Source organism: Sorangium sp. So ce204 (genome assembly GCF_051526795.1).
GTDB lineage: Bacteria > Myxococcota_A > Polyangia > Polyangiales > Polyangiaceae > Sorangium > Sorangium cellulosum_B.
Genome location: NZ_CP150317.1, coordinates 6586664 through 6643613, shown reverse-complemented (window position 1 = coordinate 6643613; position 56950 = coordinate 6586664). Strand labels below are relative to the sequence as shown.

Here is a 56950-nt window from a genome sequence, read left to right as displayed (position 1 = left end):
GCCCGGGCAGGAGCCCGGCGCGCTCGGCGGCGAACGCGAGCACCGTGAGCAGCGCGATCGACGCGACGAAGCCGCCGGCGAACACGTAGACGGGGAACATCGTCGACACCCACGTCGGCGCGAGGGACATGAGCCAGTCGAAGGCCGCGAACGAGAGCGTGAGCGCGACGGGCGGGAGGCCGGCGACGCTGATCACGCGGAGACGCCGGCTGTCCGCGAGCGCCGGGGTCGCGTCGCCCTGGATCGAGCCGCGCCGGAGCAGGGCGCCGAAGACGAGCCACACCGTGAAGTAGATCCCCGTCCTCACGAGGAAGAAGGGGAGGTTCAGGTAAGGCGTCTTGTGGAGCACGATGGATCGGACGTGCTCGTCGGGGATCGACTCGGGGCGGAGCCACTCCCCGTAGAGCGCACCGAGGCCGAACAGGAGCGGGACGAACAGCGCGCAGAGGAGCGGCAGCGTCCCGACGATCGCCTCCGCGAGGCGGCGGACGGCCACAGGCCATGTCGCGGCCATGGCGTGGCAGATCATGAGAAACAGGAGCGCCCCGACCGCCGTGGTCACGGCGAAGGCGTAGGCCGCGAGGTAGGCGTAGAAGAGCCGCTCCCGATCCACGAACGCGCCGACGACGAGGAGCAGGGCGCCGAGGAGCGCGAGGCCGAGGGACCTCGACACGATCGCGCGGCCGCCCCGGAAGATGGGGAATCGCCGGTTCACTGGAGCTCCTTCCGGGCGCGCTCGCGGAGGGGCGGGGGGAGCGCGTCGAGCGCGGTGGCGCGGCTCTTCCCGAGTGCCTTCACATAGCCCACGATCGCCCAGCGCTCCATCAGCGGGACCTGCGTCTCGTACGAGCGCATGAGGCCGTAGCCCTCGACGATGACCCGGTAGATGCGGCCGGGCGGGAACGCCTGCACGCGCGGGTCGACGAGGGACGGCGGGCGCCGCAGCGTCATGTTGCGCGCGACCTCCGACTCGCCATCTCCGGCGACCCCGTGGCAGGCGGCGCAGTGGATCTCGAAGCGCTCCTTCCCGTACTGGAGCAGCTCGATGGTCACCGGGACCGGGATGCGCGCCACGTACGTTTCGCCCGTGAACCCGTGGGTGAGCCCGGGAGCGCCGGTCACGCGGTCGCTCGGCACGGCGCCCGCCGGCGGGTGGCGCATGGCCGAGCCGTCGTCGAAGAGGTCTGTCGGCTGGTAGGGCGCGAAGCGCCGCTGCCTGAGCATGCGCTCGAGATCCAAGAGGTCAGCGTCGCCGGGCTCGGCGTCGGCGGTGGTCACCGGCGTGCACGAGAGGCAGAGCGCCGCGGCCAGGCAGGAGAGCGAGAGGAGCCGTCCGCGCGTCATGAGCGCTCCTTTCCGTTCTTTCCGGCCCAGGCCACGGTGACGGCGCCGAGATCGGTGAGATCTCGCTCGGTGATGGGGCTGATGAGCGCTGGATCGCGGGCGTCGATGCCGACCCAGAACCGATCGATGGAGGCGCGCTCGAACCCGGGGACGTCGAACACAGGGTGCCAGAGCTCGGGCAGCCGCGAGAGGACGAGCAGCACGACGAACCCGGTGAGGGCGGCCGAGAGCACCATCATCTCGAAGGTGATCGGTATGAAGGCCAGGGCCGCGTGCGCGGGCCGCCCGCCCACGATGAGCGGGTAGTCGAACGCATTGCAGAACCACTGGACGAGGTAGCCGCCCGCGGTGCCCGCGAGCGCGAAGGGCAGGATGATCCAGTTGAGCGGCGAGCGGCGGAGCCCGAGCGCCTCGTCGATGCCGTGGATCGGGTACGGCGTGAACGCGTCGAGCCGCCGGTATCCCCGGCTCCTGAGCTCCGCGATCGCCCGGAGCATCGCCTCGGGCGTCTCGAACTCGGCGAGCAATCCTCTCCTCATCTCAGTGATCCTCCTTGTGGCTGAGCTCGTGGTTCAGCTCCTTGACCTCGGCCACGGGGATGAACGGGAAGAGGCGGAGGAAGATCAGGACGAGCAGCAGGAAGAAGCAGATCGTCCCGATGAACATCGAGATATCGACGAACGTCGGGTGGTAGGCGTGCCACGCCGACGGGATGAACTCGCGCTGCAGCCCCATGACGATGATCACGAACCGCTCGGACCACATCCCGACGTTCACGAGGATCGAGATGACCCAGAGCAAGGGCATGTTCCTCCGGACCCGCGGGAACCAGAGCAGCTGGGGGACGAGCACGTTGCAGATCATCTGCGCCCAGAAGATCGCGGCGTTCGGCCCGGCGGGGCGCGCGACGAAGAACTGGTGGATCTCGTACGCCGATCCGCTGTACCAGGCGGCGAAGAGCTCGATGATGTACGCGTAGATGACGATCCAGGCGGTGACGAGCGCCAGCTTGCTCAGGTTGTCGATGTGGCGCTGGGTGACGACGTTCCCCAGGTGGAAGATGCGGCGCGCCGGGATGAGCAGCGTCAGCACCATCGCGAACCCGGAGAAGATGGCCCCGGCGACGAAGAACGGGGGGAAGATGGTCGAGTGCCAGCCCGGGACGAGCGCCATCGCGAAATCGGTGCTCACGATCGAGTGCACCGAGAGCACGAGCGGCGTCGCGAGCCCGGCGAGCAACCCGTAGAGGAGCCGGTAGTGACGGAAGGTGGCGGCGGAGCCGCGCCAGCCGAGCGACAGGACGCCGTAGACGACCCGGCGGAGGCGGTTCGGAGCCCGGTCGCGGAGGGCCGCGAAGTCGGGGACGAGCCCGATGTACCAGAAGACGAGAGAGACAGTGAAGTACGTGAACACGGCCGCGGCGTCCCACGGCAGCGCGCTCTTGAACTGGGGCCATACCCTCAGGGTCGCGGGGTAGGGGACGAGCCAGTAGGCGAACCACGGCCGGCCGAGGTGCAGGAGCGGAAAGAGGCCCGCCTGGACGACGGCGAAGAGGGTCATCGCCTCGGCGAACCGGTTGATGCTCGTGCGCCAGCGCTGCTCCAGGAGGAGCAGGATCGCGGAGATGAACGTCCCCGCGTGGCCGATGCCGATCCAGAACACGAAGTTGATGATCCCGAACGCCCAGCCCACCGGGATGTTGTTTCCCCAGACACCGATGCCGGTGGTGACGGTGTAGAGGACGGCGAGCGCGAGCACGACCGTCCCGGCGCCGGTCAGGGCGAACGCCGCCCACCACAGCCTGGACCGCGGCTTCCAGACGACCGACAGGAGCTCTTCGGAGAGCTGCTCGTCGGTCGGCCGGCCGAGGATGAGGGGCTCCGTCACGGCTCGTCGAGCTCCGGGTTCTTGTTGTCGACGCGCGCGAGGTACATGGTCCTCGGCCGGGTGCCCTGGTCGTGGAGCACCGCGTAGCTCCGCGGCTCGCCCCGCCACGCCACCATCGCTGTCTCTCCGTGCGCGAGGGAGCCGAACTGGATCGCCTGCGTCGGACAGGCCTGCTGGCACGCGGTGACGACCTCTCCGGGGCGGATCGCGCGGTCTTCCACCCGCGCGGCGATCTCCGCCCGGCGGATCCGCTGGACGCAATAGGTGCACTTCTCCATCACGCCGCGCTCCCGCACCGTCACGTCGGGGTTGCGCTGGAGCTTCGTGAGCCCCGTGTTGTACGCGCGGAGCTCGCCGTAATCGAACCAGTTGAAGCGGCGGACCTTGTACGGGCAGTTGTTCGAGCAGAACCGCGTCCCGACGCAGCGGTTGTACGTCATCTCGTTGAGCCCGTCGGGGCTGTGCGTCGTCGCGTTCACGGGACACACGTACTCGCACGGCGCCTTCTCGCAGTGCTGGCACAGCATGGGCTGGTGGACGACGGCCGGGGCGCTCGGGTCTCGCGGGTTGTCCACCACGTACGTGTCGATGCGGAGCCAGTGCATCTCGCGGCTGTTCAGGACCTCCTCCTTGCCCACCACGACGACGTTGTTCTCGGCCTGGCACGCGGCGACGCACGCGCTGCAGCCGGTGCAGATCGTGAGATCGATCGTCATGGCCCATTGGTCCTTCGGCGCCCCGGGGGGAGGCATCGGGGGCATGAGGGACGGCTGTGGCCCCTTGAGCGCCTCCGTGAAGCCGGGGTGCTCGCGGTAGACGGCGAGGGGGACCGAGAGCGCTATGGGGCGCCCCTCCAGGCTCCAGTGCCGCTGCGTCAGGGCGAGCTTGTGCTTCTGGTCCGGCCGCTTCGTCACCGAGACGCCTGCCGCGAAGAAGGGCGCGGCCGTGGTGCGGAGCCGGTACGCGTCGGACCCCACCCCCGCGGCGATCGACTCGGCGCCGCTGCGCCCGTAACCGAGCGAGAGCGACACCGTGCCGTCGGCGTGCCCCGGCGCGACGAGGACCGGTATCGACATCGTTCGCCCCCCGAGCTCGAGATCGACGACATCCTCGCTCTCGAGGCCGAGCGCCTTCGCCGTCGCCGGGCTGAGCAGCGCGGCGTTGTCCCAGGTGAGCTTGGTCATGGGATCGGGCAGCTCGAGGAGCCACGGGTTGTTGGCGAACCGGCCGTCATAGACGCTCGCGTCGGCCGAGAAGGCGACCTCGATGGCGTCCGCCTTCGGCGGGGCCGCCGCCACGAGCTGCGCGAGCGCCGCGGTCACCCCGTCGAGCCGCAGCTTGGCGTCCTCGCGCGGGGCCGCGGTGCCCTCGACGAGCCCGCGCCGGAGCGCGTCCTCCCAGAACGCATCGAAATCGGCGCCGCCCCGGCGCGCGGCCCAGGCGTCGCGCACGAGGTCGCGCGCGCTCTTCTGCGTCTCGCCCGCGAACACCGCGAGCACCTCGGCGGCGGTCCTGCCCTGGAAGAGCGGCTCGATGAGCGGCTGGATCAGCGAGCTCGTGCCGTCGTACGCGCGCGCGTCTCCCCAGGCCTCGAGATCGTGCGCGGCGGGAACGAACCAGTCGCAGCCCGCGGCGGTCTCGTCCTCGTAGAGCCCGAGGTAGACCCGGCTCGGGACGGAGGGGAGCCGCGCCGCGAGCTCGAGATCCGCGGGCGCCGTGTACACCACGTTGCTCTCGAGGAGCACGAGGGTATCGACGGCGCCGCGGCGGAGCTCCTCGGCGAGCGCCATGAGGTCCTGCTCGGCGGCGCCCGCCGTGATCAAGGTCCCCGCGGTGGTCCACGCCGCGCGGTCGTTGCCGAGCGCCGCGTTCATGAGGTGCGCGAGCGCGTGCACCCCGGGAGGCTGCCGCTCCCCCGCGACGACGACGCTCGCCGCGCCCCCGCGCGCGAGGTCGCGCGCCACCGCCCGGGCGAAGCGCCTCTCCGCCTCGCTGACCCGCGCCCGGAGCGGATCGAGCGCGCCGAGCGCCTGGGGAGGCATGAGCCCCGGGCGAGCGCCCCCGCTCAGGAGCAGCTCGGCCGCGATCGCCGCGGCGATCGCCGGCACGTCGCTCGGCCGCTTGCGCAGGCGGTGATCGGCCATGCTCCCCGTCGGGGTCAGCCCGGGCTCGATCACATAGAGCCGGTTCATGGTGCCTGTCGGCGAGCCGATGCGCCTGCGCTCCGCGAACTGGCGCGAATACCGCACGCTGAACGGCATCGACGCGAGGAAGTCGGCGTCGAGCGCGAGGATGACGTCGGCTGTCCGGAAGTCGTACTGCGCCTGGAGCGGAGCGCCGAAGGCGAGCTCGGCCCCGCGCGCCGGGTGCGCCGACCGAGCGGGCGCGTGGAACGTGAACCGGGCCGCCGGATAGCGCGCCTTCACGCGGCCGATGAGGTCGAGGAGGAGCGGAGAGCCGGTGGGCCGAAGGACGAACCGGAGCCCGGCGCCGCGATCGCTCCGGGCGCCCTCGAACTGCTGGACGAACGCGCGCCACGTCGCCGGGGCCGCGCCGCGGCGCGCCGCGCGCGCGCGGTGCTGATCGTAGAGGCCGAGCACCGACGCTTGCTCGTAGGCGCCGGTCGCGCCGAGGCTCGCCGGGTGCAGCGGATTGCCCTCGACCTTCGTCGGCCGCCCCTCGTGGCTCTCGACGAGGACGCCCGTCGCGAACCCGTCGAGATCCAGGCTGGTGGCGTAATACCGGAGCACGCCCGGCGTCACCTCGGGCGGCGTCGTCACGTAAGGGACGATGTTGTCCCCAGCCCTCGCTCTGCACCCGGACACGCCGGCGAGCGCCATGCTCGCGCCGAGGAGCTCGAGCCAGCGCCGCCGGCTCATCGTGGCCGGAGCGCCCGCGCCCGCCGGGAGCTCCCGCGCCGCGGCCTCGAGGAGCTCTGGTGACTCGAGGAGCTCCGCGAGGCTGCGCCAGTACGCTTTACCCGTCTTGCCGTCGAGCGCGGCGCTCCACGGGATCTGTTTCTGATCAGCCATCGTCCCTCTTCAGGTCATCGTTGGATCCGCGCCGCCGCCCTGACGGCGCTCCGCTGCTGGCCGCCCATGGCCCCTCGTCCTCTCGCGCTCTCGTAGGTGTCCTGGTCGCTCCTCGATGATCCCCTGTGTGTCGCTCCGCTCGCGCCCGCGCGCGCTCACCTGTGGCAGGCCGAGCAGTGGACGAGGTGCCGCACGCCGAGCTGCTGCGCGATCTGCCGGCCGATCCGCTCCGCGTCGGGGCCGGGGTCCCAGTCCATGTCCGTGATCGCGGAGAGCGGGCGGAGGTGGCGCTCCGGCGCCCTGTGGCACTCGAGGCACCAGCCCATCGTCATCGGCGTCACCTGGCGGACCTCGGGCATCTGATCCACGCGGCCGTGGCACGTCACGCAGCCGACGCCCTTGTTCACGTGGATCGCGTGGTTGAAATAGACGAAGTCGGGCACGTCGTTGACGCGGTTCCAGACGATCGGCGTGTCCGAGAAATAGCTGTTCCGGACGAGCTCGAGCTTGGGGCTCTGATTCCAGATCTGGCTGTGGCAGCCCATGCAGTCCGCTGTCGCCGGCATGCCCGCCGTGGCCGTCCGTTCGACCGTGTGATGGCAGAACCGGCACTCGATGGCGTCGTCCTGCACGTGGTGCCTGTGGTCGAACTGCACGGGCTGCTGCACGGGCAGGTGCCGCCCGGTGTTCCAGTCCGAGCGCACGTAGATCATCGGCGCTGACACGGCCGCCGCGCCGCCGAGGAGGACGGCGGCGATGGCGAGTCGGAAAGCGGTGTTGCTCCAGCGCGGAAAAACGGATGCCATGCTCTCGTGTGCTCGGCCTCGCTCGAAGTGCGGCGATGGGGCCAGCTCCATCGATATCGATGCGTGAATCGCGGGGCTCGTTTCGCGATCTCGCCACGCCCCGAACGCCGGCACAGGCGCGTCAGGGGGGGCCGCAGCGGCGCCGTCCGGCGTGCGCGCGCGGCGGGCGGGGCGCGCGGGTGCCTCCAACACCGTATCTCCGCCGCCCTGGGCTTCGATTACGATATCGTCCAGCCATGAGGCCGTCGAGCTCAGCCCTGTCGCCCCTTCCGATCCTCGCGCTTTCTCTGGCGGTCGAGCTCGCGTTCATCGCCTGCTCGCGCGAGGAGTCGATCTCTCCGCTGCCGCCCGGCACGACCGGCGGGACCTCGTCGGCCGCAGCCGGCGGAGCAGGCGCGAGTGGGGGTGGCGGCAGCGGGGCTGGCGCGAGCGGCGCTGGCGGCAGCGGGGTGGGCGCGAGCGGCGCTGGCGGCAGCGGCGGCACCGGCGGCACCGGCGCTGGCGGCGGCGGCGGCGGTGAGCCCGCGGCGGGATTCAGCTGTGCGCCGCCGAGCGAGGACGAGGGCGCGCTGAAGCTCACGACGGTCGTCTCCGGCCTCGATCACCCGCTCCTCGTGAAATCCGCGCCGGGCGACCCCACGCGGCTCTTCCTCCTGACGCAGCCTGGCCAGATCCTCGTCCTCGACGACGGAGCGGCGGAGCCCAAGGTGTTTCTCGATATCCGGGATCGCGTCCTGTTCAATGACAACGGCGAGCGCGGTCTGCTCGGGCTCGCCTTCCACCCGGATTACGAGGACACCGGTCGCTTCTTCGTCCACTACACGGACAAGGCGACGGGCGGCAACGCGCTTGTGGTCGAGTTCGCGCGGGGAGAGGGACCGGACGTGGCCAGTCCAGACCCGGTGGCCACGTACCTCGAGGTCGTGGATCTACATCGGAACCACAACGGCGGTTCGCTCGAGTTCAGCCCGATCGACGGCTTCCTCTATCTCGGGCTCGGCGACGGCGGGGACAACAACGACGCCGGCCCCAACCATGCCGACATCGGCAATGGCCAGGCGCTCACGACGCTGCTCGGGAAGATCCTTCGCCTCGACGTCTCGACACACCCGTACGGCATCCCGGAAGGGAACATGACGGGCGAAGGCGTCCTGCCCGAGATCTGGGACTATGGCTTGCGGAACCCGTACCGCTTCAGCTTCGACGCGTGCACGGGCGATCTCTACATCGCGGACGTCGGTCACCGCCTCTGGGAAGAGATCAACATCGAGCCGGCCGGGCAGGGACGGAGGAACTACGGCTGGCGCCGGATGGAGGGCGCGCACTGCTTCATCCCCGCGGAGAGCTGCGATCTCGAGGGGACCATCACGCTCCCTGCCGTCGAGTACGGCCACGCCGGGCGGGTCATCGAGGATTGCTCGGTCACCGGCGGCTACGTCTACCGGGGCAGCAGGATCCCGTGGCTCCGGGGGAGCTACTTCTACGGTGATTACTGCAGCGGCAGGGTCTGGACGCTCACCTATGAGGGCGGGGTGGCCTCCGCGCCCGTCGACCGGACGGACGATCTCGGGTCGTTCGGCTACAGCATCGCCAGCTTCGGGCAGGACGGCGCCGGCGAGGTCTACGTGGTCGATCTCGGCGGCGCCGTGTACCGCATCGATCCGGAATGAGCGCTCGCGGCCCCCTCACATGGACCAGCGGAGCCCGGCGTAGCGCGGGCCGATGACGAGCTCGGGCGGCGGCGCCGGCGTGGAGGCAGCCTGCTTCTCGGGCTGCACCGGCACCTTGCGGCCGCCGACGATGGCGAGCGGGATGCCGACGCCGGCGAGGACGAGCCCGCCGACGACGAGCCCGACCCCGGCGCCTTCCGCGCCGTCCTCCTCGTAGCCCGCGTCATCGGAGAACGGGTCGCTGGAGGGGTCGTACTCGCAGCCGTCGCCGGAGCACGAGGGGGTGGAGGCGATCACAAGACCCCCGCCCAGGAGGGCGATGGTGCCGAGGCTCGTCAGGACGATGCCGGTGACCATCATCCCCTTGTTGCGGCGCTTGGTCAGCGGCGCGGCTGGGGGCGCCGGCGCGTGCGCGGCGACCGGCGCGAGCGGGGCGCCGCTCGGAGGGGGCGCGGCGGCGCCCGCAGGCGCGGCGGGGCCGCTCGGCGGGAGCGCTGCGTCGCGCGCCGGCGCACCCGCGGGCAGCGGCGGGATGGCCAGCGTCTCCGAGGCGCCCGCCCGGGTGAGCTCCATGGATCTCGCGAACGGCGCTCGGCCGGCGGCGGAGGCCTCGACCGTGTGCTTCCCGGGATCCACGGGCACCGGCGTGCCCCACTGCGCGCGCCCCACGAGGGCGCCGTCGCGCTTCACCTGGAGGTCGGCCGGGGAGTCGGCCGGCGCCGTGATCGTCAGCCGGATGAGCCGCGGCTCGAGCGCGGCGGCGCGCTGCCGCGCGACCTTCTCGCGCTCCAGCTGGCCGGCGGCCCTCGACGCGCCGGCCACCTCGAGGAACATCGACCAGGCGCTCGCCGTCCGGCCGATCTGCTCGTAGCAGGCAGCGAGGTTGAACTGCGTGCCGATCCCCGGGTCGAGCCGCTGGCTCTCCTCGAGCTTGGGGCACGCGTCGGCGTATTTGCCCTGGGCCATCAGCTGCTTGGCCGCGTCGAACAGGGCCTGCGCGGCCGCCGTGTCGGCCCTCGCGTCGCGGCCGCCCGAGAGGAGGGCGGCAAGGAACATCGCGAGCGCCAGCAGGCGCCCGAGGTGCTTCACGGGCAGGCTCGTCATGGTGGTGTCCTCACTTGCGATCGTCGAACAGGTTGCCGCCGGACGGCGCGGCGGCCGGGGCGGCGGGCGGCCGGGTGGCCGGAGCCTGCTGCGTGGCGTGCGTGGGGGCCGGAGGTCGCGGTGCGGCGCTCGGCCTGCGCGGCGCCGCGGGCTTGCCGCTGGCCGGCGCCGCGGGGGGCGCAGGGGCGATCTCGGCCGGGCCCGGCGCCGCCGTGCGGTCGTCCACCGGCGCGGGGGCCTCGGCGCCGCCGGGCGTGACGGTCGGTGAGAGCGACGCGGGCGCGGTCGCCGGCTGTGCCGCGGCGTCCGCCGGCGACGGCGCGGCCGAGGCGCTGGCGGCCGCCTCCGTCGCCGCGCCGTCGCCGCGCGAGCGGGACGTCAGGAACGCGAAGGCCGCGACCGCGGCGATCAGCGACACGAAGGCGCCGGCCGCGACGGCGAGCCCCACCGGCCGCTTTCGCGTCACGACCGTCCCGCTCCACGTCGGCGAGGTGCTCAGCGACGTGTTCACCACGGTCGGCGAGGTCACCCCGCTCGCCGAGGGGAGCTCCGGCCGCGGGGGCCCCGAGCTCCGCGAGATCCCGCTGATCCGGTCGACGGAGAGCCGGGCCCGCCCGGTCGCGAACGGCGCGAGCGCCTCCGCCAGCTCCCCGACGTGGCGGTAGCGCTGCTCCGGCAGCTTCTCCAGGCACTTGCGGATCACCGCCTCGAGCGCCGGGGGCACGTCGGAGCGGAACGCGGCGAGGGGGCTCGGGATCCCCTGCATGATCGCCACGCAGAGCTGCGGCATCGTCGCGCCGTCGAACGGCGGCGCGCCGGTGAGCAGCTCGAACAGGATGACGCCGAGCGACCAGATGTCGGTGCGCGCGTCGACGTCGCGCGAGGACTTGAGCTGCTCGGGCGACATGTAGAGCGGCGACCCCATGATGGCCTTCGTGTCGGTGATCCGCGGGTCGGAGCCGCCGGTCGCCACCTTCGAGATCCCGAAGTCGAGCACCTTCACGCACGGGGAGCTGTCCGCGCGCCGCGTGAGGAACAGGTTCGCCGGCTTGAGGTCGCGGTGGATGATGCCCGCGGCGTGCGCCTCGGCGAGCGCCTCGCAGGCCTGGAGGACGTACTCGACGGCCGCCTGCGGGGTCATCGGCCCGCCCGCGCGGAGCGCGTCGGCGAGGTCGCTGCCCGACAGGTACTCCATCACCATGTACGGCGTGCCGGAGTCGAGCGTCCCGACGTCGGTCACGCGCGCCACGTGCTCGCTCTTGACCTTCACAGCGGCGCGCGCCTCGCGCACGAAGCGCTCGGCGAGCGTGCGCGACTTCGCCGCCTCGGGCAGGAGCAGCTTGATCGCGACCCGCTCCTCCAGCTGGAGGTGGGTCGCGGCGACGACGACGCCCATCCCGCCGGCGCCGATCACCCGCTCGACGCGGTACTTCTCGGCGATGACCTGCCCCGGTCGCACCAGCCCTTCGGCTTCGTCGTGTGTCGGCGCGGTGCTCGTCATGGCTCGGTCCCCTCGCACGCCGGACCGTGGATCCCGTGAACAGCGCGATCTTCGCGGAAAATCCGGTGCAAAGCCAGCCCACGATAGCCGCCGGGCGTACGGCGATCAATCTCGGGGCTGGGCTCCGTCGCGCCGGCGCGGCCCGCGCGCCGTCGGGTTCGTGCGCCATCACCAGCGGCCAGCGCGCGGCCCCGCCCGTGCCCGCGCGCCGTGGCGTCCCCATGGTCCCTGCCGGCCGCCCGCCAGGACGCTTCCCCCGGCCGTGAATCCGGGAGAACATCGCTCACCTCATGGAGCACGGTTACCCCGGCGGCGCCACTGAGCGGCGCCAGCGGATCCTCGAGGCGACGGAGCGGCTCCTCCGCCGGTACGGGCCTGCCAAGACCACCGTCGCCGATATCGCGCGCGAGGCGGAGATCGCGGTCGGCGCCGTGTACCTGGAGTTCGCCTCGAAGGACGCCATCGTCGAGGAGCTCTCCCAGGGCGAGCACCGCGCCGTCATGGCCGCGATGCGCGCCGCCGCGGCCAGGGACGACGTACCCTTTTGCGACCGGCTGCGGGCCGTGTTCGATGCCCGCGCGTGCGCCTTCCTGGAGCTCGCCGGCTCGGGCGCGCACGCGTGCGATCTCGTGCATTGCCAGAGCCGCGCCGTGAAGGCCGCCCACGCCCGCTTCCTCGACGAGGAGCGCGCGCTCCTCCGCGATCTCGTCGCGCGCGGCGCCGGCGCCGGCGAGCTCGACGCCCCCGACCCCGAGCTCACCGCGCGCGCCCTCCTGCGCGCCTATGCGAGCTTCGCTCCTCCGTGGCTGTTCCAGGGCTCCCGCGAGGAGGTCGAGGCGATGCTATGCGCGGTCCACCGGATCGTCCTTTATGGCCTCGTCGGCCGCGGGCCCGCCCGCGAGCCGGGGGGCTGACGCCGCGCCGTCAGCCGCCGGGTCTGCGCAGGCTCGCGGCCTCGGAGACGACCCAGTCCCTGAAGGCGGCGACCGGCTTGCGCCGCAGGCTCGCGCGCGTGGTCGTGAGGTAGTAAGCGAGGCCCGTCGGCAGCGCCGGGAGCCTGGGAAAGAGCAGCACCAGGCGGCCGAGCTCGAGCTCCGCGGCCGCGAGCGACCAGCGCGCGAGCGCCACCCCCTGACCGCGCACCGCCGCGTCCACCAGCATCGACGAGTCGGTGAGCTGGCTCTGGCGGACCCGGGCCGGCAGGCGGCGCGAGCGCTCGCGAAACCAGCGGCCCCAGGCGTCGGGGTGGTCGTCCCCGAGCAGCACCTCGTGGCTCAGGTCCTCGACGCGCCAGCGCGCGCGCTTGCTCGCGACGCTCGGCGCGGCGGCCACGATCAGGGCGTCGTCCGCCAGCTTGACGGTCAAGAGGCCCGGGTAGCTGCCGAGTCCATAACGAATGCCGATGTCCACCGGCTCTCTCGCGAGATCGACGAGGCGCTCGGTGGCGGAGATGCGCACGTCGACCTCCGGGTGGCTCACAAGGAACTGCCCGAGCCGCGGCACGAGCCAGCGCGCCCCGAACGACGGCGTGACGCTGACCGACACGGCGGGCCGCGCGTCCGCGGCGGGCCGCCGCAGGCGGGCGTTCGCCTCGCGCAGCCTGGCGAACACGACGCCCAGCTCCGCGGCCCAGCGCTCGCCGTCCTCCGTCAGGCTGATGCCGTGCGGCGCGCGGCGAAACAGCGCCGTCTCCAGCGTGTCCTCGAGGGCGCGGATCTGGTGGCTGACGGCGGCCTGGGTCACGCCCAGCTCGCGCGCCGCGCGGGTGACGCTCGAGTGGCGCGCCGCGGCCTCGAACGCCTGAAGGGCGGTGAGCGACGGCAGAGGCGGAGGGCGATCCCCCGGGGCGGGGCTGGTCATGAGAATTTCTCATGTACCATGGAAAACATTCGTTCGCTCGTCCAGGCGCGCCGGGGTATCCCGGGAGTCATGAAGCTCTACCGACTCCGATATAGCCCCTTCGCCCGCAAAGTTCAGATGCTGCTCGACCTCCTGGGCCGCCCGTACGAGCTGGTCGACGTGCCGTACGATGATCGCGACGAGCTGGCCCGCGTGACCGGCGGCTACATCTACGTGCCGGTGCTGGTCGGCGACGACGGCCGGGTGACGGTCGAGTCGCGGCGGATCTGCGAGCTCCTGCTCGAGGACCCTGCCGCCCGGCGCTTGACGCTCGACGTCCTCGAGGGCCCGGTCTGGGCGTACGCGGACTTCTGCGACGGACCGCTGGAGGACGTGCTCTTTCGAGTCGCGTCGCCGCGCATCCGCGACGCCTGGGAGCGGCCGGGCCAGCGCGCCCTGTACACGCTGATCAAGGAGCGCAAGTTCGGCGCTGGCTGTATCGAGCAGTGGGAGCGCGACACCCCGGCGCTGCTCGAGCGCGCGAAAACCCTGCTCGCGCCGACCGTCCGGACGCTGAAGCGATCGCCGTTCCTGTTCGGCGAGGCCCCGAGCCTCGCGGACGCGGCGCTCTACGGCAACCTGGCGATGTTGTTCGAAGCGGACCGGGCGCTGCCCGGAGCGCTGGCGGCGGAGCTGCCGGGGTACATCTCCCGGCTCGAGCGGCTCATCCCGTCGCGGTGAGCCTGGGCTCGCCGCCGCGCTGATTGCCCCGCTTCGCGGAATTCACCAGTTCGGCGGTCAGGAGTCGGGCTGTGGGGTAGGCGCGCAGCTTCACGAGACGCACGATGCGGCGCGCTTCGAGCTCAGCGCTCTGCGCGCCCGGAGAGCGCGCCGCGGCTCAGGTGCAGACGCCCTCGACGCACGCGTTGCCGCCCGGGCAGTCGCAGTCCGCCTCGCAGGAGATGGCCGGCTCTGGCGGCGGCGCGCAATAGCCGCCTTCGCACGACTCGCCCTCGGCGCAATCGCACGAGGCCGCGCACGGCGTCTTGCAGATCCCCTCGACGCACGCGTCGCCGCTCGGGCAGTCGCACGCCGCCTCGCAGGCGATCGCTCCCCCTGAGGAGCTCCCGCCCGCGCCGCCGCTGCTCGCGCTGCTCTCGCCGCCGCCGCTCGCGCTGCTCTCGCCGCCGCCGCTCGCGCTGCTCTCGCCGCCGCTGCTTGCGCCTTCCTCACCGTCGTCGTCATCGGTGTCCTCGTCATGATCCGGGCGCTCGAAGTCGGGACCGTCGGGCGCGTCGATACAGTCGTCGTCCCAGTCGCAGTCCTCGCCAGTCTCGATGTAACAACCGACCGTCGTCATCGAGAAGAAGGACAAAGAGAGACCGAGACCCCACTCGAAGGCCGTGCGCATGCTCATATGTCATCACTCCTGATCAGCGATGGATCCAGGGCAGCGGCGCGGCGCGTCGGCGCGGCGCCCTCTGCCCACTCGGAGCTGCGTGCCCGCTGCCGCGCGCTCCGTTCAACGGGTCGCGCGCCTGCGCACGATCTCGACGGCCGAAGGTCCGGACCTCCCGGGCGGCGGGGTGGACCCCGGCGGTCGATCGCGCCCCCTGGCCGTCGATTTCAGCCTTCCGGACCCCCGGCGGTCGATTTCGCCGACCGGAGTTGAACGTTCCCGGCCCCTCCGGGCACGAAACCGACGCGCCGACCATGAACGCTCTTCTCCACGCCGGGCACGACGGGGTGTGCCTCACGCCGACCCGGGCTCTCCGACGCTTGTTGATGGCAAACGGGCAACGCCGCCGAGCGCGTTCGGGTGTAACGATGATGGCGCAGGGATGGACCGAGATGGAACGGAGCGAGCAGCGGGTTTTCCGGGGACAGAGCCGTCCGGCGACGTCGAGCCCCCGCGCGCCGGGGAGAGGTGGCGACCGATGAAGACCATGGCGCTCCTCATGCCGTTCTTCTTCGCCCGCGGCGCCGAGCGCGCGCAGGACGCGGAGGAGGAGCTCGTCGAGCGGCTGCGGCGCGGGGACGCCGCGGCGGTCGGCGAGGCGTACGACAGGCACTACGGCGCGGTGCGCGGGTTCGCCCGCCGCCTCACCGGCGACGACGCGTCCGCCGAGGACCTGGCCCACGACGTCTTCATCAGCCTGCCGCAGGCCGCGCAGCGGTTCCGCGGCGGCTCGTCGCTCAAGACGTTCCTCATCGCGATCGCGGTCAACCACGCCCGCCACCACCTCCGCGCGGCCGCGCGGCGCCGCGCCGCCATGGAGCGGCTCGCCCTGGAGCCGGACGAGGAGCACGCGTCGAGCCCCGAGCGGGAAGCCGGCCGCGCCGCGCTCGCCCAGGCCCTGAACCGCGCCCTCGACGCGCTGCCGACGGCGCAGCGCGTGGCGTTCGTGCTCTGCGAGGTCGAGGAGCGCAGCGCGCGAGAGGCCTCCGAGATCATGGGCGTGCCCGAGGCCACCGTGCGCACGCGGCTGTTCCACGCCAAGCAGAAGCTCCGGACGCTGCTGGAAGAGAGGGCGCCGTGAAGGAGAAGGACGACGTGCTCCGCGAGGCCGCGCGCGCGCTGCGCGCGGAGGCAGACGCGTCGCGCGCCCGCCGCGACGCGACGCGCGCCCGCGTGATGAGGAGCCTGAAGGCCCAGCGCGCCCGCCGCCTCGCGATGGTCCGCGTGGTGGTCCCGCTGGCCGCCGTGCTCGTCGGATCGGTCGCGTGGGCCTCGGCCGCGCGCTGGTTCCCGGGCGGCTGGGACGACGTCGCGTCGCGGCTCGGGCTGCGCGTCTCCGAGGCGCCCACCATGCCGCCCGCGCCGCCGCCGCAGCGCGCGCTGTCCGGGCCGCAGCGCGCGACCGAGGCGCCCGCGCCGCCCGAGGCCGAGGCCGAGGCGAGCGCGGAGGCGGCCGCGCCGGAGCCGCCGCCGCTGCCTGCGCCGATCGCGGAGCCCCCGATCGCACCCGCGCCGCCGCGCGCGCCGGTGCTGGCGGTCGCGCCGGTCCGGTCGGCCTCGCGCCCGGTCGCGGCCGTCGCGCCGAGCTCCGCGCGCCAGCCGACCGCGCCGCGGCCGGCCGCGGGCGATCCGCAGGCCATCGAGCGCCCGCCGGCCGGCCCCGACGTGGACGCGCTTTATCAGGCGGCGCACCGCGCGCACTTCGTCGAGCGCAACCCGGCGGCCGCGCTCGACGCGTGGAACGCGTACCTGGCCGCCGCCCCGCGCGGCCGCTTCGCGGTGGAGGCCCAGTACAACCGCGCCCTCTGCTTCGTTCGCCTCGGCCGCAAGGACGAGGCGCGGCGGGCGCTCGAGCCGTTCGCGCAGGGCGCCCTCGGCGGCTACCGAAAGGACGAGTCGCGCTCGCTGCTCGAGGCGATGCGCAGCGCGGACGAGTGAGCGTCGCGGCGCGTGAACGAACGCGCCGCGAGCGGGCACAGCACGGTCGATGAACGCACCCGCCCTCGCACCTCTCCCCGCGCCGCCGCGGGGCTCGCCGCGCCGTGACCGGAAGACGTCCGCGCGCGGCGCGGCCCTCCGCGCGGGCGTCCTCCTTCTGCACGCGCTCGCGGCCGCGGGCGCCCTCGCCGCGGTCACCGCGCCTCCCGCGCCTGCCCTCGCCGAGGAGCCGAGCGCCGCGGGCGTCGATCTCGTCGTCGACGGCGCGCCGTGGACGCTCGATCCCGACGCGGTGCGCGCCGCCATCGGGCGCGAGCTCGGCGCCGACGTCACGCTGGCCCGCGCGGCGACCGCCGGGCGCTCCACGCTGGTCCTCCGCGGCGAGCCCGACGGCCGCGTCACGCTGAGCTACAGCGCCGCGGACGGCCGCCGCATCGAGCGCACCATCGACGTCCCGGAGGATCCCGATCGCGCCGCCGAGGCGATCGCCCTGCTCGCGGGCAACCTCGTCCGGGACGAGGCCGCGGAGCTCGCGGCGGCGCTCGGCAAGCGCTCGCCCGAGGCGCCGGCGGCGGCGCAGCCAGCGCCCGCGGCGCCGCCCGCCGCCGGCAGGCAGGCGCCACCTCCCCGCGCCGCGCGCCCCGCGAAGGCCGCGCGCCCCGCCCCCGCGCCGCCGGAGCCGCCTCCGTGCGCGTCCCCCGGCGCGACGACCGTCCTCTTCGGCGCCGACGTCCTCCCCCTCGTCGGCTCCTCGACCTCCACCGGCACGAACGTGGTCCGCCGCTACTCGCTGAACCTCGTCGCCGGGTACACGGCGGGCACCACGGGCATCGAGCTCAGCGCGGGCGCCAGCATCTCCTCGTCCTTCCTGTGCGGGGCGCAGCTCTCGACCGTGGCCAACCTCGTGTTCGGTCCGGCGCGCGGCGTGCAAGTCACGAGCGGCGTCAACGTCGTCGGTTCGCTCCGAGGCGCGCAGATCGGCGCGATCAACGCCGCCGCCGGCCAGGTCGCGGGCGCGCAGGTCGGCGTGCTCAACGCCGCCGCCGGTCAGATCGACGGAGCCCAGGTGGGCATGGCCAACCTCGCCGTGGGAGCGTCGATGGATCTTCAGCTCGGCGTGGCCAACGTCGCAGTGAGCAAGGCGACCGACGTCCAGATCGGCCTGGCCAACGTCGCCGTGGGCGAGGCGACGGACGTGCAGCTCAGCCTGGTCAACGTCGCCGCCGGCGGGTCGGCCGATCTGCAAGCCGGCCTGACCAACGTGGCCGCGGGCGAGTCGGCGGACGTGCAGATCGGGCTCCTCAACATCGCCACCGGCAAGGTGGGGAGCGCGCAGATCGGCCTCGTCAACTACGCCGACGACTCGCCGTTCTCGCTCGGTTTGTTCAACTTCATCCGCAAGGGCCGCCTGCACGTGGACGTCTGGGGGCTCGAGTCCGGCATCGTGGTGGCCGGCGTCAAGCACGGGAGCGAACACTTCCACAACATCTACGGGATCGGCCTTCGCACGATCGGCAATCGCCCTCTCCTTGTCTCCGCGCTCGGCCTGGGCGGCCGCTTCTCCATCCACCAGCGCGCCTATGTCGATCTCGACGTGCTCGGGTACACGCTCCACGAGCCCTCGACGCTCGAGGCCGCGGCCACGATCGCGCAGGCGCGCGCGCTCCTCGGCTTCCGTCTCTTCCCGGAGCTCGCGATCTTCGGGGGCCCCAGCTTCAACGTCTCGTTCAGCCGCACCCCGAGGGACGCCCGGCTGAGCCCCTACGGCAGCGCCCCCCTCGGCGCCGACGACGCCAGCAGCACCGAGCGCGCCTGGCCCGGCCTCGTGCTCGGCGTCCAGCTGTTCTGATCTCGCCGTCGCGCTCGCCTGCGGGGCGGGTTGACGGATGCGTGAACGAATTTACTTTTCGTTCATCGATTCATGGAGCTCGCCCGAGCGGTTGCTCGCGGCGGTCTACGTGAGCCCAACCGCGCGCTGCGCCGCCCTGACGGGCGGAGGCGCGGCGCGCTGTCCACGCAGTCCACCTGACCTTCGACCGATCCGGCACGGATGGCGCGAGCCGACCGCTGCCACAGGAGTTCGCATGAGCCAGCTTCGCAGCGGCGCCAGCGCGCCTCGTTCCCCCTTTCCCCTGCTCCCGCTCCGCACCGGCGTCCTCTTTCCCGGCACCGTGCTGACGCTCCCGGTGGGGCGCCCCCGCTCGGTGGCGCTGCTCAACGCCGTCCACGCCGGCGACGTGATCGGCGTCATCGCGCAGCGCGATCCGAAGCGCGAGGATCCGCGGCGCGAGGACCTCCACGACATCGGCACGTTCGCGCGGGTCGTCGACATCTCGCGCGTCTCGAACGGCTACCGGCTGGTGCTCGAGGGGCTCGATCGCTTCGCGCTCTCGGCCCTGGTCGAGACGGAGCCGACGTGGCGGGCCGAGGGCACCCTCGCGCCCGAGTTCCTCGGCGACGCCGAGGAGGCGCGCCTGCTCGCGGCGTCGCTGCGCGAGCGCGCCCGCGAGGTCGGCCCGAAGACGGGGACCAACCTCGCCGAGATCGCCGCCACGAGCCGGGCGGAGCCGGGCGTCTTCGCGGATCAGGTCGCCGGCGCGCTCGGCCTGAGCACCGAGAAGGAGATGGAGGTGCTCTCGGAGCTCCGCGTGGTGCCGCGGCTCCAGCGGGTCGCCGGCCTGCTCGCCGAGGCGTCCGCGCTGGCGGACCTGAAGAAGAAAATCGACGGCGACGTGCGGCGCGAGCTCGGCAAGGGCCAGCGCGAGGTGATCCTCCGCGAGCAGCTCCGGGCCATCCAGAAGGAGCTCGCGGGCGGCGAGGAGGGCGAGGACGAGCTGTCGGCCCTCCGGCGGCGCCTCGACGAGGCCGGGCTCCCCGAGGAGGCGCGCGCCGTCGCCGATCGGGAGCTCCGCCGGCTCGAGTCGGTCGGCCCGCAGAGCGCGGAGCACAACGTGATCCGCACGTACCTCGAGTGGATCGCGGACCTGCCGTGGAGCGCGAGGGCGGAGGTGAAGGACGACCTCGACGCGGTGAAGGCGAAGCTCGACGAGGATCACCGCGGCCTCGACGACGTGAAGCGCCGCATCCTGGAGCACATGGCGGTGCTCAAGCTGACCGGGAAGGCGCGCGCGACGATCCTGTGCTTCGCGGGCCCGCCCGGCGTGGGCAAGACCTCGCTCGGCCAGTCGATCGCCGACGCCACGGGCCGCCCGTTCGTGCGCATCTCGCTCGGCGGCGTGCACGACGAGGCGGAGCTGCGCGGCCACCGGAGGACGTACGTCGGCGCGCTGCCCGGCCGGATCGTGCACGCGCTGAAGAAGGCCAAGGTGAAGAACCCGATCGTGCTCCTCGACGAGGTCGACAAGCTCGGCGCCGGGTGGCGGGGCTCGCCCGAGGCGGCGCTGCTGGAGGTGCTCGATCCGGAGCAGAACCGGACGTTCGTCGACCACTACCTGGAGCTCCCGTTCGATCTGTCGGAGGTCGTATTCCTCTGCACGGTGAACGATCTCGGCGCGCTCTCGGCGCCGCTGCGGGACCGGCTCGAGGTCATCGAGCTGTCCGGCTACACGCCGGACGAGAAGATCGCGATCGCGCGGTCGCACCTCGTCCCGAAGCAGCTCAAGGAGCACGCGATCGACCCGGGGTCGCTGTCGATCACGGACGAGGCGCTCGCGGCGATCGTGCGCGACTACACGCGCGAGGCCGGGGTGCGGCAGCTCGGCCGCGAGATCAAGAAGCTCTGCCGGGCGGTCGCGCTGGAGATCGCCCGCGCGGCGGACGGCAAGGCGCCGCGCGTGGTGGTCGAGGCGAGCGATCTCGGGACGTACCTTGGCAAGGTCCGGTTCTTCAGCGACGTGGCGGAGCGGACGAGCGTCGCCGGCGTCGCGACCGGGCTCGCCTGGACGCCGGTGGGCGGAGACATCCTGTTCATCGAGACGTCGCGGATGCCGGGGAAGGGGAGGGTCGAGATCACGGGTCAGCTCGGCGACGTGATGAAGGAGTCGGCGAAGGCGGCGCTCACCTACGTGCGCAGCCACGCCATCGAGCTCGGGGTCGACACGGCGAAGCTCGAGGCGGAGGACCTGCACATCCACGTCCCTGCGGGCGGCGTGCCCAAGGACGGGCCGTCCGCGGGCGTGACGATGTTCACGGCGCTGACGTCGCTCCTCTCGGCGCGGCGCGTGCGCTCGGACACGGCGATGACGGGCGAGTGCACGCTGCGCGGGCGGGTGCTGCCGGTCGGCGGGATCAAGTCCAAGGTGCTCGCGGCGCACCGCGCCGGGATCAAGCGGGTCGTCCTGCCGCAGAAGAACGCGCGTGACGCCGAGGAGATCCCGAAGGAGGTGCGGGCCGAGCTGGAGCTCATCTTCGTCGAGGACATGAGCCAGGTGATCGCGGCGGCGCTGGAGGAGGCGCCCATCGATGCCGCGGGCACGGGCGGCGCTGCGGGGGTGGCGGCGGGGGAGCCGGCGGCGGCCGCGTAGCGGAGAGGGGCTGAGCCGAGCCGCCGCGCCGGCGGGGGGCTGTGCGCGGCGGCGCGCGGGTGGGCGCTCGGCCATCCGCCAAGACCGGGGCGGGAGAGCTTGCGCCGAGAACACCGCCCGGCATGTCTCACTTCGGGCCATGCCTTCTGAGACGTTCCGTCGCGCGCCACACAAGGCGCGCCTGGGACGTGGAGCCTCCTGGGACCTTATGGCACCTCGTTCGGTGCTCGCCGCGCCCACCCGCGCGCCGCCGCGCACAGCCCCCCCGCCGGCGCTCCCGTTGTCTCGGGGGCATCATTATGTCCGGCGAGACGTCCGCCGAACGCCACGATTTCGACGTAGCGATCGCCTACGACCGAAGATCGCTGACATACAAGGACCACAGCTGGGTGCGGCCGTATCATGCTGCCCGTGCGGTTCGAGCGGGGCTTGTCGTGACGTTCAGGATGCATGACCGCGGCGGGTGGCTCGTCGTCGCAGCCGCGCATTGGCGGTCGAACCTGGGAGATACGGCGGACGCGGACGCGCGGAGGGCGCGCTCCGCCGAGGCACTGCGCGACGCGATCATCGCGAGCGCAGGCCGTCGGCGAAGACGTTCCCGCCCTCATCCTCGGCGACTTCAATGCCGAGCCGCTCGAGAAGCAATTCGACGCGAGCCTTCCAACGGCGCGGTCGCGGGCCGCGGTCCAGCGGCATCGGCCCCGCTCGCCGTCGGATCTCCTTTTTTACAATGCAGCGTGGCGCTGGCTTGGCGAACGCCATGCCTGGGATGGTGAGCAGCAGCCAGCGACGCTCGCCGGTACGTTCTGTTCGAGAGGCGCTGTCGGACAGACCTCCTGGCGGATCTTCGATCAGGTGCTCGTCTCGCCATCGCTGCTTCGAGGCTACGGGTGGTCGCATCCAGCTCCTCGACACGGCGAACCTCTGGTGGACGAGCCGGCGCCGCTCGAACCCACGCCCGCCCACTCCAGGCCCGCCGAGCCCGCGCCGGTCGAGCCCTCGCTGATCTGATCTGGACCGGATCCCGCAGCGCTCAGCGAGCGCGGTAGATGCGGAGCACGGTGATCGTCCGCGTTTCGCGCTCGATCGTGAGCACCGCGTCGTGGAAGCCCGCGCTGAGGAGGTAGTAGGGCGCCTCCCACGCGAGCTCGCCTTCGCCCGTCTCCGCGAAGCGAACGACCGCCCGGTCGATCATGAAGGCCGAGTGCATCGGCAGCCTGTAGAACGTGACCAGAGCAGGGAAGTTCCAGACGACGCGGAAGCTCATCCGCCTTGCTCGCGGGCCAGCTCCTCCAGGGCCCGCGGCAGATCCTCGTGAGCGACGAGGCGCGCACGGCCCGCCGCGATGTCGGCGAGGTCCCGATCGAGCTCGGCGCGCTGCTCCGGCGTGAGCCTCTGCACACGCGCCGCGCGATCGATGGCCGCGAGGATGGGGTCGCTCGGCAAGGAACCGGGCCGGGTAGGCATGGGTTCAGCGTGGATCAGAAGGGGGCAGGGATGCAAGAGCGCACGCCTCTGGCGCGAAGCGCAGGATCTGTGCCCGCCCGGCGGCCGTCCATCCGGCGCCTTGTCTGCCGACGTTCTCGAGGCTTCCCGCCGCCGCTGTCGACAGCGCCCGCCCTAGAACAGCTCCCCGATGCGCCGCAGGAAGCCGCCGCTCGAGAAGAGCGCCCGCATGCCCCGCTTGAACCAGCTGTACGACGACGCCGTGTAGGGGAACCAGGTCGGGTCCTTCGACCCCAGCGCGATGCGGTCGGCGTTGATGTGCTTGACGTCGCACATCTGCCGGAGCCCGTCCTCGCCCATCACCCGGCCGAAGCCGCTCTGCTTGACGCCGCCGAACGGCGCGTCGGGGAGGGCGCCGTTCATGAGCACGTCGTTCACCAGCACGCTGCCGGCCTGCAGGCGCTCGGCGAGCCGGCGCGCGTGATCGGTGTCCTCCGAGAAGACATAGGCGTTGAGGCCGAGGTGCGACTCGTTCGCGAGGCGGATCGCCTCCTCCTCGGTCGCGACCTGCATGAACGGCACGACCGGCCCGAAGATCTCCTCGGTCATCACCGTCATCGCATGATCGCAGCCGGCGATGATCGTCGGCTCGAAGAACTGGCCCTGCCCCGGCGCGCGCTTGCCGCCGGCCTTCACGGTCGCCCCCTTGTCGATAGCGTCCTTGATGTGCCGCTCGGCGACGTCGATCTGCGGCGGGAAGATGATCGCCCCCACGTCGACGAACTCCTTGCCCGGATCACCCTGGTTCAGCCCCTTCGTGATCTCGACGGTGCGATCGAGCAGGCGATCGTGGATCTCGCGGTGCGCATAGACCCGCTCCACCGCGACGCACACCTGCCCCGCGTTCGCGAAGCCGCCGAAGACGATCGCCTGCGCCGTGCGCTCGATGTCCGCGTCCGCGCAGGCGATGAGCGGCGCCTTGCCGCCGAGCTCCATCACGCACGGGATGAGGCGCTCGCCGCAGGCGGCGGCGACCTTCCTCCCGGTGCCGACGCTGCCGGTGAACAGGAGCATCTGGATGCCGCTGTCGATGAGCGCCGCGCCGGTCGGCCCGTAGCCGGTGACGACCTGGAACAGATCCTCGGGCATGCCCGCGCCGTCCCAGATCTCCTTCTGCTTGAGCGCGATGAGCGGCGTCACCTCGCTCGGCTTGAGCACGGCGGCGTTGCCGGCGACGATCGCCGCGAGCACGTCGCGCAGCGCGAGCTGGAACGGGAAGTTCCACGGCGAGATCACGCCGACCACGCCGCGAGGGACGTAGTGGACCCAGCTGCGCCTGTGCTTGAAGAGGTGGAGCTTGATCTCGTGCGGCTCGAGCGCCTTCGGGGCGACCTGCGCGAAGTACGTCGCCATGTCGGCCGCGACCAGGACCTCGTGCAGCAGCGCCTCGTGGCGCGGCTTGCCGCACTCGCGCGAGAGCAGATCGACGATCTCGTCCGTGCGATCGACGATGGCGTCGCGGAAGCGCAGGACACGCTGGCAGCGCTCCTCGACGGGCAACGCGCCCCACGCCTCCTGCGCGCGCCGCGCCCGGGCGACCGCGGCACGCACCTCCTCGGCGCTCGTGTTCGGGGCCTCTCCAAGGAGCTCCCCGGTCGCGGGCGCGTAGCTGCGGATCGCCGCGCCTCCGTGCCCGTTCACGCCAGGACCGCTGCCATTGCCCCCGATCGGGCGTTCGCTCACCACCTGACCCATGTTCGATCCCTCCGCCTCTCGAGCCCGCGTCGCTTGCCGGATGGCCTCCGTGGCTCGCTGCTCGACGCCGGGACCCTACCCTTCCCGAGAAGGTACAGCAAATGAGCATTTGCGCTGTTTCCCGATGAATCCCGACGATTCTCGGCGTGCTCGCGGTCGATCCGGCCCACCGACATCCGCTGTTGCGCTGCGGACAAATGGTGAGCACACCGTGGTTGCGCCAGGGGGGACCGGCGCCGCAGGCCGCGCCGGTGCGCCCGGGTGAGCCTGGTCGGCGTCTCGGGCGGACTCTCGGCATGACGTCGGCGAGTGGAGCCGCTATAGGCGGACCCCGACATGTTGGAACAACGAGAACTCGATCTCATCGCGGCAGTCGAGCATCCGGATCCGCACCACGTGCTCGGCGCGCACGAAGACGAGGACGACCTGGTGGTCCGCGTCTTTCGGCCGGACGCCACCGAGATCGCGGTGGTCCCGGGCGACCCCAGGCTCCGGAGGCAGCCGATGGAGCGCGTCCACCCCGCGGGCCTCTTCGAGGCGCGCTTCCCCGGCGTGTCCTACCCCGCGGACGGACGCTTCCCGTACCAGCTCGAGCTGCGCTTCCCCGACGGCAACTCCTCGGTGGAGCTCGACCCGTACGCGATGCCGCCGACGCTCGGGGACATCGATCGCCACCTCCTGGCCGAGGGGCGGCACTGGGAGCTCTACCGCGTCCTCGGCGCGCACGTGCGCGAGGTGGACGGGGTCTCCGGGACGTCGTTCGCGGTCTGGGCCCCGAACGCGCGGCGGGTGAGCGTCCTCGGCGACTTCAACCACTGGGACGGCCGCCGCCACGCGATGCGCCGGATGGGCGAGGGCTTCTGGGAGATCTTCATCCCGGGCCTGGGCGAGGGCGCGCTCTACAAGTACGAGATCAAGACGCCGGAGGGGCACATCACGGTGAAGACCGATCCCGTCGCCCAGGCGATGGAGCTCCGGCCGGCCACCGCCTCGCGGGTCTACACGAGCCGCTACGCCTTCCAGGACGGCGACTGGATGCAGGAGCGCGGCAAGGTCGACTCCCGCAAGAAGCCGCTCACGATCTACGAGGTCCACGCCGGCTCCTGGCGGCGCGTGCAGGGCGAGGGCCCGCCGTACGAGGGCGGGATGCGCTGGATGACGTACCGCGAGCTCGCCGACCACCTCGTCGAGTACGTGGCCGAGCTCGGCTTCACGCACATCGAGCTCATGCCGGTCATGGAGCACCCCTTCGACGGATCGTGGGGTTACCAGGTGGCGGGCTACTTCGCCCCGACCAGCCGCTTCGGCGATCCCGACGACCTTCGCTACTTCATCGACCGCTGCCACCAGCGGGGGATCGGCGTGATCCTCGACTGGACCCCCGCGCACTTCCCCAAGGACGCGTGGGCGCTCGGGCGGTTCGACGGCACGGCGCTCTACGAGCACCTCGACCCGCGCCTCGGCGAGCACCGCGAGTGGAACACGTACATCTTCAACTACGGCCGCCACGAGGTGCGGAACTTCCTTGTGGCCAACGCGCTCTACTGGCTCGACGAGTTCCACATCGACGGCCTGCGGGTCGACGCGGTCGCCTCGATGCTCTACCTCGACTACGCCGCGCAGGGCGGCGACTGGGTGCCGAACCGGTATGGCGGCCGCGAGAACATCGAGGCCATCGACTTCATCCGCGAGCTGTCGAACCGGGTGCACGAGCGCTGTCCGGGCGCGATCCTCTGCGCGGAGGAGTCCACCGCCTGGCCGTCGGTGACCCACGCGACGTACGTCGGCGGGCTCGGCTTCGACTTCAAGTGGAACATGGGGTGGATGCACGACACGCTCGACTTCTTCAAGCACGAGCCCATCCACCGCGCCTTCCACTACCACCAGCTCACGTTCGGGCTCATCTATGCCTTCTCCGAGAAGTTCCTCCTGCCGCTGAGCCACGACGAGGTCGTGCACCTCAAGCGGGCGCTGCTCTCGAAGATGCCCGGCGACTACTGGCAGATGCTGGCGAACCTGCGCGCGCTCTACGGCTACATGTGGGCCCACCCGGGCAAGAAGCTGCTCTTCATGGGCGGTGAGATCGGCCAGTTCGCCGAGTGGAGCGAGAAGACGGAGCTCGACTGGGGCCTGCTCTCGGTGCCCGAGCACGCGGGGCTCAAGCGGCTCGTGACGGAGCTCAACGCGCTCTACAAGAAGTATCCGGCGATGTACGAGCTCGACGACGAGCACCACGGCTTCCGGTGGATCGACTGCACGGACCACATGCAGACCGTGATCTCGTTCATCCGCTACGGCGACGGCGCGGGAGATCAGATGTCGCCCTCGGGCACGCACGTCGTGTTCATCGGCAATTTCACGCCGGTCCCGCGCCATCCGTACCGGATCGGCGTCCCGCGGCGCGGCGCCTACCTGGAGGTGCTCAACACCGACGCGGTCCAGTACGGCGGCAGCGGCGTGGGCAACCTGGGTCGCGTCGAGGTCGAGGACGTCCCGAGCCACGGGTTCCCGCAATCCATCGTGCTCTCGCTCCCGCCGCTCGGGGTGCTCTGGCTCATCCCCGAGCAGGACGCCCCGGGCTGAGGCCTCCTCCGGCGCGCTGCTAAGCAGGTCCCCCCAGGGCGCCTTCGCTCGTCGGGGCGAGCGCGCTCCGCGCGGGGCGCGCGCGGCGGTTTACTGAGCCTGGGCCTCGTCGGCCGGCGCTGCCTCGCCTCGCCGCGAGCGCCTCGGCAGCCACATGTCCACCGTCGAGACGATCGCCATGGCGCCGAGCGACAGCAGCATCGCCACGCCGGAGATGGGCATCAGCGCCGCGGCGCCGGGCGCGCTCCGGAGGAGCCATGGCGCCGCGATGTGCAGCCCGCTCGTGACGACGGCCGCCGCGACGCCTGCTGTGTGGAGCCATGACGGCAGGCGCGCGAGCAGCCAGAGGTGCGCGAGGATCAGCACGTAGACCGGCACCGAGAAGAGGTGGAAATGCGTCACCTCGAGCAGCTTCCGCTCGGAGATCTGCTCGACGAGGACGCGCGGCGCCTCCGGCGTCCCGGGGAGATCGAGCTCCGGGCCCAGATCGAGCGCGGGCCCCTCGGCCGCGGCGGGCGCCTGGGCCGGGGCAGGCGGCGGCGCGGCGACGGCCGCGCCCGCGTAGTACGCGGCGGCCCCCGCGTCCTGCACCATCGCCCCGTAGAGGCGCCACGACACGAGCAGCCCGATGACCGACGCGAGCGCGAACGCCGAGTAGAGGAGCTTCGCGCCGAGCGAGAGCGACCTCAGCCGACCGGCTGAAGCTGTGAAATCCCTCACAGAGCGCCGCGCTTCAGCGCGAGCTGGAGGACGAGCGCGTCGCGCTTGACGCCGAGCGCCACGGAGCGGGACGAGATGGATGCGCCCGACACGATGTCGATGTCCTTGCCCGCGGTGATCGGGTCGCCCGCCGTCTTGCCGCGGAACTGGGCGCGGAAGCGATCGCCGCGGACCTCGTCGCCGTACGCCTCGCGGTACTCGAGGATCTCGATGCGCTCCACCGCGCCGGCCGTCGAGAACTGCACGGCGAAGTCGATCGGCTCGTGCATCCCCTTCTCTTCGTCCTTGATCGCGTAGCCGTCGATCTTGCCGTCGGACTCCGCGACGTACACCACCCACTCGCGCTTGACCGGGGCCCCCAGCTTCTTGCCGAGCTCCTGCGCCTCCGCGTCGCCGAGGACGACCTTGCGATAACCGACCTTCTTCGAGCTCGCGAAGAAGCTCTTCAGGACCGCAGGGACCGTCCAGTACGTCGCGCCGTGGGCGGGCAGCGCCGCCAGGATGAACGTGAGCGCCGCTGCTGCAGCGAAGTGGGCGGCGCGGAGGTCACGAGAAGGACGCATCAAAGCTCCGACGAAGCTGTCATTCGTGAAAGTCAAAGTCAACGGCGTTTGGGCCGCGGATTTGCGGCGCGGGCGTCAGTCGCGTCAGTCGCGCACTTGTACATCCAGGTAGCGCTCGGCGTTCAGCGCCCACGCTTCCGGGCTGCGGCCGGCCTCGACGTGCGCCACCGCGTCGGCCGCGATCGCGGCGCAGTGATCGAGGTTGCAGTGAAGGAAGAGCGCCTGCCGCCCGAAGGGGACCACGCCGAGCGCGGCGGCGCGGCGCATCGCGGCCCGCCAGTCCCGCAGCCAGCCGCGCCGGTAGAGCGGGTACACGCGGGGCACGAAGCGCTGCCGGGCCTCGAGCGGCGCCACCCCGCGCGGGGCGATGCCCGCGCGCACGAGCTGGTCGAGCAGCGCATCGAGCGGCGGGCCCGAGGCGAAATCGCGCCCGCGCCCCCAGGCCCCCTCGGGGATCTCGACGCACAGCACCGTCTCGCCCGGGCGGCGGAGATCGGGCGCGTAGTTCTGCAGCTCGGAGACGCGGCCGAACCAGAAGCGCGGGTCGGGGCAGTAGTACGTCTCCGGGGCGCCGAGCCGCGCGCGCGGGTACGCCAGGTAGACAAGGTAGAGCCCGCGGTGCTCGAGCGGCGCGTCGGGCACGAGATCCGCGAGATCGCCGGCGAACAGGATCGGCGCCGCGCCGGCGCGCGCGCCCGCCACGGCCAGGCCGAGGGTGGTCCCGCACTCGGCCTCGACGCCGGCCTCCGCGAGGCGCGCCTCGAGGTACGTGACGAGCGACGAGATGCCCGCCGGCGGGTAGATGAACCGCGCGAGATCCGCCGAGGCGCCGCCGCGACCGCGGGTGAGCCCCTTGAACAGCGCGAGCGGGCTCGTCGTGCTGATCCGCTTCTTCGCGACGGTCTGGGAGAGCTCCGACGGCGGGATGCCCCAGACCTTCTCGGCGTAGGGCCGGTAGAACGACGCGTAGGCCGCCGCGCCGACGCGGTCGCGCACGAACCGCTCGAAGCCGACGTCCTCGCCGGCGAGGGCGCGGTCGTGCTCCCAGCGGGCGAAGGCGGCGCGGCGGCCGCGCTGCGCCACGAACCCGAGGCCCATGGCGGCGCCGGCGCGGAGGCCGAGCGCGCGGAGCATCGAGGGCGCGCTCGGCGGGTAGGGGACGTGGCGGCCGCCGAGCACGAGCACCCCGCGGCGCGGGCGCGAGAGGAACGGGGAGCGCGCGTGCACCTCGCGGAAGAGCGGCTGATCGAGGGCGGCCGGGTGGAGCCGGTGCGAGCCGAGATCACACGGCAGGCCGCGGAACGTCTCGGCGCCCGCGAGCCCGCCGGCCCGCGCCGCGCGCTCGAGGAGGCGCACGCGCCGGCCGGCCCGCGCGAGCAGCAGCGCGGCGTAGAGGCCGGAGATGCCGGCGCCGACCACGAGGCGCTCGGGCCCGGCGTCGTCTGGGCGGAGTGACATGGTGTGCCCGCGTCCGGCGCGCTCAGTACATGAAGCCGAGGCCGAAATTGAGCTGCGTCTGGTCGAACCCGAGGGTGCGGTCGCGCAGCTGGTAGTCGGCCTTCACGACGACCCCCTGGGTCGGCCGGTACGAGGCGCCGAGCGTGAGCTCGCGGACGCCGTACGAGGCGTTGGCCTTGTAGCCCTCGGGCACCGCGGACTGCGTGTCGTACGCCTCGACGCGCGCGAACGGCAGGAGCTCGTGGCCCACGTCGAGCGAGCGGAGCACGTCGAACGCGGCCTCGACATAGCCGCCGCGGATCCGGGAGGCCACGGGGCTCGTGGGATCGATGAAGTTCGGCGCGCCGCTCTCGTTGAACGAGACCATCAGGGCGCGCGCCTCGGGGAGGTGCCACTCGGCGAACAGGACCCGCGTCTCCAGGCCGCTCCTGCGCCAGCGCGCGTCGAGCGACCAGCCGAGGACCGGGACCGACAGATCCACCGGCGTGCCGTCGCGAAGGAAGAATTTGCCCTCGCCGTTCGGGCCAGCGTCGCTCGCGTACACCGACGCGCCCGCGACGACCCCGAGCAGCGGCTCGGCCTCGACGCGCGCGACGGCCGCCCATGCGTTGGCGCGGGCGAGCCCGCCGCTCTGCCGCCCGCCGGCGAGGCCGCCCGCGCGGAAGCCGAGCGGATCGAGGCCGGTCATGGCGTAGGCCTCGAAGCGCAGCCAGTCGAGCGGCTGCCCGAACGCGCCGATCCCGATCTCGCGCCACGTCGAGGGGATGACGAGGGTGTCGACCTTGGGCCTGACCACGCCGTGGAACACCGGCGGCTCGTGCCACTGGTTGATGATCCCCATCGGGACGAGCACGAGGCCCGCGCGCAGCCCGAGGGCGCGGCCTGCCGCGTTCCACTCGATGTAGGCCTGCTCCAGCTCCGCGGCGCCCGGGCAGCTCGCGCAGGAGATCGAGTGTTCGACCTCGAGCTCGACGTAGGACCGGATGTCGGCCGTGAACTCGTGCGCCACGAAGAGCACGAGGCGCGGGATGTCGGCGACCCACGCGCGCTCGCCCTCGCGGCCGGTCGTCGTGCCGCGGACATGCACCTCGCCGTAGCCGCCGACGGAGGTGCTGCTGGCGCTCGCCCCGGCGCTGCGGAACCGCTGCTCGGTCAGGCCGCGGACGAGCTCGTGCTCGGGCGCCTCTCCGGCGCCGAGACCGACGGCGGGCTTCCGGGGCTCCGGCGGCGGCGCGGCGTGCTCGGGCGGCAGGTCGAGGACCGGGCCGTCCGGCGCGGGCTGCGCGGCGGGGGCGGGCTGCGTGGCCGGCGCAGGCTGCGTGGCCGGCGCGGGCTGCGCGGCGGCGGCGAAGGGCAGCAGCGCGCCGAGGACGACGCCCGCGGAGCGAGGCCACAAGGACGTGATCGCTTTCATGACGAGGACCGGGAGCCCGGGGGGCGGGAGTCTTCGCGCCCTTGAAAACGGAGGTCAACCTCGTTTTCAGCGAGGGGGCGCGCCGCGCGGCGCGCGCGAGAGCGCGCCGCCTGCCGGAGGTCCGGCGGGCAGCGCCTCGAGCAGCGCGAGATCGCTCCAGAGCGCGTCGACGTAGCGCGAGCGCGGGCGCGCGAAGCGGATCGCGATCGTGTAGCCGCGGCCTGCGAGCGCGTCGCGCGCCTCCCGCGACAGCGCCTCGCTGGTGATGAGCGCGCCGCCCGGCCCGGCCTGCTCGACGCCGCGGACGAGCGCGGCGTCGTCGCGCACGCGCACGGGCAGCCGACCCGGCGCGCCCTCCTGGATCATCCGGTCGAGGTCGCGCGTGAGCACCGGGCGCTGCTCTGCACGGGCGTCGCGGAGGAAGCGCACGATCGCGGCCGCCGGCGAGGGCGCCTCGTGCTGGCGAGCGAGCGAGATCGCGTCGGCGAGCCATTGCGCCGCCAGGGCCGCGACGAGGGCGAAGGGCGGGGCGCCGCGGAGCGCGCGTCGGCGCGGAGCGCCCTCCGCCGCGGGGCGCGCCGCCGAGAGGGCCGCTGCGCCGGCGGCCATGGCGACGAGGAGGAGCGGGACGAGCGGGAGCCAGTGCCGCGGCTTGTAGGCGATGTTTTGCCCGAGGAGCGCCCAGAGGAAGTAAGCGAACGCGGAGGCCCAGAGCTCGGGTTGCTCGCGCAGCGCGCGCGCGGCCCGCTCTCGCGACGCGACCCGGAGCGCGCCCGCGGCGAGGAGCGCGACCAGGAGCGGCGCGCCGAGCCAGCGCGCCGCCGGCGCGTCGGGCCACGCTCCGCCGAGCCCGTTGGCCCAGATCCCCCAGATCACGCCGCGGAGGCGATCGAGCGGCGACGAGACGGTGATCGCCGTCCCTCCCCAGCGGGTGAAGTGCCCGAGCCCCTGGACCCACGTTGTCGCGACGAGGTCGCGCGGCGTCGCGATCAGCACGAGCGGCACGAGCCACGCGAGCGCGCCGGCCGCGAGGTCGCGGCCGCGCGCGAGCCACGCGAGGCGGCCGCCCTCGCCGCGGGCGATGACGGTGAGGCAGGCGAGCGCGAACGGGAAGTACGAGAGCCGCACGCCGAGCCCGACGCCGAGCAGCACGAGCGCCCAGGTGCGCGTGCGCGCCGCCGCGGCGGCGGCATCCAGCGGCGCGGCCGGAGCGGCCGCCTGCGCGCCGCGAAGGCGCCTCGCGCGGGCGCACAGCCAGAGCGCCGCGGTCACCGCCGCGGTGCCGGCCATGTCGCTGAGGAGCTTCTCGGACGACAGCCAGAGGAACGGCGAGGCGAGCGCGAGGACCCCGGCGAACACCGCGGCGCGCCGCCCGGCGACCTCGCGCGCGAGCAGGGCGGTGAAGGCGACGGCGGCCGCGCCGGACGCGGCGCTGACGAGGGCGAGCGCCGCGCGCGGCGTCGTGCCGAGCAGCGCGAGCCCCTTCGCCGCCGCGACGAACACGGGGTAGTACGGCGCGTGCGGGCGGAGCGCGGCCACGTCGAACCGCTCCACGCCGAGCGCGAACCGGAGCGCGTCGATGTCCTCGTCGTGATCGATGCGGAAGAGCAGGCGCGAGGCGAGCGCGGCGGCGGTGAGCGCGGCGAGCGCGAGGACATCGCGCCGCTCTTCCCTCACGAGCCCGAGCCGGATCCCGAGCCGGGCGCGTGCGTCGGCGCGCCGCAGTCCGGCTGATCCACGCTGGCCGCCCCGGCGCTCGTTGTGGCGCCCGAGCCGGACCCCGAGCCGGGGAGCGGCGCCGCCGGCGTGTCGCACTGATCGAACAGCTCCTCGCCCGCGTAGTCGAGGCACGCGGTCGCGAGCGACGCGACGACGAACGTGGCGCCCGCCACGACGAACGCGGTGCGAAGCGATGCCCAGGAGCCCAAGCCAGCCACGCAAGCACCGTGCCGCTGCCCCAAATGACTGTCAAGCGCGTGTGTCACCCGGGTTGCGCCTGCGCGGCGGGGCGGAGCGTCGCTCGTTTTTTGCTCCTTCCGGGGCCGCGCGCGTAGGGTCGCGCGCATGGAGTGGCTCGAGTCGATGCACCGCATCCGCGCGCTCAAGCTGGAGCTCGCGCGGATGGATCCGCGGCGGGGAATGCCGATCGCGCCGCCGGCCGGGGCTCCCGAAGAGGCGATCGCCGGCGTCGAGCGGCGCCTCGGGATGGCGTTGCCGCCGAGCTATCGGGCGCTGCTCTCGCGGCACGACGGCTGGCCGCAGCTGTTCGCCGGCGCCAGCCTGCTCGGGGTGCGCGCGCTCGCGCGCGGCTCGTACATGGACGTCGGGCGGATGGTGCTCGAGCACTGCGAGGGCGAGGATGCGCGCGGCGCGGGCGAGCGCGACGGCGCGCCGGCGACCGTGCGCGGCCGCTATGGTGCGCGGAGCGCGCTCGTCCCGTTCGGCATCGACGCGGCGGCCGAGACGGTCTTCGCGTGGGATCCCGAGGCGAGGGCGCCTGATGGCGAGCTCGAGATCATCCTCTGGACGAACGACGTCGGGCTGCGCCTGTCGGGCTTCCCGGAGCTCCTCGACATGGTGAAGGACATGCTCGCCGCGGAGCTCGACGATCGCCGGCAGCGCGCCGCCGCGCAGGTCGCGCAGATCGAGCCCGCGGCGCTCGCGCGCGGCGCGGTCGCGTCGAGGAGCCGCGTGCGCGCGGTGGCGGTCCCGCTCACACCTGCACCTCGCCCGTTCATGCGGAGCGCGCTCACGGGCTGAGCGAGCCTCGCCTCCCGAGCCTGGCCGCCGCGATGCCCGCGTGAGGCTGCGTCCAGGGGAGAGGGCGCGCAATCGTGCGATCGTCACAGGCCGCACTCTTTGCGCGTCTCGCCCGCGGGCTCCGATGAAGACGAGCCGGTTGTTTCCGCGCGCAGCGTGGGACGTGGTGTACTAGGTGGACCATGACGGATGCCCACCAGCAGCAGCGCTACCGGGTCATCGAGCGGCTAGCTTCGGGCGGCATGGCCGAGGTCTTCCTGGCGGAGAGCGCCGGGATCGAGGGGTTCAAGAAGCAGGTCGCGATCAAGCGCGTGCTCCCGCACCTCAGCGAGAAGAAGCGCTTCATCGCGATGTTCCTCGACGAAGCGCGGCTGTCTGCGCACCTCTCGCACTCCAACGTCGCGCAGGTGTTCGACATCGGCGTCGGCGACAACGCGTACTTCATCGTGATGGAGTACGTGGACGGCGCCGATCTGAAGGCGGTCCTCGAGTCGATGCGCAAGGCCGGCCGCACCCTCCCGGTCGAGTCCGCCGTGTTCATCACGGCGAAGCTCTGCGAGGGGCTCACGTACGCCCACGAGCTCAAGGCGGCCGACGGGCATCCGCTCAAGATCGTCCACCGGGACATGTCGCCTCCGAACGTGCTCATCACGAAGTACGGCGAGGTGAAGATCGTCGACTTCGGCCTCGCCAAGGCGACGAGCCAGCTCGAGAAGAGCGAGGCCGGGATCATCAAGGGCAAGTTCAGCTACCTCTCGCCCGAGGCCGCGCAGGGCCAGGAGGTCGATCACCGCACCGACATCTTCGCGCTCGGCGCGATCCTCTGGGAGATGCTCTCCGGCAAGCGGCTCTTCCTCGGCGACACCGACTACCAGACGGTCAAGCTCGTGCAGCAGGCGCAGATCCCGCCGCTCTCGGAGAGCAACAAGGCGGTCCCCCCCGAGCTCGATCGCATCATCGCCCGCTCGCTGGCCCGCGATCCCGCGGAGCGTTATGACTCGGCGCGCGAGCTCGGCCGGGATCTCACGACCTTCCTGTACAGGTTCGGCAGGCCCGTCAGCGCCTACGACATCGCCGAGCACGTCCGCAGCGCCATGGCGCTCCGGAAGCGGGCTCCCACGTCGGACAAGGCGTCGTTCATCGACCGGCTCATCGAGGAGACGCTGCTCGAGTTCACGTCGCTCCCGGACGACAAGGCGGCGCCGAGCACCACGCGCCTGAACGAGCCGCTCAAGATCTCGGCCTTCGAGGACATCGGAAAGTGGGCCGACGAGATCAAGCTCTCGGCGCCGGGGGACAAGCTCTCGGCGCCGGGGGAGGACGTCATGCGGCGGTCCCTCGCCACCGTGTCGGTCGAGGAGGGCAACCTCGCCGCGCTCGAGGAGACGGGCTTCGGCCTTCCGCTCGCCCCTTCCTCCCGCGTCCCCTCGTCCAGGCCCGTGGGTCCGCTGCTCGCGCCGCCTGTGCCGGCGCATCCGCCGCTCGAGAGGCGAGCCGTGCCGACCCTGGCCTCCCCGCAGCCCGTACCCGAGATGCAGCGCCCTGCGCCGCCGCCCATCGCGCCGCTCATCCCGGCCGCGCCGCTCGTCCCGGCCGCGCCGCGCGACCTGGAGCCGGATCTGGCCCCTCCAGCCAGGACCGGGGGCGGCGCGGTGAAGGCCGTGCTGCTCGTCGCCGCGCTCGCCGCCCTCGCCGCAGGCGCGTGGTTCGGCGGTCTGATCCCGCCCTGACCCGGCGAAGGGAGCGTGCTCCTCGCGGCGCCCACGGCCGAGCCATGGGCGCTGCGTGCTGCGCGGCGGCGAGGTGCCCAGCGCACGAGCGCTCAGCGCACGTCAGCACGCATCAACACGCGACTACACGCCGCCCCTGCGAGGCGCGCCGCACCGTGATCGGTGTCGTGGCGCGCTCTCTCGCCGGACGTGTTACTCGGTCCCCTCCGCGTCGTCGTCCTCGTCGTCGTCCTGCTCCTCGAGCTCCCTCTCGAGCTTCTCGATCTCCTCTTCCTCCGTGTCGTCCTGGGCAGGAGCGGCGCGCCCTTCCTGGATCGCCTTCTGACGCGCCTTCTCCGCGGCGGCGCGGGCCTGGGCCACCTTCTGCAGGATCGCCGGCTTGGGCGCCATCATCAGCGTCATCGTGCGCTGCTCCATCATGGGGCGCACCTCGACGTTCGCGATCTCCTCGCAGTGCTGGACGATCCAGTCGAGCTGCTCCTGCGCCTTCTCCGGGTGGGTGATCTCGCGGCCGCGGAAGCGCACCGTGAACTTCACCTTGTGGCCTGCGCCGAGGAACCGGTGAGCAGCCCTGGTCTTGAACTCGAGATCGTGGTCGTCCGTCTTGGGACGGAGCTTGATCTCCTTGATCTCCACCACACTCTGCTTGCGCTTCGCCTCGCGGGCCTTCTTCTTCTCGTCGTACTTGTACTTGCCGAAGTCGAGGATCTTGCAGACCGGGGGATCCGCCTTCGGGTTGACCTCGACGAGGTCGAGCCCCTTCTCCTGTGCTCGGCGCAGCGCCTCGTGGGTCTGCATGATGCCGAGCATCTCGCCATCATCACCGATGACGCGGATCTCCGGGACGCGGATGCGCTGGTTGATGCGGATCTGCGGCCCCCGCTGGGCCTGCCGAGGGTCGAAGCGTCTCATCGCCATGTGATATTTCGCTGCCTCCTTGTGTTCTGTGCTCTTGAAAGCGACGGTCCGCCGCTCCGCGACCGAGCCCGGTCGTGGCGTCCATCACCACGACAATGTCGCCTGACTCTGCGCCGCAGGCAACGGCAGCAAGCAGGACGAGCGCCGCGGCGCATCGGCGCTCCGGGCCATGGCGCGCCGGGCTCGACGGGGGTGGGGAAGGGACTGCCGGACGAGAGAGGCCGGCCGGAGCGGCAGGTCACGAACCCGATGCGCTCACGGCGAGCCGGGGGAGCGTCCGCGCTGCGGCTCGCCGGCCGGCGAGCTCCGCGAGCAGCATCGCCCCGAGGACCTCGTCGAGGTCGCGCGACCGGGGGGCGGCCGCGGCGTTCGCCGAAGGGCCATCCGGAGCGCTCGTCCGGACCAGCCCGATCCAGGCCGGGTCGTCGAAGCGGAAGGGAGTGTGAGGGTGAAGAACGACGAGGCGCCCGTTGACGTGGGCGCCGAGGATGGGGCGGTTCTTGGCGATGTCGTCGGCGAGAGCCTTGCGCACCGTGGTGCGGGCCGCCGGGGCGGCCAGGGCTGTCTGATCGAGGGCCATGAAACCTCGCAGGCTAGGTCTCCTGCTGATTTGTAGGCGCGGCCGGTTTCGAACCGGCGACCCCTACCGTGTCAAGGTAGTGCTCTACCACTGAGCTACGCGCCTATGTCCCGCCCGCTCGGCCCGAGGCCGACGAAACGGAGAGCGCCTCCTATCAAGGGGGTGGAAGTCCGTCAAGCGATATGTTTCGTGGGGTCGCTTTTGTCGTGGCGGCCCGGTGCATGTGACCGGTTCCCTGGTGTTCCTGGTGAGGGCTCGGACGGCGGCCGTCCTCGCCCCGCCGCCAGCAGCCGGTTCGCTGAATCGTCGAGCCGTCGATCGGTCGACGACGCCCGGCGGCAGCCACAGGCCGGGCGCCGGGCGCGGCAGGCTTCCCCGGCGCGCTTGGTGCGCCGGGCGAGCGACCGGCCGGGAGCCGCGCGCGGCGGAAGCGCATTGCGCGCTGGGAGCGTGAATTCTCGGATTTACGTCCGGACACTGACGAACACCGACGAGCGCGATCGCCGCGCTACTCCAGGCCGGCCGCTGTGCGGAGGCCGATCGCGCTCGCGCTTGACCTCGCGTGCGGCTCGGGCGACGAACGATGGGATGGCAGGGCCTGACGGTCTAGGCGCGCCGCCGGATCCGGCGGCGGTGATCGCACATGTCGAGGTGGCCGCGGGGAGCGCGCTGTTCGCCGCGCACGCGGCCGTGCCCGGCAATCTGCCGATCGAGCGCGCCGCGTGCGCCACCGAGGCGATCCGCGGCGCCGCCGCGCGCACGCGCGCCGGGCAGCGCGCGAGCGTCGTGCTGGGCGCCCACGAGCTCGTCGGGGCGCTCGCCGCTCTCGGCGAGGCGGCGGCGGTGCGGACGCCGGTCACCGTGCACGTCATCGAGCGCCGCGGCGGGCTCGCCGTCGGGCGCGACGAGCTCGCGCCTGCGCTCGACGTCGGCGCGGGGGTGCTCGTGACCTGGAGCAGCCAGGAGGCGGCCGACATGACGCTCGTGGCGCGGCGCGCCGCCGAGGACAGCGAGACGCCGTTCCTGCACCTCGTCGACGCCCTGCCGTCGGACGTGTCGGCCCTCGGCGGGGCGCGCGAGCTCGCGGCGCGCTTCCTCGGCTCCGAGCGGAGCGCGCCGACCTTCACCGACGCGGCGCCGGGCGAGAGCGACGGCGACGGGGGGCCTCGCCCGCAGGGCCGCGGCGTCGTCCGCAAGCGGGCCGAGCGGGGCTTCTGCGCGCGCGTTCCGTTCGCGCTCGCCAGCGCGATGCGGGAGCTCTGCGAGCTGACCGGCAGGCCGCTCGGCGCGATCGAGCGCGTCGACACCGCGGACGCGGAGGAGATCATGGTCGTCGTGGGCTGCGCGTTCCCGGCGGCCCGCGAGGTCGTGCGCAGCCTGCGCGCGCAGGGCCGCCGCGTCGGCCTCGTCGGCGTGCGCGCGCTCCGCCCGTTCTTCGGGGCCGACGTGGTGAAGACGCTCGGGCGCGCCAAGGCCATCGTGGTCCTGGAGCCGCTCGACGTGCCGCTCGCGCCGTACGGGCCCGTCGCCGCCGCGGTGAAGGCGGCGTTCGCCGACGCGCTCACCTGGGCCCCGGGCTTCCCCAGCGTCGGGCGCATCCCGCCGATCCTCTCCGCGACGTTCGCGACGATCGACGGCACAATCACCGAGCGCGACGTGCGCCTCTCGCTCGCAGAGATCGCGAGCGGGGAGCGCGCTCGCCGGCACATCGTGTTCGGCAGCGACGGCTGACGCCGCGCGGCAGCGGGAGAGCGGCAGGGACGCAAGCGCGGAAAGGGCCGCCTGGCTGCATTCCCCGGACGCCCGGGTGAGCCTGCCCGCCTAGCTCCTTGCGCGACCCTTGGATCCTGGGTATGGAGGCGGGCCCCGGGGGGTTGGGAGAGGCCCGCAATTTGCGGGCGAGCCCGTCGGGGCCCGGAGACACGCGTCACCTTGGCAAGCTCAAACTGGTTCCAGCCGAACGCCGCCCCCGGGCGAGCGGGCAACGCGCCCGCGACGCCGGTCGAAGGTCAATCGCCGCCGTCCGGAGGGCAGGAGGCGCCGCCTTCTTCGCCGTTCGGCGGAGGGGCCTTCCAGTTCCTCATCCTGGCGCTGCCGCTGCTGCTCATCTTCGTGATGACGCGGAGCCAGAGCAAGAAGCAGAAGCAGCTCGAGTCGAGCCTCAAGGCGGGCGACCGGGTCGTCACGCAGTCCGGGCTCCTCGGCAGGATCGTCGACATCAGCCCGAACTCCCCAAGGGTCAAGCTGGAGATCGCCCCTGGCGTGAACGTGCAGGTCCTGAAGAGCGCGATCCAGGGCCCCGATCCGGGCGAGGTCGCGGCGGCGGACGCCAAGGTCGCCGACGCGGCGAAGGAAAAGAAGTCGTAGGCCGGCGCTCGGCCCAACAGGAAGCTTTTTTACCGCCCCCGCGGCGCCAGACTCCATGCTCCTAAACATCTTCCAGTACGGGTTCGCCGGCGTCGCCGGCCTGTGCCTCCTCGGCGCGTGGCTCAGCCGAGCGAAGCGCGGCGTCTTCGCCTGGGCGGCGCTCTCCGCCGGCGCCGCCGCGTTCGCGGCCCACTACCACGTGTTCTGGGCCCTCGCGACGTTCGGCCTGATGGTGCCGTGGGCGCTGCTCTGCCTCGGGCCGTGGATCGATTTCGCGTGGCGGGCAAAGACGGGCTTCGTGCTGTTCCTGGCGCTCGGCTCGGCGCTCGCCATCTACCCGACCTACCACGACGAGCGGTATGGCCGCCCCGTCCACACCGGCCTCTCGTCGGAGGAGGTCGCGGAGCAGGAGACGCGGGCGAGGGCCGGCGAGCTCGGGTTCAGCCGCTTCCTGACGTCGAACATCCCGTTCCGCCTGGTGCGCGGGCTCGATCTGAAGGGCGGCCTCCGCCTCGTCTACACGGTCGACGTCGACGAGGCGATCAGCGACAAGCGCGATCGGTACTACGACGACCTGCGCGCGGCGCTCGCGAGGTCGTTCGGGTTCCACGAGGGCGACAGGCCGCCGACGATCGAGGAGATGCAGAAGCTCCAGACGAAGCTCCGCATCGAGAAGTCGCGCGAGCAGGCGGACACGATCGCGATCACGTTCAACGACCCGGCGGACTCCGAGAAGATCAACGACGAGTTCCTGGCGAAGTTCCTGCAGGAGCTGCAGCTCCAGCGCTCGGCGGATCGCCGCGTCGCGAAGTTCCGGATCCGCGACGAGGTCTCGAGCAGCATCCGCGAGCGGGCGGTGTCGCAGGCCAAGGAGACGGTGCTCCGCCGCGTCGACGGGCTCGGCCTCAAGGAGGCGAGCGTCTCCACGCGCGACGAGGACGTCATCATCGAGGTCCCCGGCGACGACGAGGCCGCGTTCACCACGATCCGCGAGATCATCAGCCAGACCGCGCGCCTCGAGTTCAAGATGGTCGACGACGACCAGGACTTCTTCGAGCCGATCGCGAGGAGCGCCAAGGAGGAGGACCTCCCGAAGGGGCTGACGTTCTCGATCGAGAACGCGCCGGTCGGCCCCGGGAAGACGAAGCCGGTCCACTTCGCGCGGATGGTGCGCGCGGAGCACGAGGAGATGCGCGACACGCTGAAGCGGCTGCGCGAGTGGGTCGGGACGCTCCAGGTCCCGGCGGACAACGAGATCGGCTTCGGCAAGCTGTACGAGTACGACGAGGAGAAGGACGCCATCGACGAGATCGGCTGGCGGACGTACTTCCTCTTCAGCAAGGCCGAGATCACGGGCGACATGGTGCGCGACGCGCAGGCGCTCCCGGATCAGAGCGAGGGCGGCCTCGGCGGCTGGTACGTGTCGATGGATTTCACCCCGACCGGGGCCGACCGGTTCGAGGACATCACCGGCAGGAACGTCAAGCGGCGGTTCGCCATCATCCTCGACGACAAGGTCGAGAGCGCGCCGGTCATCCAGACCAAGATCGGCGGCGGCCGCGCCCAGATCACGATGGGCTCGCAGAACCCCGATCAGCAGCTCCAGGACGCGCGCAAGCTCGAGCTGGTGCTCCGATCGGGCGCGCTGCCGGCCCCGATCTCCCCCTCGAACGAGCAGCGCATCGGCCCGTCGCTGGGCAAGGACGCGATCCAGCAGAGCATGAAGGGGGCCATCGCGAGCGGCCTGCTCGTCGTCGTGTTCATGGTGGTGATCTACAGCCGCGCGGGGCTCATCGCGGACGTCGCCGTCATCTTCAACCTCATCCTGCAGATCGCCGTCCTCGCGATGTTCGGGGCGTCGATGACGCTGCCCGGCATCGCCGGCCTGGTGCTCACCATGGGCATCGCGGTCGACGCCAACGTGCTGATCAACGAGCGCATCCGGGAGGAGCTGAGGAACGGCAAGAGCCCGCGCGCCGCGGTCGACGTCGGTTACGACAAGGCGTTCAGCGCTATCCTCGACGGCCACGTAACCACGCTGATCTCGGGGCTCATCCTGGCGCAGTACGGCACCGGCCCCATCAAGGGCTTCGCGATCACGCTGATCGTCGGCATCGCGATCAGCCTGTTCACCGGGGTCGTCTGCACCCGCCTGATGTTCGACTGGGCGGTCCGCGGCCGAAAGATCAAGACGCTCTCGCTCGGCTGAGAACGAGGGCGCGCGAGCCGCTCTCCGACCTTATGAGGGAGAACGCGCGAGCGGCTCTCCGATTGAGACACGACGATGGAACTCATCAAACCTGGCCGTCAGTTCGACTTCATGGGCAAGCGCTGGCTCTTCATCGGGCTCAGCGGGGTGCTGCTCATCCTGTCGATCATCTCGTTCATCGTGCCGGGGCCGAAGCTCGGGACCGATTTCAAGGGAGGCACCGAGGTCGAGGTCGCTTTCCGGGCTCCGGTATCGAGCGCCGAGGTCCGCGAGGCCGTCACCAAGGCGGGCTTCGACGCCCCGGACATCGTGTCCGTCGCGGATCAGGCCAACCCGAACCGCTACCTCATCCGGGTCCACGAGGTCTCGGCCCTGTCGGAGCAGCAGAAGGCCGCGGTGCGCGATCGGCTGTGCCTGCCGCCGGAGAACGGCTCCGTCCCCGAGGACCGCTGCCCGCCCGCTGTGCGCGCCACCGAGGTGAAGTTCAGCCCCGGCGGCGACAAGATCTCCACGCGCTACGACGCCGCGCCCGATCTGGAGGGGATCAAGAAGCAGCTCGAGGGCATCGAGGGGGTCGAGCTCAGGGCCGGCGCGAACAACCCGCTCGTCGTGAGCGAGCGCGACAACAAGGTCGAGCTCCACCTGAAGTCGAAGGGCGACCAGCTGATGGACGGCCTCCGGCAGCACCTCGGCGCGGACAAGGTGCCCGAGCAGGCGCTCCGGGTCGAGTGGATCGGCCCGAAGGCCGGCGCGCAGCTGCGCGACGCGGCCATCAAGAGCGTCGCCATCACGATCTTCTTCATCATGGCGTACATCGCGTTCCGGTTCGACATCCGGTTCGCGCCCGGCGGCATCGTCGCCCTCGTGCACGACGTCGGCATCGCGCTCGGCGCGATGGTGATCACGCAGCGGGAGATCACCCTGTCCACGGTCGCCGCGCTGCTCACGATCGTCGGCTACTCGATCACGGACACGGTCGTCGTCTACGACCGGATCCGCGAGAACCTGGGGAAGCACCGCGACATGAGCTTCGCCGCCGTCATCAACTTCTCGCTCTCCGAGATGCTCGGGCGCACGATCCTCGTGTCGATGACGACGCTGCTGTCGCTCGTCATGTTCCTCTTCTATGGCACGGGCGTCATCAAGGACTTCGCGTTCACGCTCGTCGTCGGGATCGCCGTCGGCACGTACTCGTCGATCTACGTCGCGGCGCCGCTCACCGAGTGGATCGACCGCCGGTTCTTCGGCGCGAACGGGAGCAAGCGCAAGAAGGTCCGCCGCGTCCGCACGCAGAAGCGCGCCGACGCGGTCGTCTGAGCGCCTCGCCGTGGCCGCGCGTGGCCGCGCGGCCTGAACCGCCCCAGGCCATGGACGCACCCACCCCGTCGGTGTACCCGCTTCCGTGATGAGCACCGCCACGGAGGCCTGGAGGGAGCTCCCCGAGCGCGAGGCGCCGGCCTCGGCTTCGCACGGCGCGGGGGGCGCCGCGCCCGTCGCGGATCCGGGCGAGGCGTCCGCCGAGGCGCTCGTGATGGCGCGCCAGCTGGGGCTGTCGATCACGGTCGCGGACATCCTGCACCGGGCCGGCTGGGCGCCTGACGAGGCGACCCGGCGCTTCCTCGACCCGCGGCTCTCGCACCTCACGTCGCCCGACGCGATGGCCGATCGCGAGGCGAGCGCGGAGCGGATCGCGCGCGCCGTGCGCGCCGGCGAGCGGATCGCCGTCTTCGGCGACTACGACTGCGACGGGATCACCGCGACCGCCATCATGACCAGCGGGCTGCGCGCCCTCTCGGGACAGGTGGTGCCGCTCCTCGCGACCCGCGCCGAAGGCAGCTACGGCCTCTCGGCGCCCGCGCTGGAGCGCGTGATGCGCACAGGTCCCACGCTGCTCATCACGTGCGACTGTGGATCCAGCGATCACGAGCGGCTGGCCGCGGCCCGCGCGGCCGGCATCGACTGCGTCGTCATCGATCACCACCTCGTGCCGGCCGAGCCGCTCCCCGCGATCGCGTTTCTGAACCCGCACCGCGCCGATTGCGGCTTCCCGTACAAGGGGCTCGCCTCCTGCGGGCTCGCGCTCTCGCTCCTGGCCGCCGTGCGCAAGAAGCTCGGCTCGTCGCTCGATCTCCGCCCCTACCTCGACCTCGTGGCGATCGGCACGGTCGCCGACGTCGCTCCGCTGACGGGTGACAACCGCGCGCTCGTGCGGGCCGGCCTTGGCGTGCTCCAGACCGGGCCCCGTCCAGGGCTCCGCGCGCTCGCGGCGCTCGCCAACCTCGATCTCGGGCGCGGCGCGTCCGCCGAGGACGTCGCCTTCCGGATCGCGCCCCGCCTCAACGCGCCCGGTCGGCTCGGCGATCCCGACATCTCCCTGGAGCTCCTGCTCGCGCACGACGGCGTGACCGCCTCCGCGCTCGCCGCCACGGTGGAGCAGGCGCAGATGAAGCGGCGCGCGATCCAGGACGAGATGCTGACCTCCGCGCTCGCCGAGATCGAGCGCGCCGGGTTCGCTCGGGATCCTGCGATCGTCATCGCGCGGCAGGGCTTCCACCCCGGCGTGGTCGGCATCGTCGCTGGCAGGATCACGGCTCGCTACGGCAAGCCGACGATCGTGATCGCGCTCGAGGGCGCGAAGGGGCGCGGCTCGGTGCGCGGTCCAGCGGGCGCGCGGCTCCACGACGCGCTCACCCGGTGCCGCGCCGAGCTCGTCGGCTTCGGCGGCCACCAGGCGGCGGCCGGCGTCGAGGTGCGCGCCGATCGCGTCGAGGCGCTCCGGTCGGCGTGGTGCGACGCCTTCCGCGAGCAGGACCTCCCGGCCGCCTCGGCGTTCGCGGCCGCACACGTCCGGCTCGACGATCGCGACGATCCGGCGGCCGTGGCGCGCGATCTCGAGCGGCTCGAGCCGTGCGGCGAGGGCAACCGCCCGTCGTACGTCCTCGTGGCGGGCGCGGCCGTGCGCTCCGCGAGGAACCTGAAGGGCCACCTCAAGCTGGAGCTCACGTTCGCGCGCCGCGAGATCTCGTGCTTCGGGTTCGAGCTGGGCGAGCTCGCGCCGCGGTTCACCGGCAAGCGCGTGGACGTGGTGGGCCGCCTCCGGCGCGACGCCTGGCGCGGCGGGGACGCCGTCGAGATCAGGATCGAGCACGTCGCCGCGTCCGACTGAGCGTTCGCGGCGGGCCTCCGCGGCGTGCTAGCGTGAACGCGTGGCTGAGCCGCTGATCCGGTTCTCGCGTGTGCGCAAGGCCTTCGGTCCGAAGGTCATCTACCGCGACCTGAACCTCGAAGTGTACCCGGGCGAGACGCTCACCATCATGGGCGGCTCGGGCGTCGGCAAGAGCGTCATGCTCAAGCTGCTCATCCGTCTGCTCGACGCTGACGGTGGATCTATCCAGTTTCACGGTGAGGAGATCACGCGCCTGAGCGAGTCGCGCATCGCCGGGGTGCGCCAGCGCATCGCGATGCTCTTCCAGGGCGGCGCCCTGTTCGACTCGATCTCGGTCGGTGAGAACGTCGCTTACGGCCTGCACGAGCACTACCGCAAGGAGATGACCGAGGCGCAGATCGCGGATCGGGTCAACTGGGCGCTGTCGCTGGTCGGCCTGCCGGGCATCGAGCAGATGCGCCCGGGGGACCTGTCCGGCGGCATGAAGAAGCGCGTCGGCCTCGCGCGCGCCATCGCGGTGCAGCCCGAGGTGCTGCTCTACGACGAGCCGACGACCGGCCTCGATCCGATCAACACCGAGCGCATCAACCACCTCATCAAAGGGCTGAAGCAGGCGCTCAACGTGACGAGCATCGTGGTGACGCACGACATGAAGAGCGCGTTCTCGATCTCCGATCGGATGGCGATGATCTTTCGCGGCGAGGTCATCGCGACCGGCACCCCGGACGAGTTCCGGAGGTCCACCGATCCCCATGTCGCCGATTTCATCACCGGGACCGCTCCGGTGAATGAGGACGTCCAGACGCTTCTCGGCGCGTGACGATCCTCCCGAGATCGCGCAAGATGCCCTTCTGCATGGGCAGAGCGCGCGATCTGAAGGTCGGACTCTTTGTGCTGGCGGGCCTTGTGCTCTCCGCCGTAGTCATTTTCCTGATAGGAGACGAGCGGCGGCTCTTCGACTCCTCCGTCGCCTTCACGACGAACTTCGCCGACGTCCAGGGGCTGAAGCCGGGCGCGCCCATCCGCATGGGAGGCATCGACATCGGTCACGTCGCCGAGGTCGCTTACGGCCCTGATCCGAAGGACACCAAGATCTATGTGAAGCTCGAGATCGTCGAGAGCGAGGCGAGCCGGATCAAGACGGACAGCGTCGCCCAGATCGCGAACAAGGGCCTGCTCGGCGACAAGATGCTGGAGCTCACGAAGGGGCAGAGCCCGGACTCGGTGCCGCCCGGCGGCCACATCCCCGGCGAGGTGCCGACCGACGTGATGGGGAAGGTGACCGGCATGGCCGAGAAGGCCGAGGCGACGCTCGACAACATCCAGAAGGTCTCGGAGAACATCGCCGACGAGAAGCTGCACAGGGATCTCCGCGAGACGGTCGCCTCGGCGAACACGCTGATGAAGCAGGTGACCGAGGGGGAAGGCTACCCGCACCGCTTCCTGACCGATCCCGAGGAGGCCGAGCGCATCTCGCGCACCGTGCAGAGCCTCGACCGCCTCAGCACGGAGCTCGCGAGCGCGGTGCGCGAGGTGCGGGGGGTCGTCTCGCGGGTCAAGGAGGGGCCGGGGTTCGCGCACGATGTCATCTACGGCGACGGCCCGCAGAAGCAGATTCAGCAGTTCGGGAGCGCGGCGGACGAGGTCGCCATGACGCTGCGGGGCATCCGCGAGAGCGACAGCCTCGCGCACGACGCGCTCTATGGCGGCAAGGGCGACGGCGCCGAGGCGCTCGCCAACGTGACGGCGATGACCGGCGATCTGCGGGCGATCGTGCACGACATGAGGGCGGGCAAGGGGACCCTCGGCGCCCTGCTGGTCGATCCGTCGATCTACGAGGACATGAAGAGCCTCCTCGGAAACGTGCAGCGCAACGACGTGCTCCGCGCCCTCGTGCGCTACTCGATCAAGCAGGACGAGCAGAAGCCCGCGGTCCAGGTCGGCGGCGCCACGCCGTCGCCCTGACGGCACATCCGAGCCGCCCGCGCAAGCGCCGGAGCGGTAGCGCCTTGCGTTATCTCAGGCCGCCCTTTATTCCTCAGTGTCTCGATGCCCAGGAAGCTCGCTGACCGTCTGTCGGCCGTCGCGCCCAGTGCAACGCTCGCCATGGCGGCGAGGGCCGCGCGCCTCCGCGCCGACGGGCACAAGGTCTTCTCCTTCGGCGTGGGCGAGCCTGACTTCGACACGCCGGAGCACATTCGCATCGCGGCGAAGGCGGCGCTGGACGCCGGCGCCACCCACTACACGGCCGTGTCCGGCATCTCCGAGCTGAAGTCGGCGATCTGCGCCTCGACCGAGCAGCACCGCGGCTGGCGGCCGCTGCCGAGCCAGGTCACCGTGAGCTGCGGCGCGAAGCACGCGTTGTTCAACCTCGCGACCGCGCTCTTCGAGCCGGGGGACGAGGTCGTCATCCCCGCGCCCTACTGGGTGAGCTACCCGGAGCAGGTGCGCCTCGCCGGCGCCACGCCGGTCATCGTCGACACGACCGAGGAGATGGGGTTCCGCCTCACGGCGGACGCGCTCCAGGGCGCGCTTTCTCCGCGGGTGAAGGCGATCATCCTGTGCACGCCCTCCAATCCGACCGGCTCGGCGTATGCGGAAGAGCACCTGCTCCCGCTCCTGGGCGTGCTGCGGCGCCATGACTGCTGGATCGTCGTCGACGAGATCTATGCCGATCTCACCTACGACGGGTTCCGGCACGTGTCGCTCCCGGCGCTCGCGGAGGACCTCGCGCCGCGGGTGATCGTCGTCGACGGGGTCAGCAAGACCTTCGCCATGACGGGCTGGCGGATCGGCTGGAGCATCGCGCCGGCCGAGGTCGCGAGGGCGCTCGACGTGGTCCAGGGCCAGAGCACAACGAACGCGGCGGCCGTCTCCCAGGCGGCCGCTGTCGCCGCCCTGAACGGGCCCCGCGACGCGGTGTTCGCGATGCGCGCGGCGTTCGCCCGGCGGCGCGCGCTGATGGTCGAGGGGCTCAACGCCGTACCGGGGGTGCGCTGCAGGATGCCGGAAGGCGCGTTCTACGCGTTCGCCGACGTGCGCGGGCTCTGCGGGCGCGCTTTCCAGGGGACGACGCTCGCGAGCGACGAGGACGTGGCGACGTGGATGCTCGATCAGGCGCACGTCGCCGCGGTCGCCGGCACCCCCTTCGGCGCGCCTGGGTACCTTCGCTTCTCGTATGCCTGCGATGAGGATCACATCGAAGCAGGCCTCGCCGCGCTCCGGCGCGCCGTCGCCACGCTCGATTGACCGCGCGCGTCGCTCTGCGCCGGTGCCCGCGTGCGCTCGAAGCGCAGCGGCGCCCGTCCCCGCTCGCTCGACCGCGACGCCGCGCGGACGCGGCGGTCCGCCTGGCACCGTGCCCCGGTCGCTCACCGGCGGCGCGCAGCCGGCGCGCGCGGGCCCCACGGCCGGCGCGCTGGCCGCAGCCGCCAGACGCGCCTTCACCGGCGACCCGCCGGTTCGGGCCTGGTTCGGGGCCTGATGAAGGAGCGCCGCGAAGAAGTTCGACATCGCCAGCGAGTTCTTCTTGTCGAACGCCGATGTTTGGGTTAAAAGCGCCACGTCTTTCCGAAACGGCCGGGTGACAACCGGCTGGCATCGGGCGCATAACTCAGCGGTAGAGTGCGTCCTTCACACGGACGAAGTCGCAGGTTCAAGTCCTGCTGCGCCCACCCCGATTCGCTCCTCTGGTGAGCTGGTTCCACGCATCGAGCTGCATGCGTGGCCGTGCCGCTCCCAGCGCCTGTTGAGCGGCTGCTTCGGAGCATCGAGCCGCCCACGCGGCCGTCCTGGGACCTCCATGCGTGCCGGCAGCGCTGCGGGGCTGGCAGGGCGGAAGGCCGGTCGCCGCCGTCACGTCGAGGCGCGACAGCGGCGATGCGAGGGAACAGGCCGCTCCGGGGTTGGCGAGGCGAAGGCGGTCAGCGAGCAGCGCTCGCGGCGGGCGGCGCTGCCGCCGCCTTGTCGTTCTTGCGCTTCTCGATGGCGCTGGCCGTCGCGCGGAGCTCCTTCTGGAGGGGGCCGCACCTGAGGCACTTGCGCGTCCGATGGCCCCGGCATGGCTGGGGGGTGCCGAACGCCTTGATGTAATGGAGCGCGCGGACATCGCCCTCCTCGCGCGCCCTGGCGAGCATCGCCTTGGTGGGGCAGTCCGTGAGGCGGCGCAGATCGTCGGCGACGAGCAGCGCCGGCGACGCGAGCTGCCGCACGCTGCTCTCCATCAGCCGCGTGCTCGCGTGGTCCCTCGGCCAATCGCCGAACTTCGGCGCGGTCACCACCTCGTAGAGCAGGTCGGGACCGCGGCTTCCCATGTGCTTGGCCATCAGATCGAACGCCGTGAGGGCGAGGTCCGGGGTGCCGTTCGCCGCCCTCAGGATGATCTGCTTGAGATCGTCGTTCCCGACCTCCTCGGGAGCGATCTCGAACAGCCGCTGCGCCGTGAGCAGCGCGGCCGCCATCGCCTTCTCGCGCCCCTGCGCCACCGCGAGCGCCCGAAGGACCGCAGGGTCTTCCGGATACCGCTGCGCGAGCGAGCCGAGCGCCGCGCTCCCCGCGGCCTGGGCGCTCTCGAGCTCCGCGGGTTGAGCGCGGGCAGGCGGCGCCTTCGCCGGGGCCTCGGGCTCCGCGGGCGCGAGCGCCGGCGCCGGCTCGGGGGCCGGCGCGCTGCTGCTCTCGCGGCCGCTGCTGCTGGGCGCGGCCGCCGGCGAAGGGCTCGGCGAGGCGCTGGCGCCTCCCTCGAGCGCCGTCACGGCCGTCGGATCGCGCAGCGCGACCGCGCCGCAGACGAGCCCGGTCGCGGCCAGCAGGCCCAGCGCGGCCAGCGTGGCGGCCGCCTTCGAGCGGCCCAGCCCTGATTCACCGACGTGACTCACCGAGCCGCTCATCGCAGCTGCCTCTCCCGCGGAGGACCCGCGGCCTGGTCATCAACCGTAGGGATCGTCGTTCTTCGGCGGCTTCGGCGCGGCCGGCCTGGGCCTGGGCGCCGCCGGCTTGGGCGCCGCGGGCGCCGCCGTCGCCGTGGGGGCCGCGGGCTCCGGCGCCGGGGTGGTCGCTGCAGGCTCCGCGGTCGCCTTGGGCGCCGCGGGCTCCGCCGGCGCCGGCGCCGCAGGCTCGGCCGTCACCTTGGGCGCCGCGGGCTCCGCGGTCGCTCCGGGGGGCGGGGTGGCGCTCGCCGCCGGCGCCGCCGGCGCTTCGGCGGTCGTCGTGGGCGCCGCCGTCGCGGCGGGCGCAGCCTTGTCCGTCGCCGCGGGCACGACCTCCGTCGGCTGAGGCTTCTCCGCGGGAGCCGCAGGTTTCTCCGCCGGCGCTGCAGGCTTCGCCGCGGGCTGCTCCGGCGCGGCCGGCGGGGTCGCGGAGGGCTTGTCGCTCTGCCCGAAGACGAGCCAGAGCGCGCCGCAGAGCGCCGCCGCGACAAGCAGGATCGTGAGCAGCCGCCCGGTGCCGCTGCTCTCCTCTTCCTGTGCGAGCGGAGTCTGCGCCGCGGGTGCGGCCTTGGCCGTGGCCGCCTTGTCTTCCTTGGGCTTGGCGGCCGCTGGCTTCGCCTTCGCCTGATCGTCGGCCGCCTTCACGTCCTGGCGCGCAGGCTTGCCGTGCGGATCCTCCGCCGGCGCCCGGTCCGCGACCTCGGCCGGCCTCCTGGCAGCGGCCGCCTTCGCTGGTCTCGCCTCGGCCGCGGGCGCCTCGTCCCGCGCCTCCCGCTCGTTCGCCAGCTGAGCGACCGCCTGGACCGGCATCGCCGCCGGCTCGGCCAGCGGCCTGACGTGCTCCTCTTTCGGCGCCGGAGCGGGCTCGGCCTTCTTCGGCGGGGCGGCCATGAGCGGCTCCTTGGACGGGCCGATCTCGTCCAGCGAGCCGCCGGCATCGGCGAGCGCTTGCTTCAGCAGCTCGGCCGCCTGCTTCATCATCGTCCGCTCGTCGGGCGGCGGCATCTCCTTCTCGGGGTTCGTCTGCGGGAAGAAGCTGCCGCCCTCCGCGACGTCGGCCTTCTTCGCCTCGCCCTTGCCCGCGTCGCCCTTCGCCCCGATCGAGCCGAGCCCCAGCATCGTCGACGCCCGCTTGACCTGCGCCTGCGCTGCCTTGGAGGCCGCGGGCTCGGCCTGCGGCGCGCTCGCGGTCGCCGACGGCGCCGTGATCTCCTGCACGTCGTCGCCCAGATCCGCGCGGTCGGTGATGCCGGCCTCGAACGCCGACCCGGCGCCCGCTTGCGCGTCGACGAGCCGGGTGATCACGGCCTTGGATTTCTCATCGATCTTGATGAACTTCACGCCCATGCCCGCCGGGTGCGCGTCGCTCCCCTGCGCGGGCTCGCGCTTCCACACGACGCGGCCGACGCCGGCGATCACGGCTTGCTCGTCCTGCAGACGGATCTCGAACTTGAGCAGCGTGCCAGCGGGGAAGGGCGACGGCGTCTTGATGAAGATGCCGCCACGGCTCACGTCATGCGAGTGGTGCTCGATGAACTCGTCGACCGTGGCGCTCTTGTAGCGGACGGTCATCTGCAGCACTCTCGCTCGCGGATCTTTGCGTGTGTCCTGGGCCATCAGGGTAGAACTCCCGTCTACTTCGCGACTCGCTCGCGACTCGCTCCAGCGGATGTGGTCCGCATGTTACCCAAGGTTCGCCGCGAAGCCCAAAGGCTAACACGTGACGGTCGCTTTACCGAACGCAGCCATGGGCGACCGGGCGAGCATGCTGTTCGCGCGGCGCGCGTCACCGCGCTCGCGCCCGCGCCCCTGCGCCGCAGGGCATGGCGAACCGAGCGTGGGCGCGCGTCTCTCGTGATATGTTCGCGTCGACTGGAGAATGCGCCAGGATGGCTGTCCGGGACCACTTTCGCGTTCACGCGAGGCGACGCGTCGATCTTGGGGCGACGCTGCGCGATCGCCAGTCGATCGAGGAGCACGGCGTTCGCATCCGCGATCTGGGGCTGGGCGGCGCCGGCATCGAGCTGTCCGAGGCCCAGCTCGCGTCGGAGCTCCTGGATCCCGAGGCGTCGGTGACGCTCGAGGTCACCGCCCCGAACCTGTGGGATCCGCTGAGCCTCCGCGGTCGCATCGCCTGGATCCGCCGCGGTGCGGCGGGCCGGCCGGCGCGCGCGGGCGTTCGCTTCGAGCACCACGACGCCGGGTCGCTCTACGGACTCTACCAGCTGCTCGGCACCGAACACTTCGATCTTTAGCGCGGGGGGCGCCCGCTTCGGATACGGGCCCATCTCGACGTTTTCGGTGCTCACCGCACCGGAGTGCGCTTCCGCGCCGAAAACGCCGATCTGGGCCCGTCTCCTGTGCGGGCACCCCCCGCGCTGCGGCTGGAAAGGGGAGCGGGGGCGGAGGGGCTCGGCTGTATCGACGCGCTGCGCTGCGGCGGGGACGGCGCGCTGGAGCACGTCTGCGCGTCGGCGATGTCGCTGTAGGTGCGGGAGGCGGCGCTAGAAGGCGAACACGGGGCTGACGGTGGGGGCCAGGACGAGGCCGAGCGTTGGCCACATCAGCATCACCTTCATCTCGGCAGAGACTCCGAAGTTCTGGGTGATGCCGTAGACCACACCGGCGCCCAGCGCGGAGAAGTTCCGCCCGGTGATCTGGTAGGCGTCGAGATTCTCGACGTAGCGGGTGTTCGCCAGACACCTGTTGCTGCTGCTGGTGCGCACCAGATCCCCCTCCTCGGTGCGGCGATCGCACACATCCACAGGCACCGAGGCGTTCACCTGGGCCAGCCCGATGGGCGAGGCGAAGGCATAGGGGCGGAACCCGCCCTTCTCGACGATCCGATCCCCCAGGAGGAAATACGTGGCGCGGAGCTCGGCATGGAGCGGCAGGAAGCTGAGCGCCTGGAGATGCGGGTTCTGCAGGTCATTGCCCGCCTCGTCCGTCCACGGGTTCGGCGCGTTCTTGGAAGACGGCGAGCCGCCGAACGCGAATCCGACCCGCACGCCGAGGAGCAGCGACAGGTCCGAGAACAGCTGCCGATCGTACGACAGCATCACCCGCCACCCAGCCAGGCTCAGGCCGCCCTTGACCCCGTTCGTTCCCTCCAGATCCGCGGGCTCGCCGTAAAACTGCCGGCCGTCGCCGCCCGGATAGAAGCAGGCGTACGCGGCGTCGCTGCCCGAGCAGACGTAATCCGTACTGCGCACCAGGAGCAGGTCGAGCTGGCCGGAGACGCCGACCACGTTGCGGTTGCCCTTGCCCTTGCCCTTCGACGCCCCGCCGCCTTCGTCGCTCCCCTGCTCGCAGGTCCCGTTCACGCAGGCGAGCCCCGACTGGCACTCCTCGGTCGCCTCGCAGGCCGCACCCCAGGTCTTGTCCCCGCGCTGGCCGCCAGCCTCGGGGCAGCCAGGCAGGCCTGGCGGGCAATCCTCCTTCGCGGCGCACCGCCTCGGCGGCTCCTGGCCAGGCAGCGACGGCTCCTGCTCGATCTCGTTCTTGATCGGCACCCGGTGAGGCGCCTGCATCGAACCGGCGGTGCCCACCGGATCGCCCGCCTCGTCCCTCAGGATGACGAAATACCGGATATCGCCGGTCGTCGTGACATCCTCGCAGGGGATCTCCACCCCGAAGCCGCCCTCGATACGCTTCATCTCGAGCGACTTCCACTTGGGCGAGCCGAACGGCTTGTAGCGGAGCGTCGCCTTGGACGCGTCGATCTCCTCCGGGATCTCGACATACACGGGCACCGGCGTGTTCACCGCCTGCTCCGCCACCGGCGTGTGGGGAACGTCGCCCGCCGCGGCCTTCGTGGCCTTGCCGCCGTCGCGAGGCGCCTTCCCGGCGGCCTGCGCCTCCTTCTGGGCCTCCTTGAACGCCTGGGCCAGCTCGGTCGTCGTCAGCGCGTCGATGAGCGCCGCCTTCGGATCGGCCTGGAGCGCCAGCACGAACTCGGCCCTGGCCTGCCGGAGCTTGTTGCCGCCGCCGTACACCGTGCCGAGCGCGATGTGCAGCTTGCCGACCACCTGCTTCGAGCACGCGTTCTTGTCGCACTTCTTCAGGGCGTCTTTGAGCTTCTTCTCCGCCTTGTCGAACTCGACAGAGAGGTAGTCATCGTCCATCGCCTGGTTGTGCAGCCTCATCGCCTCGGCGTCCTTTTCGCCGGCGGCGCCGGCGATCGCCGGCGCGCCGAGGACCCACAGCGAAGCCAGTGCAGACGCGAGACGAGCGCGGCGTGAACGACGGGAAAACACGGGTTCAGACCTCCAGGGTGTGCTGGGGAGGGGCTCTTGCTTTCAGGAGGAGGGGGCCGGGTCCGGCCCCCTGGGCTGCGCGGTCGAGAGCGACCGTACCCCGATACGCCAGGCGGTGCCCCCGCGACGGCTGGACTACTGCGCGCCCTCCGTGCGGACGAACTGCACGCGCCGGTTCAGGGCACGGTTCTGGTCGGACGTGTTCGGCACGATCGGCTGCTCCATGCCGTACCCCTTCGATGTCAGCCGGGCTTCGTCGATGCCCTTGGCCACCAGGTACTTCTTCACCGAGGCCGCACGCCGATCCGACAACTTCTTGTTGTAGGCCGCGGCGCCCTTGTTGTCCGTGTGCCCCTGGATCTCGATCCTGATCTTCGGGTTCTGCTGGAGGACGTCCACGACGGCGTCGAGGATCGGGAAGCTCTCGGGCCGGATCTTGTCCTTGTCGAACTCGAAGTGGATCTGCTGCGTGATCTTGATCTCCTTCTCGGTGACGATGACAAGGCTCGGCTTCTTCGGGCAGCCCGGCTTGTCGCCGCCGACCACGCCCGGCTCGTTCGGGCACTGGTCCTCGAGATCGACCACGGTGTCCTGGTCGTTGTCCGGCTCGGGGCAGCCGTCGGCGTCCTCGTAGCCGTCCGGATCCTCCGGATCGTTCGCGCAGTTCTTGCCCGTGCTGTCCTTGTCGTTCGCGTCGAGGATCGTGTCGAGGTCGTTGTCGAGCTCGGGGCAGCCGTCCTCGTCGAGGTAGCCATCCTTGTCCTCGGGCAGGAGCACGCAGCTGTCCTTGCTGTCCGTCAGGCCGTCGCCGTCCGTGTCCGGATCGTCCGGGCAGCCGTCATCGTCCTGGAAGCCGTTCCAGGTCTCGGCGTCGCACGGACACTTCTTGTCCTGCGGATCGAGCAGCCCGTCGCCGTCGCAGTCTCCGGGCTTGGGCGGCGGCGCCTCCTCGACGAACCCGCGCTCGGCGCACTTCTGCGGCGGCGAGAGGTCGTACGCGGCGTGCGTGTTCGCCTTCGCGATGTCGAGGTGCTCCTTGGCCCGGACGAAGAAGCCCTGATCGAGCTCGACCGAGGCGAACGACAGGTGCGACTTCGCCATCGCCAGCTCGCGCGGCGCGCAGCGGAGCGCGCCGTTGCGCTCCGCCTGCTTCGCGATGGTGGTCAGCGCCTCGATGTCGCCGCGCATGACCGGCACCTGCGTGCACGAGAAGGCGGCCCCGGCGATCGCCACGACAGCGACGGCGCCTGCGCGACGGGCGCGGCGGGAACTGCGGCGCGTCATTCCAATGCTCATCGACCCGCGCCCTCGTGCGCCTGTTTCGCTAGGGTGATCGCCTTGTCCGCGTACTCCTCTGCGACGTCGGCGAAGTCGATCGCGTCGCCGTAGTCGGCGGCCGCGGCCTCTTCCCGAGCCTTCCAGAGGTGCTCGCGCGCGGTGTAGTACTCGTACGGCGCATACTTCTCTGCGCCGAGCGCCTCGGCCGTCTCGAGCTTGCTCGAGGCCGAGTTCGCGGTGAACGCGTAGAGGGTACCGCCGCAGCCGCCCGTGAGAGCCGCCGCGAGCACCACACCCGCGCCTGAAATCCAAGTCCCGAATCGCCGCCCGTGCGTCGTCACGATCGCGTTCTTTCTGGAGCGGGCACCTAAGACCGTCTGCCCGGCCGTCGCGACGCTATCAAGGCCGCTCGGCGCACGTCAACCGGCTCGGGTAAGGGAAAGGTGAGGTCAGAGCTTCCGGTAGACGCCGACGACCACGCCGAGGAGCATCGCGGGCTTGAAGTCGCTCGCCCGGACCAGGATCGGCGCCATCGCCGCGTTCGCCGGCTGGAAACGCACGTAGTCCTTCTCGGGGAAGAAGTATTTTACGGTCGCCTCGTCGCCGATCAGCGCCACCACGATGTCGCCGCGCTGCGCGGTGAGCTGCCGGCGCACGAAGATGTAGTCGCCGCTGAAGATGCCCGCCTCGATCATCGAGTCGCCGGTGACGCGCAGGCCGAACACCTCGCGCCCGCCGCGCACCAGCGTGCGCTCGATCCGGACCGTATCGAGGACGTGCTCCTCGGCGAGGATCGGCAGGCCCGCGGCGATCCGGCCGACGACCGCGATCTCGACGAGGTCGTCCTCCTGGTCATTTGCAGGGGCGTCGTTCCCACCGTTCACGAGCGCGCCGCGGAGATCGGCGCCGCCGCCGGCGCCCGCGCCGTCGAGATCGCGCGGGCGGAGCGCGCGCGACTTCATGTCCTCGCGCGTGAGGTAGCCCTTGCGCTCGAGCGCCCGGAGGTGATCGTTCACCCCGTTCGTCGAGCGAATCCCCATATGCGCGCCGATCTCGCGCAGCGTCGGCGGGTAGCCGCGCTCGCTGATCGACTGCCGGATATAGTGAAGCACCTGCTGTTGTCGCTCGGTGAGCCCCTGCATCGGGCGGAACCTACTGAACGGTTGGGTAGATGTCAAAAAAGTGTGGAGCCCCCTCTCCAAGGCATCGATTTTACTGCGATTTTCTGGATGCCAGCGGCGCCCGCCCGCCTGCCCGCCCGCCTACTGGCGCGCCGCGCCGTGAGCCGCGAGGCGCGTCGAGCGTGCAGGGTGAACCGAAGGGCAGGGCGCCGCTGTGGTCAACCCTGCTTCGGGCCGCTGTTCCGTGAGCTCACCGCCTGACGGGGCTCCAGCATCGCCCGGATCTCTTCGCCGTCGGCGGCCGCCGCGAACGCCTCCTCCAGCGTGATCATCCGGCGCTGGTAGAGGGACACGAGCGACTGGGCCATCGTCTGCATGCCGCTGCCGGCCTGGCCCACCTGCATCTGCGAGTAGATCTGGTGGAGCTTGTCCTCCCGGATGAGGTTCCGGATCGCCGCGTTCGGGATCATGACCTCCATCGCCATGACGCGCCCAGGGCCGTTCGCGCGCGGCAGGAGGAGCTGCGTCATCACGGCGACGAGCGTGAACGAGAGCTGCTGGCGCACCTGCGACTGCTGGTGCGGCGGGAAGACGTCGATGATGCGGTTGATCGTCGAGATCGCCGAGTTCGTGTGGA

At 71.9% G+C, this 56950-nt stretch carries 48 protein-coding genes and 2 tRNA genes (2 of these 50 cut by a window edge); 20 read left to right on the top strand and 30 right to left on the bottom strand.

Going from position 1 to position 56950, the window contains the following annotated elements:
* The 6 genes from WMF22_RS24730 to WMF22_RS24705 form a co-directional block, all read right to left on the bottom strand.
* Positions 1–715 carry the 5' portion of a hypothetical protein gene (locus tag WMF22_RS24730; RefSeq protein ID WP_437292467.1) on the bottom strand. The gene continues 473 nt to the left of window position 1, outside the view, so only the first 715 of its 1188 coding nucleotides appear in the window; its start codon is at positions 713–715; its stop codon lies off the left edge, out of view.
* Positions 712–1344: a c-type cytochrome gene (locus WMF22_RS24725; protein WP_437292466.1), complete on the bottom strand. Its 633-nt coding sequence runs from the start codon at positions 1342–1344 to the stop codon at positions 712–714. Before WMF22_RS24725 ends, WMF22_RS24730 begins: the two co-directional genes overlap by 4 nt.
* Positions 1341–1883, bottom strand: coding sequence for a DUF3341 domain-containing protein (locus WMF22_RS24720; protein WP_437292465.1), 543 nt, complete (start codon positions 1881–1883; stop codon positions 1341–1343). The genes WMF22_RS24725 and WMF22_RS24720 overlap by 4 nt, the downstream gene beginning before the upstream one ends.
* A gap of 1 nt (position 1884) precedes the next feature.
* Positions 1885–3231, bottom strand: a complete 1347-nt coding sequence (nrfD, locus tag WMF22_RS24715) for an NrfD/PsrC family molybdoenzyme membrane anchor subunit (RefSeq protein WP_437292464.1) — start codon at positions 3229–3231, stop codon at positions 1885–1887.
* The gene (locus WMF22_RS24710; protein WP_438037207.1) at positions 3228–6263 is read right to left on the bottom strand and encodes a TAT-variant-translocated molybdopterin oxidoreductase; all 3036 of its coding nucleotides are present in this window, start codon (positions 6261–6263) and stop codon (positions 3228–3230) included. Before WMF22_RS24710 ends, nrfD begins: the two co-directional genes overlap by 4 nt.
* Before the next feature lie 155 nt (positions 6264–6418).
* Positions 6419–7069 (bottom strand): cytochrome c3 family protein, encoded by a 651-nt coding sequence (locus WMF22_RS24705; protein ID WP_437292462.1) that lies wholly within the window; start codon positions 7067–7069, stop codon positions 6419–6421.
* A gap of 236 nt (positions 7070–7305) precedes the next feature.
* Between WMF22_RS24705 and WMF22_RS24700 the strand changes: the two genes are divergently transcribed.
* Complete coding sequence (locus WMF22_RS24700) at positions 7306–8739, top strand: PQQ-dependent sugar dehydrogenase (protein ID WP_438037206.1); 1434 nt, start codon at positions 7306–7308, stop codon at positions 8737–8739.
* 15 nt (positions 8740–8754) lie between these two features.
* On the opposite strand, the gene WMF22_RS24695 is transcribed toward WMF22_RS24700, so the two are convergent.
* Both WMF22_RS24695 and WMF22_RS24690 read right to left on the bottom strand, forming a co-directional pair.
* Positions 8755–9843 carry a hypothetical protein gene (locus WMF22_RS24695; RefSeq protein ID WP_437292460.1) on the bottom strand — a complete coding sequence of 363 codons (1089 nt, stop codon included), beginning with the start codon at positions 9841–9843 and terminating at the stop codon, positions 8755–8757.
* Positions 9844–9853: 10 nt separating this feature from the next.
* Entirely contained in the window at positions 9854–11344 is a 1491-nt protein-coding gene (locus tag WMF22_RS24690; RefSeq protein WP_438037205.1) for a serine/threonine-protein kinase, read from the bottom strand.
* Positions 11345–11634: 290 nt separating this feature from the next.
* On the opposite strand from WMF22_RS24690, the gene WMF22_RS24685 reads away from it, so the two are divergent.
* Complete coding sequence (locus tag WMF22_RS24685) at positions 11635–12258, top strand: TetR/AcrR family transcriptional regulator (RefSeq protein ID WP_438037204.1); 624 nt, start codon at positions 11635–11637, stop codon at positions 12256–12258.
* A gap of 10 nt (positions 12259–12268) precedes the next feature.
* On the opposite strand, the gene gcvA is transcribed toward WMF22_RS24685, so the two are convergent.
* Entirely contained in the window at positions 12269–13204 is a 936-nt protein-coding gene (gcvA, locus tag WMF22_RS24680) for a transcriptional regulator GcvA (RefSeq protein WP_437292457.1), read from the bottom strand.
* Positions 13205–13222: 18 nt separating this feature from the next.
* On the opposite strand from gcvA, the gene WMF22_RS24675 reads away from it, so the two are divergent.
* Positions 13223–13924, top strand: coding sequence for a glutathione S-transferase family protein (locus tag WMF22_RS24675; RefSeq protein ID WP_438037203.1), 702 nt, complete (start codon positions 13223–13225; stop codon positions 13922–13924).
* A 157-nt stretch (positions 13925–14081) separates the two neighbouring features.
* On the opposite strand, the gene WMF22_RS24670 is transcribed toward WMF22_RS24675, so the two are convergent.
* Complete coding sequence (locus tag WMF22_RS24670) at positions 14082–14600, bottom strand: hypothetical protein (protein WP_438037202.1); 519 nt, start codon at positions 14598–14600, stop codon at positions 14082–14084.
* Positions 14601–15120: 520 nt separating this feature from the next.
* Between WMF22_RS24670 and WMF22_RS24665 the strand changes: the two genes are divergently transcribed.
* The 4 genes from WMF22_RS24665 to lon all read left to right on the top strand — a co-directional run bounded on the left by WMF22_RS24665 (position 15121) and on the right by lon (position 21064).
* A complete protein-coding gene (locus WMF22_RS24665) occupies positions 15121–15723 on the top strand; it encodes an RNA polymerase sigma factor (protein WP_437292454.1) in 603 nt (200 codons plus the stop codon).
* Positions 15720–16580 (top strand): tetratricopeptide repeat protein, encoded by an 861-nt coding sequence (locus WMF22_RS24660; RefSeq protein WP_437292453.1) that lies wholly within the window; start codon positions 15720–15722, stop codon positions 16578–16580. Before WMF22_RS24665 ends, WMF22_RS24660 begins: the two co-directional genes overlap by 4 nt.
* Before the next feature lie 49 nt (positions 16581–16629).
* On the top strand, positions 16630–18429 hold the full coding sequence (locus WMF22_RS24655) for a hypothetical protein (protein ID WP_438037201.1): 1800 nt from the start codon (positions 16630–16632) through the stop codon (positions 18427–18429).
* Positions 18430–18664: 235 nt separating this feature from the next.
* Positions 18665–21064 (top strand): endopeptidase La, encoded by a 2400-nt coding sequence (gene lon, locus WMF22_RS24650; protein ID WP_438037200.1) that lies wholly within the window; start codon positions 18665–18667, stop codon positions 21062–21064.
* A 564-nt stretch (positions 21065–21628) separates the two neighbouring features.
* Here lon and WMF22_RS24645 read toward each other — a convergent pair.
* The 4 genes from WMF22_RS24645 to WMF22_RS24630 all read right to left on the bottom strand — a co-directional run bounded on the left by WMF22_RS24645 (position 21629) and on the right by WMF22_RS24630 (position 24253).
* Positions 21629–21964, bottom strand: coding sequence for a hypothetical protein (locus WMF22_RS24645; protein WP_438037199.1), 336 nt, complete (start codon positions 21962–21964; stop codon positions 21629–21631).
* A 133-nt stretch (positions 21965–22097) separates the two neighbouring features.
* On the bottom strand, positions 22098–22331 hold the full coding sequence (locus tag WMF22_RS24640; protein WP_438037198.1) for a hypothetical protein: 234 nt from the start codon (positions 22329–22331) through the stop codon (positions 22098–22100).
* Positions 22328–22531 carry a hypothetical protein gene (locus WMF22_RS24635; protein ID WP_437301510.1) on the bottom strand — a complete coding sequence of 68 codons (204 nt, stop codon included), beginning with the start codon at positions 22529–22531 and terminating at the stop codon, positions 22328–22330. The genes WMF22_RS24640 and WMF22_RS24635 overlap by 4 nt, the downstream gene beginning before the upstream one ends.
* Positions 22532–22684: 153 nt before the next feature.
* A complete protein-coding gene (locus WMF22_RS24630; protein ID WP_437301509.1) occupies positions 22685–24253 on the bottom strand; it encodes an aldehyde dehydrogenase family protein in 1569 nt (522 codons plus the stop codon).
* Between the two features lie 348 nt (positions 24254–24601).
* On the opposite strand from WMF22_RS24630, the gene glgB reads away from it, so the two are divergent.
* A complete protein-coding gene (gene glgB / locus WMF22_RS24625) occupies positions 24602–26848 on the top strand; it encodes a 1,4-alpha-glucan branching protein GlgB (RefSeq protein WP_437301508.1) in 2247 nt (748 codons plus the stop codon).
* Between the two features lie 90 nt (positions 26849–26938).
* Here the strand turns inward: glgB and WMF22_RS24620 are convergent, their stop codons facing one another.
* The 6 genes from WMF22_RS24620 to WMF22_RS24595 all read right to left on the bottom strand — a co-directional run bounded on the left by WMF22_RS24620 (position 26939) and on the right by WMF22_RS24595 (position 32931).
* Complete coding sequence (locus tag WMF22_RS24620; protein WP_437301507.1) at positions 26939–27568, bottom strand: hypothetical protein; 630 nt, start codon at positions 27566–27568, stop codon at positions 26939–26941.
* Positions 27565–28131 (bottom strand): FMN-binding protein, encoded by a 567-nt coding sequence (locus tag WMF22_RS24615; RefSeq protein WP_438037197.1) that lies wholly within the window; start codon positions 28129–28131, stop codon positions 27565–27567. Before WMF22_RS24615 ends, WMF22_RS24620 begins: the two co-directional genes overlap by 4 nt.
* Positions 28132–28215: 84 nt before the next feature.
* Positions 28216–29589, bottom strand: a complete 1374-nt coding sequence (locus WMF22_RS24610) for a protoporphyrinogen/coproporphyrinogen oxidase (protein ID WP_438037196.1) — start codon at positions 29587–29589, stop codon at positions 28216–28218.
* Between the two features lie 22 nt (positions 29590–29611).
* On the bottom strand, positions 29612–30985 hold the full coding sequence (locus tag WMF22_RS24605) for a hypothetical protein (RefSeq protein WP_438037195.1): 1374 nt from the start codon (positions 30983–30985) through the stop codon (positions 29612–29614).
* An 84-nt stretch (positions 30986–31069) separates the two neighbouring features.
* Positions 31070–32680: a hypothetical protein gene (locus tag WMF22_RS24600; RefSeq protein WP_438037194.1), complete on the bottom strand. Its 1611-nt coding sequence runs from the start codon at positions 32678–32680 to the stop codon at positions 31070–31072.
* Complete coding sequence (locus WMF22_RS24595) at positions 32677–32931, bottom strand: hypothetical protein (protein WP_044965533.1); 255 nt, start codon at positions 32929–32931, stop codon at positions 32677–32679. Before WMF22_RS24595 ends, WMF22_RS24600 begins: the two co-directional genes overlap by 4 nt.
* A gap of 136 nt (positions 32932–33067) precedes the next feature.
* Here WMF22_RS24595 and WMF22_RS24590 point away from each other — a divergent pair, with 136 nt between their 5' ends.
* Both WMF22_RS24590 and WMF22_RS24585 read left to right on the top strand, forming a co-directional pair.
* Entirely contained in the window at positions 33068–33763 is a 696-nt protein-coding gene (locus tag WMF22_RS24590; protein ID WP_437301502.1) for an SMI1/KNR4 family protein, read from the top strand.
* A gap of 182 nt (positions 33764–33945) precedes the next feature.
* Positions 33946–35493 (top strand): serine/threonine protein kinase, encoded by a 1548-nt coding sequence (locus WMF22_RS24585; RefSeq protein ID WP_438037193.1) that lies wholly within the window; start codon positions 33946–33948, stop codon positions 35491–35493.
* A gap of 192 nt (positions 35494–35685) precedes the next feature.
* Here WMF22_RS24585 and infC read toward each other — a convergent pair whose 3' ends face one another.
* The 3 genes from infC to WMF22_RS24570 form a co-directional block, all read right to left on the bottom strand.
* Positions 35686–36411: a translation initiation factor IF-3 gene (gene infC / locus WMF22_RS24580; RefSeq protein ID WP_438037192.1), complete on the bottom strand. Its 726-nt coding sequence runs from the start codon at positions 36409–36411 to the stop codon at positions 35686–35688.
* A gap of 238 nt (positions 36412–36649) precedes the next feature.
* Positions 36650–36991, bottom strand: a complete 342-nt coding sequence (locus WMF22_RS24575) for a hypothetical protein (RefSeq protein ID WP_438037191.1) — start codon at positions 36989–36991, stop codon at positions 36650–36652.
* Between the two features lie 33 nt (positions 36992–37024).
* Positions 37025–37096 (bottom strand) — tRNA-Val (locus tag WMF22_RS24570).
* 483 nt (positions 37097–37579) lie between these two features.
* Here WMF22_RS24570 and WMF22_RS24565 point away from each other — a divergent pair.
* The 9 genes from WMF22_RS24565 (at position 37580) to WMF22_RS24525 (ending at position 48407) form a co-directional block, all read left to right on the top strand.
* Positions 37580–38722, top strand: coding sequence for a transketolase (locus WMF22_RS24565; RefSeq protein WP_437301498.1), 1143 nt, complete (start codon positions 37580–37582; stop codon positions 38720–38722).
* A 201-nt stretch (positions 38723–38923) separates the two neighbouring features.
* Positions 38924–39358 (top strand): preprotein translocase subunit YajC, encoded by a 435-nt coding sequence (yajC, locus tag WMF22_RS24560; protein WP_437301497.1) that lies wholly within the window; start codon positions 38924–38926, stop codon positions 39356–39358.
* Positions 39359–39413: 55 nt separating this feature from the next.
* Positions 39414–41567 (top strand): protein translocase subunit SecD, encoded by a 2154-nt coding sequence (secD, locus tag WMF22_RS24555; RefSeq protein ID WP_438037190.1) that lies wholly within the window; start codon positions 39414–39416, stop codon positions 41565–41567.
* 75 nt (positions 41568–41642) lie between these two features.
* Positions 41643–42884 carry a protein translocase subunit SecF gene (secF, locus tag WMF22_RS24550; protein ID WP_438037189.1) on the top strand — a complete coding sequence of 414 codons (1242 nt, stop codon included), beginning with the start codon at positions 41643–41645 and terminating at the stop codon, positions 42882–42884.
* 88 nt (positions 42885–42972) lie between these two features.
* On the top strand, positions 42973–44733 hold the full coding sequence (gene recJ / locus WMF22_RS24545) for a single-stranded-DNA-specific exonuclease RecJ (RefSeq protein ID WP_437301494.1): 1761 nt from the start codon (positions 42973–42975) through the stop codon (positions 44731–44733).
* A gap of 40 nt (positions 44734–44773) precedes the next feature.
* Positions 44774–45553, top strand: coding sequence for an ABC transporter ATP-binding protein (locus WMF22_RS24540; protein ID WP_437301493.1), 780 nt, complete (start codon positions 44774–44776; stop codon positions 45551–45553).
* A 35-nt stretch (positions 45554–45588) separates the two neighbouring features.
* Positions 45589–46698, top strand: coding sequence for an MlaD family protein (locus WMF22_RS24535; RefSeq protein ID WP_437301492.1), 1110 nt, complete (start codon positions 45589–45591; stop codon positions 46696–46698).
* Positions 46699–46839: 141 nt separating this feature from the next.
* Positions 46840–47982, top strand: a complete 1143-nt coding sequence (locus WMF22_RS24530) for a pyridoxal phosphate-dependent aminotransferase (protein ID WP_437301491.1) — start codon at positions 46840–46842, stop codon at positions 47980–47982.
* A 353-nt stretch (positions 47983–48335) separates the two neighbouring features.
* Positions 48336–48407, top strand: a tRNA-Val gene (locus WMF22_RS24525).
* Between the two features lie 249 nt (positions 48408–48656).
* Here the strand turns inward: WMF22_RS24525 and WMF22_RS24520 are convergent.
* Positions 48657–49607: a hypothetical protein gene (locus tag WMF22_RS24520; protein ID WP_438037188.1), complete on the bottom strand. Its 951-nt coding sequence runs from the start codon at positions 49605–49607 to the stop codon at positions 48657–48659.
* A 51-nt stretch (positions 49608–49658) separates the two neighbouring features.
* Entirely contained in the window at positions 49659–51275 is a 1617-nt protein-coding gene (locus WMF22_RS24515) for a TIGR02266 family protein (RefSeq protein WP_437301489.1), read from the bottom strand.
* Positions 51276–51547: 272 nt separating this feature from the next.
* On the opposite strand from WMF22_RS24515, the gene WMF22_RS24510 reads away from it, so the two are divergent.
* The gene (locus tag WMF22_RS24510; RefSeq protein WP_012237106.1) at positions 51548–51913 is read left to right on the top strand and encodes a PilZ domain-containing protein; all 366 of its coding nucleotides are present in this window, start codon (positions 51548–51550) and stop codon (positions 51911–51913) included.
* A gap of 249 nt (positions 51914–52162) precedes the next feature.
* On the opposite strand, the gene WMF22_RS24505 is transcribed toward WMF22_RS24510, so the two are convergent.
* The 5 genes from WMF22_RS24505 to WMF22_RS24485 form a co-directional block, all read right to left on the bottom strand.
* A complete protein-coding gene (locus WMF22_RS24505; protein ID WP_438037187.1) occupies positions 52163–53803 on the bottom strand; it encodes a hypothetical protein in 1641 nt (546 codons plus the stop codon).
* 246 nt (positions 53804–54049) lie between these two features.
* The gene (locus WMF22_RS24500; protein ID WP_438037186.1) at positions 54050–55198 is read right to left on the bottom strand and encodes an OmpA family protein; all 1149 of its coding nucleotides are present in this window, start codon (positions 55196–55198) and stop codon (positions 54050–54052) included.
* 8 nt (positions 55199–55206) lie between these two features.
* Entirely contained in the window at positions 55207–55482 is a 276-nt protein-coding gene (locus WMF22_RS24495) for a DUF4398 domain-containing protein (protein WP_438037185.1), read from the bottom strand.
* 159 nt (positions 55483–55641) lie between these two features.
* Positions 55642–56334: a transcriptional repressor LexA gene (lexA, locus tag WMF22_RS24490; RefSeq protein WP_012237101.1), complete on the bottom strand. Its 693-nt coding sequence runs from the start codon at positions 56332–56334 to the stop codon at positions 55642–55644.
* A gap of 197 nt (positions 56335–56531) precedes the next feature.
* Positions 56532–56950 carry the end of a type IV pilus twitching motility protein PilT gene (locus tag WMF22_RS24485; protein ID WP_438037184.1) on the bottom strand. 721 nt of this gene lie beyond the right edge of the window, so only the last 419 of its 1140 coding nucleotides appear in the window; its start codon lies off the right edge, out of view — the gene reads right to left on this strand; its stop codon occupies positions 56532–56534.

Coding starts and splice junctions, on each gene's coding strand:
- WMF22_RS24500 (WP_438037186.1), bottom strand. CDS start 55,198: ATGACGCGCCGCAGTTCCCGCCGCGCCCGTCGCGCAGGCGCCGTCGCT.
- WMF22_RS24565 (WP_437301498.1), top strand. CDS start 37,580: ATGGCAGGGCCTGACGGTCTAGGCGCGCCGCCGGATCCGGCGGCGGTG.
- WMF22_RS24505 (WP_438037187.1), bottom strand. CDS start 53,803: ATGAGGCTGCACAACCAGGCGATGGACGATGACTACCTCTCTGTCGAG.
- WMF22_RS24615 (WP_438037197.1), bottom strand. CDS start 28,131: ATGCGTCCTTCTCGTGACCTCCGCGCCGCCCACTTCGCTGCAGCAGCG.
- WMF22_RS24510 (WP_012237106.1), top strand. CDS start 51,548: ATGGCTGTCCGGGACCACTTTCGCGTTCACGCGAGGCGACGCGTCGAT.
- WMF22_RS24585 (WP_438037193.1), top strand. CDS start 33,946: ATGACGGATGCCCACCAGCAGCAGCGCTACCGGGTCATCGAGCGGCTA.
- lexA (WP_012237101.1), bottom strand. CDS start 56,334: ATGCAGGGGCTCACCGAGCGACAACAGCAGGTGCTTCACTATATCCGG.
- infC (WP_438037192.1), bottom strand. CDS start 36,411: ATGGCGATGAGACGCTTCGACCCTCGGCAGGCCCAGCGGGGGCCGCAG.
- glgB (WP_437301508.1), top strand. CDS start 24,602: ATGTTGGAACAACGAGAACTCGATCTCATCGCGGCAGTCGAGCATCCG.
- WMF22_RS24590 (WP_437301502.1), top strand. CDS start 33,068: ATGGAGTGGCTCGAGTCGATGCACCGCATCCGCGCGCTCAAGCTGGAG.
- WMF22_RS24645 (WP_438037199.1), bottom strand. CDS start 21,964: ATGCGACCACCCGTAGCCTCGAAGCAGCGATGGCGAGACGAGCACCTG.
- WMF22_RS24515 (WP_437301489.1), bottom strand. CDS start 51,275: ATGGCCCAGGACACACGCAAAGATCCGCGAGCGAGAGTGCTGCAGATG.
- WMF22_RS24670 (WP_438037202.1), bottom strand. CDS start 14,600: ATGAGCATGCGCACGGCCTTCGAGTGGGGTCTCGGTCTCTCTTTGTCC.
- secD (WP_438037190.1), top strand. CDS start 39,414: ATGCTCCTAAACATCTTCCAGTACGGGTTCGCCGGCGTCGCCGGCCTG.
- WMF22_RS24685 (WP_438037204.1), top strand. CDS start 11,635: ATGGAGCACGGTTACCCCGGCGGCGCCACTGAGCGGCGCCAGCGGATC.
- secF (WP_438037189.1), top strand. CDS start 41,643: ATGGAACTCATCAAACCTGGCCGTCAGTTCGACTTCATGGGCAAGCGC.
- lon (WP_438037200.1), top strand. CDS start 18,665: ATGAGCCAGCTTCGCAGCGGCGCCAGCGCGCCTCGTTCCCCCTTTCCC.
- WMF22_RS24690 (WP_438037205.1), bottom strand. CDS start 11,344: ATGACGAGCACCGCGCCGACACACGACGAAGCCGAAGGGCTGGTGCGA.
- WMF22_RS24655 (WP_438037201.1), top strand. CDS start 16,630: ATGAACGCACCCGCCCTCGCACCTCTCCCCGCGCCGCCGCGGGGCTCG.
- WMF22_RS24610 (WP_438037196.1), bottom strand. CDS start 29,589: ATGTCACTCCGCCCAGACGACGCCGGGCCCGAGCGCCTCGTGGTCGGC.
- WMF22_RS24530 (WP_437301491.1), top strand. CDS start 46,840: ATGGCGGCGAGGGCCGCGCGCCTCCGCGCCGACGGGCACAAGGTCTTC.
- WMF22_RS24720 (WP_437292465.1), bottom strand. CDS start 1,883: ATGAGGAGAGGATTGCTCGCCGAGTTCGAGACGCCCGAGGCGATGCTC.
- WMF22_RS24665 (WP_437292454.1), top strand. CDS start 15,121: ATGAAGACCATGGCGCTCCTCATGCCGTTCTTCTTCGCCCGCGGCGCC.
- WMF22_RS24700 (WP_438037206.1), top strand. CDS start 7,306: ATGAGGCCGTCGAGCTCAGCCCTGTCGCCCCTTCCGATCCTCGCGCTT.
- WMF22_RS24695 (WP_437292460.1), bottom strand. CDS start 9,843: ATGACGAGCCTGCCCGTGAAGCACCTCGGGCGCCTGCTGGCGCTCGCG.
- WMF22_RS24535 (WP_437301492.1), top strand. CDS start 45,589: ATGGGCAGAGCGCGCGATCTGAAGGTCGGACTCTTTGTGCTGGCGGGC.
- WMF22_RS24640 (WP_438037198.1), bottom strand. CDS start 22,331: ATGAGCTTCCGCGTCGTCTGGAACTTCCCTGCTCTGGTCACGTTCTAC.
- WMF22_RS24725 (WP_437292466.1), bottom strand. CDS start 1,344: ATGACGCGCGGACGGCTCCTCTCGCTCTCCTGCCTGGCCGCGGCGCTC.
- WMF22_RS24675 (WP_438037203.1), top strand. CDS start 13,223: ATGGAAAACATTCGTTCGCTCGTCCAGGCGCGCCGGGGTATCCCGGGA.
- recJ (WP_437301494.1), top strand. CDS start 42,973: ATGAGCACCGCCACGGAGGCCTGGAGGGAGCTCCCCGAGCGCGAGGCG.
- WMF22_RS24575 (WP_438037191.1), bottom strand. CDS start 36,991: ATGGCCCTCGATCAGACAGCCCTGGCCGCCCCGGCGGCCCGCACCACG.
- WMF22_RS24705 (WP_437292462.1), bottom strand. CDS start 7,069: ATGGCATCCGTTTTTCCGCGCTGGAGCAACACCGCTTTCCGACTCGCC.
- gcvA (WP_437292457.1), bottom strand. CDS start 13,204: ATGACCAGCCCCGCCCCGGGGGATCGCCCTCCGCCTCTGCCGTCGCTC.
- WMF22_RS24710 (WP_438037207.1), bottom strand. CDS start 6,263: ATGGCTGATCAGAAACAGATCCCGTGGAGCGCCGCGCTCGACGGCAAG.
- WMF22_RS24635 (WP_437301510.1), bottom strand. CDS start 22,531: ATGCCTACCCGGCCCGGTTCCTTGCCGAGCGACCCCATCCTCGCGGCC.